This window comes from Bradyrhizobium sp. MI1.7 (assembly GCF_055811795.1).
In genome coordinates this window covers 5,534-59,061 of record NZ_JBVVPO010000002.1, presented here as the reverse complement: position 1 = coordinate 59,061, position 53,528 = coordinate 5,534, and the positions used below count along the sequence as shown (strand labels likewise).

Sequence of the window (53,528 nt, the reverse complement as noted above, 5' to 3'; positions counted from 1 at the left end):
GCGCCCGCGTGGGGTTTCACCGCCCGCACAGCCCGGCTGCGCCCCCACCACCCCCCCCCGCCGGGGGGGGGCCCCCCCCCCCCCGGGCGGGCGCGGGGGGGGGGGGCCCCCCCCCCCCGCGACCGCCTCTTCATGGAGCGAGCGGAATTCCATCCACTCGACCGATTTGAAGTTGGTGAGGAATTGATAGGCCTGGCCGACGGTCGCAATCGCCAGCGTGTCGCCGTTCAGCTTGATCTTGAACGTCGTACGCAGCGGGGTCTCGGAACTTTGGGGATCACTCATGGGCTGCTTCTGGACGAGGTCGGCTTAACGAAGGGGAAACGGCAGCCCCGCCGTCCAGCAAATATCAGGAGTCGGTGCTCGCGCGCTGCGAGACGGTCGCCGATCCGCGCAGGCTAGGCACGACGACCAGGCGGTTGAACTCGCCATTGTCCCAGGACTTCAGGAAGCGATCATAGTCCTTGATCGAGACGCAGCCATTGGAGTCGCCGCGTGGCCCGAGCATGTAGTTATGGGTGAGCAGGCCGACGCGGCCGAGCGCACTGGTGCCGTCAGTGGGCGTCAAGCGCAGGGCACGGACGCCGTGGAACAGCTTTTCGCGCGGCTTCAAATCGTAAGTCGCCGGCGGGGTCGCGCCAACCATGCGCTGGTCGACATGGTCGGGGTCGTCCATTAGCGCGCCCATGCCCGAATGCGCTTCCAGCGCGATGCCGCTCGGCAGGTAAAGCGCCTTGGCCTTGATGTCATAGACCGCCGTGCGTGAATCGTAGCCGAGCGCGGCGAGATCAGGCGCCCTGCTGAGCAGGCCGTCGCCGGGAGTCAGCGAGGCCAGCTTGATCTTGTCGGTGAATTTTTCGAAGAAATTGCGGTTGTCGACCCTGGGATTGGTCTCGGCGTAGGCCTGGCTCGAGGCGATCTGGGACGCGAGGTCTGCCTGGGCCGGGCGCGAGCGCGGCACCGGGATGGCGTCGGCGCGCTGCGACGGCCTCGTCTCGTCAACCACGTGCCGGTCGTCATCGGTCAGGGTCGAGCCGGTCAGGGTCGAGCGCCAGTCGTCGCCCTGGAGTTTTTGGGCCAGCATCGCCTTGGCGTCGCGCAGCTTGAGCTGGACCACGCTCACCGCGGAGCGCTCCAGCGTCCGCAGGCCGAAGTCACGGGCCGGCGGGCTGCTGGATACTGAAGCGAAACGGTCGTCAAACGAAGGGCCATTGGCCGGAGGCAGTGCGGTGGCCGGAGGCAGTGAGGCGGTGACCAGCGGCGTCGAATCGCCCATGTCAGCGACCCAGGCGGCCGCTCCCAGTGCCAGCGCGACGGCTGCCAAAGACAGCAGTATCGTCTCCGCTCGCCCAATACGGCGGCGCGACAACAGCCTTTCGGCGCTTGCGCGGTCGGAAACCATCAGATCCCCAAATCAACCCCCGGAGGGGCCCAACCCCCGTCCGGAGACTCTATACCAGCTATCGCATTGGGAGCCAAAACTTAGGCATAATCGCGGCCGGCAAGCCCCCCCTTGAGGTATCCAATGACCGATCCTTTCGACCTAGAGCGCTTTGTCGGGGCCCAGGACCCGGTTTTTCACGACGTCCAGGGGGAGCTGGCCCGGGGCCGGAAACAGACTCACTGGATGTGGTTCGTCTTCCCGCAGATCGCCGGCCTCGGCTTCAGCACCATGTCGCAGCGCTACGCCATCGGCTCGCGCGCCGAGGCCAGAGCCTACCTCGCCCACCCCGTACTCGGTCCGCGACTCATTGAATGCACCACGCTCGTGCTTGCCGTCGAGGGACGAACCATCAACGCGATCCTCGGCGCGCCCGATGACGCCAAATTCCGCTCGTCGATGACGTTGTTCGGCGCGGTCTCCGACGAACCCGTCTTCGACCAGGCGCTTGCCCGATATTTCGCAGGCGAGCGCGACGGTGCCACGCTGGAGATGCTCGCCAGGCTCGATCGGCCGGCGCGCTAGCGCGACCTACGCCTAGACGAATGGACGCATGCAGGCGGAGCATGGCGGCCGGCAGCGTAAACTCCGGATTAACACCGGCTGCCTATCGTTTGCGCAGAATAATTTTCTTCCCCGCGCCAATTGCCGGACAGATCATGAAAATCGGTACGCTGCTGACCACCGCCATCGTCTCGCTCTCGACAGTCGGCGGCGGCCTCGCCGTCTACGTCGCCGTGACGAAGTACCAGACGATGGACAGGATCGCTGAAGCGCAGGGACGACTCGCGATCGTCCGCGCCGCCAGCGACATCCCGCGCTACCTCAACCCCGAGCGCGGCTTCGCCACCAACATCCTCTACGGGCCAGCGACGGTCGATCCGGCGCAGCTCACCGAGCACGACAAGCTGCGCAAGCAGACCGACGGCGCCCGCGACCGGATGAACGCGCTGCGCAAGGAGCTGCCTGGCCCGTTCGACGACGGTGCCACCATCGGCAGCAACATCGACGCGATCAATTCGAAATTCACCGCGCTCCGCGAGGCCATCGACAAGGCGATCGCAGGACCTGCGGATGCCCGCAAGGACGCCGCCAAAAAGGTCGTCGCCGACAATGCCGTGCTCAATGCCGGCGTCACCGCGCTGCTCAACGAGCAGGTCCGCCGCATGGCGATCCTGAATGGGGACGCCTACCGCCAGTCCAACTACGCCAACATCGCCATGACGCTGCGCGACGTCGGCGGCCTCAATTCCAGCGTGCACAAGAACCTCGTCGGCGCGAAGAAAGTGGCCAACGACGCCGAGAAGGCCGACATGGCCCGCATGCAGGGCCGCAACGACCAGATCGTGATGTCGCTGATGGAATTGCGTGGCAATGCGGCAACTCCGGCTAACGTCGCCGCGGCGCTGGAGACGATGAACTCGAACTATGTCGAGGAATTCGGCCGCGAGATGAAGCTCGTCAAGGACGGCGCCGTCAGCGGCAAATACGAACACGATGTCGAGACCTTCTACGTAGCGTCCCAGAAGGGCCTCGGGTCCATTATCGGCGTCCGCGACGCCTTCTACGACAACGCCGAGCAGATCCTCGCCGGCGCTTCCTCCGCCGCGCGCACCAGCTTCACCATCGCGCTGGCCGGCCTCCTCGCCGTGCTGATCGCCAGCGCCGGCCTGATCGTGATGGTCCGCCGCCGCGTCTGCGCTCCGATCGTCAGCCTGACGACGCGGATGTCGCGCCTTGCCGACGGCGACGTTGCGGACGAGATCCCCGGTGCCGAGCGTTCCGACGAGATCGGGGCGATGGCTTCCGCCGTCCAGGTGTTCAAGGACAACATGATCCGGGCCGACCGGCTCGCGGCGGAGAAGCAGGCCGAGAACGACGGCAAGATGCGCCGCGCCCAGGCGCTCGACGGGCTCACCCGTGCATTCGAGGCCAAGGTCACCGAGCTCGTCGGCGGCCTCTCCCGCGCCTCCTCCACCATGGAAAGCACGGCGCAGTCGATGACCTCGACGGCGGCCCAGACCAACAGCCAGGCCGCGGTCGTTGCCGCCGCCTCGCAGCAGACCTCGACCAACGTGCAGACGGTCGCTAGCGCGACCGAAGAGCTGACCTCCTCGATCTCCGAGATCGGCCGGCAGGTGGCACAAAGCACCGAGATCGCGGCCCGCGCCGTCGACAACGCCCGCCGCACCGGCGACACGGCGCGCGCGCTCGCCGAGGGCGCCCAGAAGATCGGCGACGTCGTCACGCTGATCCAGAGCATCGCCGAGCAGACCAATCTGCTGGCGCTCAACGCGACCATCGAAGCCGCCCGCGCCGGCGACGCCGGCCGCGGCTTTGCGGTCGTCGCATCCGAGGTGAAGTCGCTGGCGGGCCAGACCGCCAAGGCCACCACCGAAATCTCCGAGCAGATCACCGCGATCCAGTCCGCAAGCGACGAGACCGTGAACGCGATCCGCAACGTCGCCGACGTCATCGCCGAGATCGACCAGATCGGCACCGCGATTGCGGCTGCGATCGAAGAACAGGGCTCGGCAACCCGGGAGATCTCCCGCAGCGTGCAGGAGGCCGCGCGCGGCACCCAGGAGGTCAACACCAACATATCGGGCGTGCAGCGCGCCGCCGACGACACCGGTGCGGCCGCGAGGGAAGTGCTGGGCGCCGCCGAGCAGCTCTCGACCCAGTCGCGCGATCTCGCCGGCCAGTTCGACCGCTTCCTCGGTGAGGTCAGGGCCGCCTAGTCAGCTTAATAAGGCGGCGCCTTGCGGGCCCGCTGCGCCTTGGCGGCCTCGATCCACCACAGCAGGTCATCGGCAAAGCGCGGGAACGAGCGCTCCAGTGCCTTGCCGCCCTCGCCGATCGGCTCGCTCTCGGCCGACAGCGTCTGCGCGATCGGGCCGACGCCGATGGTGCTCGACACCACGACCATGCCCATCTCCGACAGCGTGCCATGCCAGGCGGTCGAGGCGCGTGCGCCGGACAGTCGGCCGGCGGAGTAGCTCACGATCGCGGCCGGGCGCCAGAACCACTCTTCCAGGAAGTGATCGGTGAGGTTCTTCAGGCCGGGCTGGATGCCCCAATTGTATTCGCCGGTGACGAAGACAAAACCGTCGGCGCCGCGGATCTGCCCCGCCAGCTTCTCGAGCGCCTCGGGTGCCGCCCCCTTGGGATATTCCTTGTACATGCGATCGAGCATCGGCAGGCCGATCGCCTTGGCGTCGATGAACTCGACCTCCTCGCCGCGCTGGCGCAGGCGATCGATGACGAAATTCGCAAGGCGGACGCCCATGCGGTCGGAACGGTAGGAGCCGTAGAGGACGAGGATGCGATTGCTCATGGCCGGGACGCTAGCACGAAATGGCGGTACGGCCTCAACCGATTTGCCGCGCTACCGTTGTCGTCCGAGCTCCAGCGTTTGCGACGGCGTCTCGCCGAACTGGTCGCGATAGCTTCTGGAGAAGTCGCTGAGATGCCAGAAGCCGAACGCCAGTGCGACGGCCTTGACGCTGTCGGCACCGGCGAGCAGGCGCTGACGCACCAGCCACAACCGGCGCAGGCGCAAATAGCGATGCAGGCTCATGCCGCGATAGCGGCGGACGACGTCGTGCAGGGTGCGGACGGACAGGTTGAGCTTGCGCGCAATCTCCTCGCTGTAGATCGGCTGCGAGAGGTCGTCGGACAGAAGCGCTCGGATCTCCCGGAAGATCCTGAAGTTGCGCTCGTCATTGGGACGCAGGGTCCATCGCGCGGCAACGACGCTTTCGAACGCGTCGTCGACGGCGCCAAGCAGGGACTCCTTCATGGCTGCAGCCTTCAGCGGCACGTCCGCGCCTCCGATCGGCTCCGACGCGGCAGCCAGCACCTCCCGGACCAGGCTGCGCAGCCGGTTCAGGCTCGCGGCCGTCGTTTCAAATATCTTGAAGCTGGATGTCGCGTGCGGCCAGCCGCGATCCGTCACCTCCGGCCTGAACACCACCGAGGCAATTTGCCGCTCCACCTCCTCGATGGTGGTGTAGGCGGCGCCGCCGCTGCCGATCACGATGACCGGTCGTGCCCGCTGCGAGCCGTTGAAGCGGATGGGCACGTTGAGCTCATCCATCGTGAATCCGATGGCGGTGCAATTCTCGACGAGCTGCGCGTCGACGACGCGGGGAAACGCCCGCGTGAAATTCACGTCGCAACCGGGCAGCGACAGGATGGTCTGCTCGGCCGAAATCCTCCGTACGAAGGGCGTGAACTCGAAATTCAGGCCTCGTATGGCATTCCGAAATTCGTCGACGTCGGAGAAGCGAAATACCCTGGGCGCAATACTGTTCATGGCAATGTGAAACGTCGCGTCGTAACCAACGCGCGTCCGGCGGCGATGCCGGTCCGAGTTTCCCCCTTTCGGTTGTCCCGTTCGACCGAAAGAATCATCCTAATTCGTCTCGTTCAGTTGGCGAGGGTCCCGTTCAAAGGACAAGTCGCCGCATCGAGTCTCGCCGAATTTCGATAGCGTTTCCAGCGCCGCCAGCGGTGCGCTGATACCCCATCGATCAAGCTCTAAATTTCAAATTAACGCCTGTCAGGCGCAATGAAGGTCATTGGATAGTCGCGATTTTTTGAGTCAGGCCCCTGCCATGATGGCAAATTTGCCTGCTGATATTCTGGTTGAGCTGGAACAGGCGGTCGCTAGTTGCCCGCCGGACCGCTGTGCTCGCATCCTCTCGGGCATTGTGCAGTTGCTCACCGGTAGCCCCGACCGGCCTCAGGAATTGCTCGCTGGGGTGGTTGACGGCGTTCTGCTGCGCTTGACGGAACGCGTCGAGGCCAAGGCGCTCGTTCAACTCAGCACGGCGCTTGCCGAGCTCAAGGTCGCCCCGCCCGAGACATTGCTGCGCCTTGCCTCACACGCCGATCCGGACGTGGCCTGTCCTGTCCTCGTCAAATCGCAGGCATTCTCCGCCACCGATCTCGCGACGATCGCGGCCTCGTGCGACGAGCGGCATCAACGCGCGATCGCCGCGCGCAACTCGATCGAGCCTGAAGTGGCCGAGGCGCTGATCAAGCGCGGCGGCCCGATCTGCCTTGCGCTGATCAAGAACCCGGGAACCCAATTCTCCGAGGCAGCTTACGCCGCGCTGATCGCCAGGGCCGATCCGGACGGCGAGATTGCCAAGGCGCTGGTGCTGCGGCCCGACACGCCCGACCTGGTCGTCCGGAAGCTGCTCTCCCAGAAGGCGCCGGCCCCGAAGGCGCCGGCCAAGGCCAACGCATCCACCATTCCGCCCGCACAACACGCCGCGCCGGTTCCGCCCAAGCTGCCCTGCCCGGCCGACTATGCGAGCGCGAGGCCGGAGATCGTCGCCCTCAGCCGCGTCGGCAAGCTCAACGATTCCACCGTCAACCGCTTCACGATCCGCGGCGAGACGGCCAATCTGTTCACGGCGCTCTCGGTGCTCTCGGGCGCTCCGATCGAGATCGTCGAGCATGTCATGACCGATGACGATTGCGAGGGCCTCGTCATGGCCTGCCGGGCCGCACGGCTGAACTGGGCCACTACGCTTGCGATCCTGAGCAACCGCAGCGGCTCACGGCTCTCCTTCGTCGAGCGCGAACGGGCGCAGCAGATTTTCGAAACGCTTCTCTTGTCGACCAGCCAATGGACAGTGCGCTGGGGGGAAATTGCAGCGAGTGCCAACCCAAGCGATGCGGGACATCGCGGCACAAAAATGGGGGTTAACCGATGAGGTTCGACGGTCGAAAGGCGCTTCGCGTACGGATGGATCACAAGCAGGCCGTCAATCTGATGGGCTCCGACGGCACCTGGCGACGTAGTTGCTTCCTGCTCGACGTGTCGCAAAGTGGCGCCAAGATCGAGGTCGAAGGGACGCTCGACGTGCTCCAGGCCAAGGAATTCTTCATGCTGCTGTCATCGACGGGGCTTGCCTACCGGCGGTGCGAATTGGTGTGGATCGACGGCACCATGGCCGGCGTGCACTTCATCACCGCTGACGGCAAGAAGAAGCCGGCGAGCGCAAAGGCGGCCGCCGCGCCAAACTCCACGCCGAGCAAATAGGCTCCAGAATTCATCGAGCTCATTCAACGTCATCATAGTCCGGTCCGCCGTGCAGAGTGCCCGAACCATATCCAGCCCCGCCAAAAACGACGGCGGCGTCCGAATGACGGAAGCGATTCGCCCGTTTGTGCATGTGCTGGCCGATTCGTCCGACAAACTGGCGGGCGTCTGCTCGGCCCTCGAACGGCAATTTACCGTCGCCGGCGAACGACTCGATGCGGAAGCCAAGCTGTCACAAGTGCCATTCGCGGTCGTCGTTCGCGCGGAGCTGCGTGACGTCGGCACCATCGCGGCCATCAAGAAGCGCGCCGGCAAGCTGGCGAAAGCCACGAAGCGCATCTTCCTCGTCGAGCACTCGTCTCACGTCGGCATCTCGCAGGCCTACGCACTCGGCGCCACCCTCGTTCTTCCTGGGGCTCTCAACAAGAGCAAGCTGCTGGCAGCGCTGGCTGACCCGGCCGAACCGGCCTCTGCTGGCTCAAGTGACGCAGCGCAACCGGACAACGCCGTCGAAGCCGCGGCGACCGCCATCGCGTCGATGTTCACGGCCGTCACGCTCGGCGAGCCCCTCGACGTCGACGGCACGAAGGAAGCGGGCCGCAGGATCGCCGACCGCATCACCGAGCACGGCCTGTCCGAATGGCTTGCCACGGTGCGGCGTCACCATGAGGGAACCTACCAGCATTGCCTGCTCGTGACCGGCGTGGCGATCGACTTCGGACTGAGCCTCGGCGTCGGACGAACCGATCTCGAGCGGCTGTATTCCGCAGCCATGTTCCACGACATCGGCAAGGCGCAGATTCCGCTTGCGATCCTCGACAAGCCCGGCCGCCTCGACACCGACGAACGCGCCATGATCGAGAAGCATCCGGCAGCGGGTTACGAGTTTCTGAAGGATCACGAGAAAATCTCGCCCGAGATTCTCGACGCCGTGCGGCATCATCACGAATATCTAGACGGGAGCGGTTATCCCGACGCGCTGTGCGGCGAGAGCATCAATGACATCGTCCGCATTCTGACGATCTCGGACATCTTCGCCGCGCTGATCGAACACCGGCACTACAAGCCGACAATGCCGCGCACCGAGGCCTACAACATTCTTTGCGGGATGACCGGAAAACTCGAGAAGGCGCTCGTAACCTCGTTCAAGGAGGTTGCGCTCACGCGATGACCGCGCAGGCTGGGCGATCCCGCAGCGAGGACCTCGTCACGAACCGCGCTTAGTGCGTGGCCCGGTATTTGGCGCGGTGCGGAATCGACCGGGAGGCCAGTCCTTCCGCAAGCAGCTTCATGTCCTCGCGTCTGCCACTCCGGATCAGCTTGCCGAGCTCATCGGGTGTGAAGGGCAGATTTGGATCATCATCAATCGGATACCGCTGTCGCGGACCGAAGAACCGTCGAACCAGGCTAGCCAGCCGCCGCATGTCGATTCCCTCGCGCCAGCAACAAACCTTTCACTCCGCGTATTGTTCCTCCCGCGCGATCGAGATTGCAAGAGGCCACCAACGGCTCAGCATCAAAAAAATCGACGAGAGAATAATCTCCTCTCCTCCACCTCAGCCGGCTCTCCGCGTTAGTCGGCTCGCAGCGTCAGCCGGCTGTGCGCATCAGTGACTTCCCGCACTAGTCGGCAAAGCCGACATAACGCACGAAATCGTCGTTGCCCTCGCGATCGGAGCGCACGGCGTTCGCGGCGAAGCTGTCGTCGGGATACCCCATCGCCACACATGTCATGATGACTTCGTCTTCCGGAATCTTCGCGACCTCGCGCACGATGTCGGAGCGCATGATGCCCTGCCCGTTGATCACCGAACCGAGACCGCGGTCCCAGGCCGCGAGCACGATGCCGTAGCAGAGCGCACCGAGATCGAAATGGCAGACCGCGCCGGGATCCAGCACGCGGTCATAGGTCAGCACCAGCGAGACCGGCGCGTCGAACTGGCGGAAGCCGCGCAGCACCCAGTCCTGCCGCATCGGCTTGTCGTCGCGCTCGATCCCCATCGCGCCGAACAGCTTCTTGGCGATGTCGACCTGCCGGGTGCGATGAATGCCCTGGTATTCGCCATGGCTGATGATATCGCGCTTGACCTTGGCGCCGCCGACCATCTCCTCCATGTTGCGGCGGCGCAACTCTTCAAGCGGAGGGCCTGTGAGCACATGCACATGCCAGGGCTGGGTGTTCATCGACGACGGCGCGCGCTTGGCGCTCTCGATGATCGCCTCGATCACCGCGCGCGGCACCGGCTGCTGCTTGAAACCGCGCACGCTGCGGCGCGACTGGACCAGCGTTTCGAATTCCAACTCTTGACCTCCCTGACCGTTCATTCCGCGGCATTGCAATTGTAACGCGTAACCGGTTGCCGATGCGGTACGCCAAATCTATGCTACCCCGCAAGCAAGACCAAGAACCCAGCGAGGACCTGCAAATGCCCGCACCGCTCGATCCCGTCATCGCCCAGATCATTCCGCTGCTGCCGCTGCGCGATCCCACCACGATGACGCCACAGAGCGCGCGCGATGCCTTGCGCGCACTGGCTGCCTCGCGTGCGGATGTGCCGCCGCCCCCCGTCGACACGGTGCAGGATATCAAGGTGAAAGGCGGCGCCGGGCCGCTCGATGCACGTGTCTATCGCGTCGGCCCCAATCCTGCGCCAACCGTAGTCTTCTTCCACGGCGGCGGCTGGGTCGCGGGCGATCTCGAAACCCACGACCGGCAGGCGCGCAATCTCGCGATCGAAACCGGCGCGGTCGTCGTCTCCGTCGATTATCGGCGCCCGCCGGAAACGCGCTTTCCCGGCGCCTTCGAGGACGCGTTCGCCGCTGCGAGTGACATCTTCAACCGCGTCGCGGAATTTGGCGGCGATGCAAAGCGTCTCGGCGTTGCCGGCGACAGCGCCGGCGGCAATCTCGCAGCCGCCACCGCGATCGCCTGCCGCGACGCCGGCATCACGCTCGCGGCGCAACTGCTGGTCTATCCCGTGACCGACGTCGTCGGGGGCTACGCGGATGCGCGCGAGAACGCGCCCTATCCGTCACGTACCGAGAATGCCGACGGCTATTTTCTGACACGCGCGACGATGGAATGGTTTTGTGGCCACTATCTCGCCGATCCCAAGGGTGCCGCCGACTGGCGGGTCTCGCCGCTCCGCGCCGCTTCGCTCAAAGGGCTCGCGCCCGCGATCGTGACCACCGCATGGTTCGATCCGTTGCGCGACGAAGGCACGGCCTATGCACGGGCGCTGGAGGCCGCCGGCGTCCGCGTCAAGCACCATGAGGGCCCCGGCCTGATCCACGGCTATTTCGGCCTTGGCGATGCTTCCGCGGCCGCGAAGGCCGAGGCGCAACGCGCACGGGCCGATTTCAAGACACTGCTCGCGCGCGGAATCTGAACCGCAGATGAATGGAAAAATCCGCGACATCGGTCGTGGCGCGCATCGATCCTGCTTGATTGCGCCACGATTCGCGGCTCCAATCCGCTCGGTAATTTTGTCCTAGGGAGACACCCATGATGAAGCGGATTTTTCTCGCAGCGATCGTCGCCACCTTTGCAGCGGGCTCGGCCTTCGCGGAGGACACCTGCGAGAGCAAGGCGGTCGGCAAGGACGGCAAGGCACTCGCCGGCGCCGCCAAGACCTCGTTCATGAAGAAGTGCAAGGCCGACGCTTGCACGCCCAAGGCCGTCAGCGCCGACGGCAAGCCGCTTGCCGGTGCCGCCAAGAACAGCTTCATGAAGAAGTGCGAAGTCGGCGCCTGATCGCTGCTGGTTCGCCACTGCTGCACGGACACTCTGCAACTCCGTCGTGCCCGGGCCTGTCCCGGGCATCCACATATGTGTGTCCGTGCGGCACAGATCAGATGGCCGGGCCAAGTCGAAAGCACGAACGTCCTCTGGTAACATCGTCGTCAAGCCGTTCGAATTAACCACCAATTCGATCCAATTTTAATAAGACAACAACGCTGCTTGTTAGCGTGAGCCGCACAGATCAACGTGCGGGAATTGCCGTTTTCCGGATATCGGCGGGACCGGGAAAGTGACTTCGTCGAGTGCGATCGTCTTTCATTGGGAGCATCTCGCCATGATCGAACGTCGTGCAATGAAGCGCATACCGATCAACCGGGCCGCGCGGCTATCGTTTGGTGAAATTCACGGGACTCATCCGTGCTTGGTGCGCGATATCAACGCCTTGGGTGCCCGCATTTCCACGCCGTACTACATATTTGCCGACGAGTTTGTGTTGTCGTTCGACGGCCATTCCGGAATTTTCTACTGCCGCGTCGTATGGAAAAAGGAGACGCTCTGCGGCGTTTTATTCTTCCTGCGTCGTCGCTCGCCAAAAGCAGCGAACGATTCCGGCGCGCCCGCAAATGTGGTGCGACTTGATCGCCGGCTCGTGTGCCGCGGCGGGGTCTTTAGCCCGGAAGTATCGACCTGACTCCTCGCCCGCGCGGGTGCATATTGCAGCGGTAGGGCGTCGCGAGGTGACCGAATGAAACGCCGCAATTTTGTCGCGCTTCTCGGCGCTGCGGTGACCGTCATGCCCCTCGCGGCCCACGCGCAGCAACCCGCGGTGCCGCGGGTTGGCTATGTCTGGGGTGGCGTTCGCGGGACGGACTTGTACTACCAGACCGGCTTCCGTCAGGGACTTGCGGACCTGGGATATGTCGTGGGGCGCAACCTGCTGCTCGAAGAACGCTACGCCGACGGAGAGCCGGAGCGCGTTCCCGCATTGATCGCTGAACTCCTCACGCTCAACGTCGATGTTCTCGTGACTCCAGGCACACCAATTTCGCAGGCTGCGCAACGTGCAACGTCCACGGTGCCGATCGTCTGCATGAGCGGAGATCCGGTCAGAGCCGGTCTTGTGGCAAGCCTTGCCCGACCAGGCGGCAATATCACCGGGCTGTCGCAGCTCTCGGGCGAATACGGTGTCAAGTGGGTGGAACTGCTGAAGGAGGCGGCACCGAAAGTGCGCCGTGTCGCAGTGTTGTGGAATCCTGACAATCCGACGACCGCCAACCAAGTCGAACTCATGCAGAAAGCGGCGCCCGGTCTCGGTATCGAGCTGACGGCTCTCTCGATACGGCGCGCGGACATCGACAACAGCTTCGCCGCGCTTGGGGAGAGAGGCTTCGATGGTCTCGTCGTCACCGACGATCCATCGCTGATACCCCTCGTTCCCCGCCTGATCGAGTTCACTGCAGAGCGGCGCTTGCCGGCGATCTATCCATTCCGCGACTCGGCTCAGAGAGGAGGACTGATGTCGTACTCGGCCAACCTTTTCAAACTATGGCAACGTGCTGCAAGCTATGTTGATCGCATTCTGAAAGGGGCCCGTCCGGCGGAGCTTCCCGTCCAGCAGACGACGGATGTGATCCTGAATATCAACCTCAAGACCGCCAAGGCTCTTGGTCTCGACATTCCCATGACGCTGTCCGCCCGAGCCGACGAGGTGATCGAATAGCAACGGAAATGCTGCGCGCGAAAATTGCGCTTGGGAGACTGTCGCCGGGCGCATCAGTACGGGGTTGATGAACGCAAGCGGCCGCCTGATAGCCTCGCCTGCGGTCGCTGCCAATACGGGTTGTCCACGCACATCGCGGAAAGTCCGATCGCAGACGCTCGGCATTGATCCCATGACGTATAAGCGCACTCGAAATAGGTGCTGCCACCCCACTCCCATCTCTGAAGGCAGACGGGGTGGCTGGGATCGTAGGTTTGGGCTGTAGCCGAGGCGATCGCCAGGATCGCCGCACTGCCCAGGATTAGCCAACGGAGCATCCGCATCGCCGCCTCCTCCAAATGGATCATCCAAGCTTTCCGGTTCGACCGCCGCTCATGTGGAGACGGGAGACGCTTGCGACGCTTCATAGCTCCTGCGTCGTCGCTCGACGAAAGCGGCGAACGAGTCCCTCGTGCCCACATCGGCACCTCTGCGCTCGCCCCGGGCCGGCGGACATAACTCATCCGATAAGTGGCCCTGAGCCTTGCTCGGAAAGACCCTGCAGCCGCCATCCTGCAATATCACTGGTCTTTCCGCATTGCTCGCAATTCAGGTGAGAGCATCCCCTAGCTCGTCCCCGCTGAACGTTCTCGCGGGAGGCTTCACATCCGCAGCGCGGGCAAGCTAGCGCCGCGCGCCCGCATCCAGGGCTTGCGAGCAAGAAACTGGCGAAGTTCGATACGCGGTCGACGATCCTTCTGATCAATTTGGATTATCCAAACGACGGCCCCGGACTTGGGTTGAGTGTGAGGTTCCGGGACCGTCATCGAGGCGCGGACCGCAGCCCACCCGCGCACTGCCAGTAACGTGGATGTCCGCGCGACGAACAATTGTCTTCTGGTACAATCCCACTGCGCGTCATCATGCCCGCTAGCGGGCATTGCGGTGCTCGGAGCCGATAGCCAATCCTGGCCCGTCAGCGAAATATCGATGCCTCTCAACCAGGTCCGCCTGATGGGCCGCAGCGCACTGGATATCTCGCGCCGAACTCTTCGCATTTGCCCTGTACCGAAGACCTTTGATCTGGATCAAGGAGTCGAACTATCGATGCAATCTCAACTTGGGCGATAGGCGACGTTCGGAACCATCGACGCCTGTCACATCAAATTCGCGAATTAGGGGGCAACCAACAGACCTGCAACGTAGTGGAGAGACCGCCATGGCCGTCAATCTCATTTCAGCTGCACACAGCTCCTGACCCCTGAAGTCATTGCGCAGATTTCCTCCTTTCTTGGGATGGACCGAAGCGCGACGCAGAAGGCCGCAATAGCGGCCATCCCGACAATACTGGCCAGCCTGTCGGATCTGGTCGGAACCCCGGCCGGCGCCAATCAACTGTCAAAACTGCTGTCACAACAGCAAGGCAGCAATCCCATGGATATGTTGCGCAACGCCGGCGCCCCGGACCTGGCTCAGACGGGTTCGAGCATGTTGTCCGGACTGCTTGGAGGCCGAACCATGGATACCATGGCCCAGGCGATCGGGAGTTTCGCGGGAATGGGCGATGGCGGCGGCAAGTCGTTACTCGCCGTGGTCGGGCCGCTGGTCCTGGGTATGCTCGGCAAGCAGCAGCATGACGCCGGGATGGATGCAAACGGACTGGCATCGCTTCTGCGCTCGCAGAAAGATCAGATCATGGCGGCGATTCCATCGGGCCTCAGTGATCAACTCGGCGCCGCGGGCCTGATCGACAAGGCACGCAGTGGAATGGCCTCGGCCGCCGCCACAGGGAGCCGGATCGCCGGCGTTTCCGGCGCCACTGGCGCGAGCCAGGCCGCCATGGCCGCCGGCCGGTCGCAATGGCCATATTGGCTCGCCGCGCTCGTTATCGTTGCCGGGCTTGCCATATATGCGCTTCAGCGTCCGACCGAGCCGACGGTCGCTCAGAGTACAAACATTACGCGGCCCTCAACCGGAACTGTGGGCATGGCGCCCGCGGATCTGACCGTTGACGGCGTGAATCTGGCGAACCAGGTCAATTCGTCCCTTGGTACGCTGCAGGCTCAACTGCCGACCATCACCGATGAAGCTAGCGCGCAGGCGGCCCTGCCGAAGATCAACGACGCCATCTCACAGCTGGATGGCGTCACGGCACGAGCTGCCAAGCTTTCTCCGGAAGCGCGACGCGCGCTTGCCAAGCTGATCGTCGCGGCGGCGCCGGCCATCAATCAGATGTGCGACAAGGTCTCGGCGACACCGGCCGGCACGATCGCAAAGCCAGTGATCGACAATCTTCGTGCCAAGCTCGACCAGTTGGCGAAAGCCTGAAAGCCAGAGACGTCACACGCAATAAACTCGCCACACTTCAGGACGGGACGTGTTTCCCACCCTCCCGTCCTGCAAGATGAAAGGAGAAGACTCCATGGCCGACAAGACCAGTTTCACCAAGGATGAATGGGCGCTCCTCCTGAGAAGCCCGATGAATGCTGGAATGGCCATTACGGCTGCCGAACCGAGCGGATTGTTTGGCCTTCTGAAGGAATCATTTGCTGGCGGCACCGCGCTCGCCCAGGCGGCCACCGATCCCAATGCCAACCCCTTGGTAAAGGCTGTGGTCGCCGACTTCCAGACGAGCGACGGCCGGGCCGCGGCTCATGACGGGTTGAAGGCGGAGCTCGGCAAGAGCACGCCGGCCGAGATCAAGACCAAGACAATCGCATCGTTGCATGAAGTCACGGCGCTGCTTGCTGCGAAAGCTCCGGATGATGCCGCGGCTTTCAAGGGCTGGCTGCGTCAGATTAGTCAAAAGACGGCTGAGGCTGCATCGGAAGGCGGAGGGTGGTTCGGTGGGGGCGTTCAGGTCAGCGACGCCGAGAAAGCAACCCTCGGCGAAATCTCCAGCGCGCTTGGCATCTGATCTCGGTGGGCCGCACGGCCCACCTCTACGCGCCCTGCACCATTGGTTTGCGGGATGCCAGAGCCGCTGGCTTCCCCAAGGCCAGCGGCTGTTCTTTGCGGCGATGTGCGGGCAGTTGGGCAAATTCTCGTTGCGCGTCGGCTGGGCGCTGACCGAAATGGCAACTCCGCTGCCTTCCACGGCAACGTTGACATATGTCAAAGCCGGCAATTCCTGGAACCGAACTACTCCAACCAGCTGAGGCGCTGGGGGGGCCATCATGAAACGATGGAGCGGTCAACCTGCACTGCTCGCTGCTACCGCGATTGCTGCATCATGCATCGCATTCGATGGTGGAATTGACTCTGCGCATGCGAAGTTCGGTCGAATAACGAAGTCGGCGATTGTCCCTGGCGCAACGCCACTGGAAGTGCATGACCATACCCGCGACGCAAACGGTTCGCCAAACGCCAACGACCTCCCCTCGCTTGCCACGAAATCACCGCGACGGCGTCAGCGCGCAGCAGGGCAAGGCCCGAAAGCTCACGGCGACATTCGGCGAGCAACGCATCGGAAGAGCAACCATCAGCATGCATTTCATAAAAAGCATCCCAGAAGGGAAACCCCACTGTTTGGGCTTGCGAGTTTCTACTCGGAAGACCAGATGACCGCGAGCGGCGAGAGGTTCAACAAGCATGCGCTGCATGCGGCGCATCCGTCCTTGCCTTTCGGAACGCGCCTGCGCGTGACTAATGTCTTGAACAAAAAGTCCGTGATCGTGAGAGTCAACGACCGCGGTCCATTTGTTCATGGACGCATCATCGACGTTACATCGGGTGCGGCCGCAGCCCTTGGAATGATCAAGATCGGCGTGGTCAATGTCACGCTTGAAATCGTTCGATAATGGCCGCCAATTTCATATATCGACGGCGGCCGGGCCGTGATCAATACGGCGGGAAAGGACTGATTTGGGCGTACACGGCCTAGTCCCGCTTGAACCGATAGTCGAACGCCCCATCCAGCGGCTTGATCAGCCCGACCGTCGGAGCCGGAAAATGGATCGGCAGGATCAGCGTGTCGGTGTCCGCAACGGAGGCGAATAACTTTCGTCGCGACACCGCCGACTGCCTGGCATCCCAATCCGGCTTCGCCGACCAGTCCGGCTCGCGGCACTGGATCTGGTGATGCATGAGATCGCCCGCGACCACCGCGCGGCGCCCCTTCGAAAAGATATTCACGCAGCAATGACAAGGTGAGTGCCCCGGCGTCGGCGTCAGCGTGACGGTGTCATCGAGCGCGTAGTCGTCGTCCACCAGCAGCGCCTGCCCGGCCTCGACGATCGGCAGGCAGTTGTCGCGGAAGACGGTGCCGGGCGGGTTGTTGCCTTTGGCATTCTCCGCCTCCCAGGCCGCGTACTCGCCCTTGTGAAAGACGTACTTTGCATTCGGAAACGTCGGCACCCAGCGCCCGTCGCGCAAGGTCGTATTCCAGCCGGTGTGATCGATGTGCAGATGCGTGCAGAAGACGTAGTCGATCTGCTCGAAAGAGATGCCGAGCGCGAACAATTCGTTGCGCCAGCGCACCTTGCCGGGAAAGTCGAACGGCGGCGGATGGCCCTTGTCCTCGCCGGTGCAGGTGTCGACGAGGATGGTGTAGCGCGGCGTGCGCACCACGAAGGTCTGATAGGTGATCACCATCATGCCGCGCGCGGCATCGAACACCTCCGGCTCCATCGTCGGCAGATGACGGGCGAACACGCCCTCGTCATAGGCCGGGAAGAAATCCTGCGGCCGCCGCCACGGCCCTTCCCGCTCGATCACCGCATCGATGGTGATGTCGCCGATCCGCAGTTGCTTCACGCGTCTCCTCCCGCTTTTTCTTCAGCGTAACGAGCGAGTTCGCAGTGCTCAAGGCTCATATGCGCATGTCTGTGCGGCCGGGACCTTGATTTCGGTGTGACGTGACCACAGCCACGCCGCGTTATCTCAACGACGCACACACGTCGCCGAGGCGTCACACGCGCGTCGTGGGCCACGCTCGATAATCCCCGCGTCATTCCAGGTCAAACCCGCGCAGGTTGCGCAGCAAGAAACATGGGGCACCACGTGGACATGAAGGCGCTCTTCTCCCTGATCTCGTCGATATCGCTCGCCGCATCGCTGGCTGGCACCGCAATTCCGGCGCACGCCGATCAGGACGACAACGGCCGCGACCGCGGCTTCGACAATTCCAGGGATCGCGACCACGATCGCGACCATCATCACGGACACCGCTCGCCGCCGGTAGTCGTCATCTCGCTCGACGGTGCAAAGCCCGATTTCATCCAGCAATTTATCGACGAAGGCGTACTGCCGCGCGACGGCGCTCTGGCGCGGCTGAGCCGCCATGGCGCGGTGGCGCAGCAAAACATCACGGCGTCGCCGTCACTTACCGCCGTCTCGCATATCGAGATCGCCACCGGCTCGACCGCCGTCCACAACGACATTCCCTCGAACACCTATCAGGCGATCGTCGGGCCGGTTACGTCGAGCCTCAGCGGTTTCGCCGCGCCGATCGGCGGCTATCGCGAGAGCCCGCTCGGGCCCTCGCCGCGTCCGACGGCATTGCCGCTGTGGGTGCAACTGCGCCAGCAGGGCAGGAAAGTCGTCACTGCGACGTGGCCGGGCGGCGACGGCGCCGACATCTCGATCAACGGCACGGTGGTGCAACCGGCCCAGCCGATCCGCATCACCGACTACACCGTGCCGTTCGGCGCATTCGGCGGTATCGGCGCCCAGGGCTTTTCGCTCACATCGGCGGACTTCGCCGCCGATCCGGCCGTGGCCACGGCCCTCCAGGCGGCTGGCCGCTTCTCGTTCAGCCCGGTGCTGGCAACCTCCGCGCCGATCGAGACGTTCTCATGCGCATCCGCTCCGACCGCAACCTGCACCAACGCGGCTACCCAGGACATCAAATATGCGATCCGGGTAGCGGCGCTCGACACCACCAATGACAGCAGGGTGAACTACGACACGCTTGTGTTCTTCGACGCCACGCGCGGCATTACGGCTGGACCGTTCAAGCCCCCGGCGACCGGACCGGCCTATGCGAAGTTCGGTGGCGAGAACGCGCCGTTCTTCTTCGACGGCAGCGGCGCCAAGGTCGGTGCGGCCTACTTCGTCTCGCAGCTCGCGCCCGATCTCTCGGTGGTGCGCTTCGCCCGTTACGGCGCCAACTTCATTCCGCGCAACGCACCGGTCCTGACCGACGTCGACGACATCAACAACACTATCGGCTTCTGGCGTCCGCAGGCCGACTTCCGCATTCCGGAGCGGCTGAGCCCGGGCTTCACCAATTTCCCGGACATCGAGATCGAGGCGATGTTCGAGGACATGGTCAAGACCTTCGTGCGCTATCAGGCGGATATCGGCGAGCGCGCCATCCTGAACAATCCCGACGCCGATCTCGTGATGGTCTATATCGAGCAGCCCGACGGCTCCGAGCATCAGTTCCTGCTCACCGACCCGCGCCAGGGCACCAACCCGAAGGACCCGAACTCGATCGGGGCCAACCAGGACGCAGCCAAGGTCGCCCGCTACAAGTCCTACATTCGCTTCGCCTATCAGACCGCGGACAAGGCGGTGAAGCGGATCGCCGATGCCGCAGGGCCGGACAGCAACGTCATCGTCGTGTCGGACCACGGCTTTGCGCCGTTCCACACCTCGGTCAGCATGGCCAATATCCTGAAGAACGCCGGCATCGACACCACCAAGGTGGCGATCCGCACCTCCGGTCCGGCGGCCAACATCTACGTCAACCTGCAACAGCGCGAACAGGGTGGCACCGTCGATCCTGCCACCTACAAGTCGCTGGTGACGCAGATCACCGAGGCCGTGAGGAATGCCGTCGATCCCAACCCCAAATTCAACGCTTCGCTCGAGGACGGGCGGCTGTTCACGGTGGTCGAGACCCGCCCGCTACAATGCGAGGCCGGGCTCGGACAGTGCACCAGCAAGACCATCGGTCAGGACTTTGGCGACGTATTCGCGCTGATGGCCCCGGGGTACAATTTCGACGGCATCCAGAGCCCCGGCGTCGCCCGGCTCGGCGATGCTCCGTTCAATGCGGCGACGACCACGCTGTCGATGCCAAACTTCTACGGTGCCCACGGCCACGATCCCAAGCTGCCGGTGATGAGCGCGACCTTCATCGCCGCCGGCCCGCAGATCCGCAACAACACCACGATCCGACGCATGCACAATCTCGACGTCGCGCCGACCATCATGCAGATCCTGGGCGTCAGACCGCACCAGGTCGATGGCGAGGTGCTGCGCGAGATTTTGCGATAGCGATTGAGGGCCACAACGGATGGGTGCTGTACCGCCGCCCATCCCGCTAGTTCATTGCGAGTCTCTCGATTTGGTTGCAGCCCGGATGGAGCGAAGCGCAATCCGGGGCCGGAGCAACTGCATCACGCGACCGCTCGCGTGGAACGAATCCCGGATGGCCCTTCGCTCCATCCGGGCTACGGCTTCCAATTAAGACCGCAACCCCGGCGCTTCCTGCCCGGTGCGCGCGACATATTCGGTGTAGCCGCCGCCGAACTGGTGGATGCCTTCCGGCGTCAGTTCCAGCACGCGGTTCGACAGCGTCGCCAGGAAGTGGCGGTCATGCGAGACGAACAGCATGGTGCCCTCGAAATCCGCCAGCGCCGTGATCAGCATCTCCTTGGTGGCGAGGTCGAGATGGTTGGTCGGCTCGTCCAGCACCAGGAAGTTCGGCGGGTCGAACAGCATCTTGGCCATCACGAGGCGCGCCTTCTCGCCGCCCGACAGTACGCGGCAGCGCTTCTCGACATCGTCGCCGGAGAAGCCGAAACAGCCGGCGAGCGCGCGCAACGACCCCTGCCCCGCGGTCGGAAACTGGTCTTCGAGCGACTGAAACACGGTGCGCTCACCGTCGAGCAGATCCATCGCGTGCTGAGCGAAATAGCCCATCTTGACGCTGCCGCCGACTGCCACCGTGCCCTCGTCCGGCTCGCTCGCACCGGCGATCAGCTTGAGCAGCGTCGACTTGCCGGCGCCGTTGACGCCCATCACGCACCAGCGCTCCCTGCGGCGGATCATGAAATCGAGGCCGTCATAGATGCGCTTGCTGCCGTAACCCTTGTAGACGTTCTTGAGCGCCACGACGTCCTCGCCCGAGCGCGGCGCCGGCGGAAAATCGAATGCCACGGTCTGGCGGCGGCGCGGCGGCTCGACCCGCTCGATCTTGTCGAGCTTCTTCACCCGGCTCTGCACCTGGGCGGCATGAGACGCGCGCGCCTTGAAACGCTCGATGAACTTGATCTCCTTGGCGAGCATGGCCTGCTGGCGCTCGAACTGCGCCTGCTGCTGCTTCTCGTTCTGCGCCCGCTGCTGCTCGTAGAACTCGTAGTCGCCGGTATAGGTCGTGAGCGAGCCGGAATCGATCTCGATCACCTTGGAGATCACGCGGTTGATGAACTCGCGATCATGCGAGGTCATCAGCAGCGTGCCTTCGAAATCGTGCAGGAATTTTTCCAGCCAGATCAGGCTTTCGAGATCGAGATGGTTGCTCGGCTCGTCGAGCAGCATGACGTCGGGGCGCATCAAAAGAATACGCGCCAGCGCCACGCGCATCTTCCAGCCGCCGGAAAGCTTGCCGACATCGCCGTCCATCATCTCCTGGCTGAAGCCGAGGCCGGACAGCGCCTCGCGCGCGCGGCCGTCGAGCGCATAGCCGTCGAGTTCCTCGAACGCGTGCTGCACCTCGCCATAGCGCGCGATGATCTCGTCCATCTGGTCGGCCTTGTCGGGGTCGGCCATCGCGGCCTCGAGCTCGCGCAACTCGGCTGCGACCTCGCTGACGGGACCTGCGCCATCCATCACCTCGGCCACGGCGCTGCGGCCGCTCATCTCGCCGACGTCCTGGTTGAAATAGCCGATCGTGATGCCGCGATCAGTCGAGACCTGCCCCTCGTCGGGCAGTTCCTCACCGGCAATCATCCGGAACAAAGTGGTCTTTCCGGCCCCATTCGGGCCGACGAGCCCGATCTTCTCGCCCTTGTTAAGGGCGGCGGAGGCTTCGATGAACAGGATCTGGTGGCCGGCTTGCTTGCTGACGTTGTCGAGGCGGATCATGGGGTCTTTTTGGGAGGATTTTTTGCGTTGCAGCGTCATAGGCCATGCCGGCCGCCAGGGGAAGCCCGGCCGGGCCCGGATTCCACCCCGCCAGACGCCAGCTTCCTGTAATTCATCCCGACGCGACGCTTCGCGCCCGCTGCCTGCCGTCTCGCTGTCCGCTTCCAGCCGAAGCGCGCTGTGCGAGCGGCAAGGCGTGACGTCCGCCAATGTCCCATATAGCGGACTTGCCGCTACCGCCCGTCAGGCGTCGGCTTGTGACCCATAGCGGTCATGGGACCTTCTTTTGCCCGCCTGCATCCGGGAGCCTTTCTCGCAATGATGCTGTTCCCAGCATAGGCGATGCTGTCAACGTGCACGCCGTCGCCAATTGCTCGGGGTGTCCCCAGTCAGCTTCCTGAAGGCGGCGGCGAACGCGGTCTGGGAAGAATAGCCGAGCGCGACCGCGATCGAGATGACCGACGCGTCGGTGCCGCGCAGCATGTTTTTGGCCTCCTCGAGCCGTTGCTGGCGCCGCCAGGCATGTGGGGAAAGCCCGGTGCTTTCCTTGAAGGCGCGGCAGAAGTGGAATCGCGAAAGACCGGCATCAGAAGCGAGCGCCGCGAGCGATACGTCAGCGTCGATGTCCGAGTGCAGGCGCTCGATGGCGCGGCGCACTACGACCGGTGAGAGGCCGCCCCGCGTCGGCTGGAACGTGGACGGCGCGCCGACATGCGCCGCCAGCAGGCGCGTGGCCAAGAGGTCCATCAGCTGATGCCTGAACAGTGTATCCACGACGACATTGCCCACCACGGCGTCGGTCGCGGTCAGGAGCAATCGGGATGTAATGGGGTCGGGATGCGCCGTTCGCTCCAGCAGATCGGTCGAGGTGGCGCTGTCGACCTCGCCTGCAACCCGCTCGAGCGTGGCGTGCGGAAGATAGAGTTGGATGACATCGACAGGTTTCGGAATATCCCACCGGGAGCTCGATCCTTCGGGGATGATGATCACGACTCCGGGACGAAACGTACCGATCGCAACCGCGCTTCCCATCCGCCGCTCCATGCGCTGCACCGTGCCGTTGTAAGCCATGATGACGTGATGGCTCATGGGCGCGACGACGTCGTGCAGCGGGTCATGCTTCCAGTGGGCGATTCCGGCGCCGGAGGAATCCAAAGCCATTTGAAATGGCGTGGTCCCGAGCACCCGCGCCATTTCTGCACCGGCGGGAGGGCGCTCGGCATGAGCCGGAGTGACTTGGCACGCCTCATGCGCAAGTGACGCGTCCTCCAGGGAAGCGCGCAAGATATGCTTGTTCATGAACGTATCCTCGCACTCGGGAGGCGATGCAGGTGGTAAGCCTGCCTCGGCTCGGCCAGGTTTGTTGCGTTGTTTGCGAACGTCAGTGCGCGTCGAGTGCAGGCGGGCCAACCATTTCTCGAACCCTCGTTCCCGAAGGGTGAGAAAATGTGTACTGTTTCGAACGGAAAAGACCTTGCAGCCGGCCTGAATTGCGATCGAGTTTTCCTTGGCTTCTTGTCCAGGAAGGATCACAAGTGTCGTTTCTATTCGAAGATTATTGTCTCGATGCCAACCGGCGCGAGCTCAAGCGAGGCTCCGAGCTCATCCCCATCGGACCGAAGGTGTTCGACCTGCTGCTCTTCCTGGTCCGAAACCGGGAACAGGTCGTGACAAGGGACGATCTTCTGAAGGCGGTGTGGGAAGGACGGATCGTGTCCGAATCCACGCTGACCAGCCACGTCAATGCCGTGCGCAAGGCAATCGGGGATACCGGCAAGGAGCAACGCCTGATCCGGACGGTTTCTCGCAGAGGCTTCCGGTTTGTTGGCGAGATCACCGAGGAAGAATTGCCCGCGCGAGCCTCGGTCACAGACCCAGGTACGGATCTTGGCGTTCAACATGTAAAGAACATTCAGGAGCCAATCAGGGCCTTTGAGGTCGATGCGCCGACGGAAACGCGAGAGGCTGCGCCAGTTTTTGCTGCCGAGGCCGGGAGTCCGCCTCCGCTGCCCGACAGGCCTTCCATTGCGGTGCTTCCGTTTCAGAATATGTCTGGCGATGTCGAACAGGAATACTTTGCCGATGGAATGGCCGAGGACATCATCACGGCGCTGTCCCGTTTCAAGGCGCCATTTGTCATCGCCCGAAACTCCAGCTTCACCTACAAGGCGCGCGCTGTCGACGTGAAGCAGGTGGGGCGCGAGCTTGGGGTGCGCTACGTGTTGGAAGGGAGCGTTCGCAAGGCGGCAAACCGAGTGCGCATTACGGGACAACTCGTCGATACCGCTACTGGAGCACATATTTGGGCCGATCGGTTTGATGGCGAGCTCGGCGACATCTTCGATTTGCAGGACCAGGTGACTGAAAGCGTTGTCGGGGCGATCGCGCCTGCGGTGGAGAAAGCTGAGATCGAGCGCGCCAAACGCAAGCCGACCGCTAGTCTCGACGCCTATGCCCACTATTTGCGCGGTCTGGCCCGGCTTCATCAGTTTGGTAACCGGCAAGCGAACGACGAGGCATTGCGTCTGTTCAACCGCGCGATAGAGCTCGACCCGGAATTTGCCACCGCCTACGGTCGCGCAGCCTTTTGCTACCTCATTGCCAGGATCAATGGCTGGATTCCGGACACGGCGAACGCGATTGCCGAAGTGAAGAAGCTCACCCAACGGGCAGTTGAGTTGGGCAAGGATGACGCGAACGCGCTCTCCGCTGGCGGGAATGCGTTAGCGTTTGTTGTTGGGGATCTCGGGGTAGGTGCCGGCTTAGTTGATCGCGCGATCGCGCTTAATTCCAATTTGGCTGAGGCATGGAATTTCGGCGGCTGGGTAAAACTCTGGCTCGGCGAGCCGGAATCGGCGATCGAGCGCTTCGCACGAGCCATTCGCCTGAGCCCACTTGATCCGTGGCTGATGGGCATGCGAGCCGGGACCGCGTATGCACATTTCTTTTTGGACCGCTATGACGAAGCGGCATCATGGGCGGCAATGGCATTGCAGTGCAGCCCGGACTATCGGCCTGGATTACGGATCACCGCCGCAAGCAACGCAATGGCCGGTCGGCCGGAGCAAGCACACAAGGCCGTGGCTCGGCTGCGAGAACTCAGCCCCACGCTGCGCGTTTCCAATCTCAAAGATGTGCTTGGCCCTTATCGACGTGCTGAGGACGTCGCGCGATATGAGGAAGGATTGCGGCAAGCAGGGCTGCCCGAATGACCATCTCGGCCCTGTCGTGAAATTTGCAAGACCGATTTGATAGACTCTGTTTGAACAACATGGGTGTCTTCATGGTTCGGCTTCCGGTTATTTTCTTGCTGGGAATTTTCTGTGCGTCACTGAGCAGTTTGAGCGCTTTCGGACAGAGTTGCGGTACAACGCCGCTCGACGTGCAAATCCTCGGTTCTGGTGGCCCCAGAATGAATCCCACTCGGGCATCGACGAGTTATCTGGTCTGGATCGAGGGGCGCGCAAGAATACTCATCGACATGGGCGGTGGTGCTCAACACCGCTTTGGTGAATCGCAAGCCAAACTCGAAGACTTGTGGATGGTCGGAATAAGCCATCTTCATCCAGATCACGTTTCCGACTTGCCAGCGTTCCTTTGGCTGAGCCACGAGGTCCGCAAGGAACCTCTCAAGGTTTTCGGTCCTACAGGCAACGATGCGGCCCCTGACTTTGCGATTTTCCTCAACAGGCTTTTTGACGAGAAGACTGGCGCATTTCCAGTGCTCGGATCGGCGTTAGGCGGCTCATACGGGGGCAGCGGCGTGCGGCCCGATATGGGGCGCGTTGTGGCGGGTGGCGTTCGACTTGATGTCGGAGTGATTGACGCTGTCAAAAGCGATCCATCCGTGGTTTTGCAGCGCGAGGGAACGACAGTCACGGCACGGAAAATCCCGCATGGAAATATGCCAACCTTGGCCTATCGCGTGCAGACCGGAAATGTGTCGATCGTGTTTAGCTCCGACCAAAACGGCACCGATCCAGGCTTCGTCGAATTCGCAAAGGGCGCGAACCTCCTGATCATGCATCTTGCAATCCCGCCCGGTGCGAATGTTCCCTTGCACGCAACACCGGCAGTCGTCGGACGCGTTGCCCAAGAGGCTGCGGTCAAGCAGCTCATCGTCAGTCATTTCGGTCTGTTTGAACTCGATGCCGCCATCGCTGATTTGCGAACTGCCTACAACGGGCCGCTCATCGTCGGAGCAGACATGCAGTGTACGCCAGTGCTGTGAGACCCACGGTCCTTCGCTGGTTGATGTCCGGTTATGGCCCACAGCGGACCTGCCGCTGCCACCCGTCAGGCGTCAGCCTGTGCCCCCTTGGTTGACTTTGGTCAGTGTGTTTCCCGCACCGGCAACTGCCCCCTTGAGCAAAACCAGCTGTGGCTCTTCCACCGGTTGTTGAAAATCGCGGGAGCAACCAATTTACGGATTGTTAGTAGATTCCATCATAAATGGTTCAAGAAGATAACAACAACCATACCGGGTTCCATTGCCCGACCAAATCCATGAATGCATCTGCTTTCCTGATCGCGACGGCCTTTGGCCGCAGCATTCCTTGCTGTGGAGTACAAGTGGTACTACCAGCCCGACATGTTCAATCCGGATGTCGTGCTCAGCATCTTCTCTAACGAGCACATGAAAGCTCGCGCAGCAGTTCGGCGCGTGCTGATTTATCCGGACTCGGCCAAATTCAGCGCATTGCGTTCAGTCGAGGCCGACGCGGCGCGATATGTTTGCGGCGCCGTCAACGCCAGAGACAAATCCGGCCAATCCATCGATGCCGCTTTCGTCTACACTGTGGCCGTTGACTTTGCCCGCATCGACGACGACGGCCGGATCACGCAGCTGCGCTCGGGATTTCGGCCTTGCCCCACTGAAAATGACAAGGTCGCGCAGCAGAAGCCTGCTCTTTCGCCTGGCATGCTGTCCGTTGCGCAAACCGTTCAGAAGGTTGCTCCGCAGGCCGGCACCTCAACTGTGTCAGGTCTGACGACGCGTGCACCTGCGGCAGGCGCAACGGCGTCCGGCGGGACCATGGAGCAGCAGCTCCGCGAGCTGGGCGCACGGACTGTCCCGCCTCAATCGGCCAATGGAGCCCAGGCAAACTTGCCGGGAGAGCGTGGGACCGGCAAGGAGAGTGAGTGGCGAGCCGATCAGCCTCCCGTCGCATGGCCCAAATTCCCTCCGGATCACCCTTTGGCGAGGTCAACCCGGAAACGGAGCCCCTCCGAAGCACTCGCCTTGGCGAAAGGCGTCGAGGAACGCTGGAACCAAGCCAAGTCGTCCGGCAACGTCGCGATGCGTCCCTCGTCGGACGAAATCAAAGAGGCGTGTCGCGCCTTGCTTGCGATCGATCCGACAGATAGCGAATATCGAAAAGCCTGGGCAACTTTCGTGCACCTGCAAGACATCGACCGCGATGTTGCGATGAAATGAAGCGGGAGTGGTAAGAACTGGCCTTCGCGCCTCTGCCCAAGGACGACATTCGTCCAGACCACTTCGATGTCACTTTTGGCGCGAGCCGACGCGGCTACTATGAGTGCACGTCCTAGGCCCGCCGCATCAGCTTGAGCGAGGCTGCAAGGCGCAGGCTGCGCTTGCCGGCGAGCGCGATGCCTTCGAGCTCGCCGCTATCCGCCATGCAGGTTCCGGAGAAGCCGATCCCGACTTCATAGCCGCCAAACACGGGATTTTCGCCCTTCGCCGGCGTGTGCTCCTGGTTCAGCATCTCGCCCTTCCAGCGGCCGTCCGCCGAGGAATAGGAGCCGAGATAGTAGAAGAACGCATCGCCGCCGAGGATGCGGCCGTCGATCAGAAGCATCACGCCCGATAATCCGGCATCGACACCGTCAAGCGCGCGCAGGCTCATCCCATAGAGTCCGTTGGCGATGCCGCCCGGACCGACCGCACCACTCGGAGGCAGCCCCTCGTCGTCGAGCCGGGTGAGATTGGCCCAGAATTTTGCGCCCGGCATGGTGTCCGCGCCACCCTCGAGACGGATCTGGTTGCCGTGCAGCCGCCCGCGCGCACCGATCGAGGCGATATCGGCTCCCATCAGCGGCTTGTAATTGGGATCCTCGTTGTGCCGTTCGGTGATCACCTCGGCGACGATCTCGCCGTCGCGCTCGTCATAGGTTCCAAGGTGCGCGAAGGCCGAATTGCCGCCCAGCATCTTACCGTCATGCAGGCACATGATGCTGCGGCCGAACGCATCGTTGACGCCGTATTCAACCTTGTAGAGTCCATCCAGCAACGTCTTGAGCCCACAAAATCAAAAAAAGAATCGCGGGCTACCTAGGCCGTGATCCCATAAATCGGCCGATCGGTCGGCTTGCCAGAGTCCGCTATGCCCCCGATAGCTACCAAATTCCGCAGCACAGCGAAATGATGCGAAGGGCCAAAACCGGAAATCGTCAACTTACCAGGAATACCGCACCACGCCCTTGCCGGCGTAGCTGGTGGTGAGTTGAGAGAACTCGCCTTCGAAAGTGCCGGCGGCGGACCAGCCGTTCAGCCATTTCTTCTCGACGGAAGCAGTGACGAGCGCGGAGTCGCTGGCTTGCGCGGCGCCGCCAACGACAAAGGATGCGCCCGGCAGCGTCTGGAACGTCGCACCGATAGTGCGGCCGGGGTTAAAATCGTGCGCCCATGCCAGGCGACCGCGCAAAGTGAGGATGCCGTCCGGCATCGCATATGATTTGTCGCTGCGAAGGCCGAGTTCGCTGCGCGTATCGGTGACACTCTTCGAAGCGTAGGCGAGCGCGAACGTGTTGACGCCGGTTACCGCCTGCTCGGCATAGGCCGGCAGATCGAAGGTGGTGAACTGTCCTGCTACGTAGGGCGTGATGCCGATGCCGCCCATCCACGGGCTGACAAAGCGATAGCCGCCTTCGACGCGACCCGAGAAGGCATTGGCGTTGAACTGCGCGCGCAACTGGTCGATGCCGGTCACCGTCACGGTGCGGTTGGTGGTGATGTCCTGCCAGCCATAGGCCAGTGCGCCGGAGAGATACGCCGCACCGGCATTGTGCCGGATGAAGGCGCCGGCCTGGAACAGATCAGATCGGCCAGAGCCGCTATTGACGACGCTGAAGTTCGTACCACCGCCGGCCAGCGCAAAGCCTGCCAGCGTATTCGGCGAGATACGGTAATCGGCGCCGACCGCGGTGCCTGCGATGCGGCTGGTCGTGTTGTTGGAGCCGAGTGTCGTGTTGCCGTCGGTGGTCTGCGCGCCGCCATAGCCCGCCGCCCACACGCTCCAGCGCTGCGCGAACGGATCGGCCATGACGACCGCCTTAGTGAACATCGCATTGGCGTCCCGCGCCGCACCGGAGCGTGGCATGTCCGGTGAGGCGTAGGCCGATGCGCCCGCCGATGACCCCGCTGAAACGCCATCGCCGCGGCCGTCGATGAAGGGATCGGTCAGCAATCCCATGAACTGGTTCATCGCGTTGAAGGTCGTCTGCTGCGAGCCGGTCGCGGTCTCGCCGGAGATCTGGGTCAGTCCCGCCGGCGTCAGCCCGCCGAACGCCAGCGGAATACTGCCGTTGGAGTTGAAGAAATTGACGATCGGGTCGGCGATGTTCCGTTGGTTGTTGTTGAGACCCGTCCCGGGCGGCGGCACGAAACTGAGAACGAGATTGAGATACGCATTGTTGGCGTCATAGCTCAGGCTCGACGCGAAGCCACCCGGCAAGTTGGTGTTGACGATCGAGCCGAACGTGCTGGTGCCGATACCGCCGGCGGCGTTGAGAATGGTGTATTGCTTTGCGACATAGGCCCCGGCTGCGAAAGATGCCTTGACGGTGGCGCCGCCGAACGTCGCCACGCCGGTGACGTTGGTGCGGTCGGCCGCCGAAGGCGACACCTCGACCATGTAGCTCGATGCGGCCGTCAACACGAGATTGCCCTGCACGGTCAACGTACCGATCGAATTGCCGGGCGCCAGCGTGCCGCCATTGATGGTCGTGTTGCCGACCGTGCCGTTGCCGCCGAGCGTACCGCCGGCATTCACCGTCACCGCGCTGGCCGTGCTCGTGCCGTTGACCGAGAGCAGGCCGCTGTTGACCGTGGTCGCGCCTGTGAAGGTGTTGGTGCCCGTCACATTGGTCGCGCCGCTATTCACCGTCAGCGTCATGCCGCCGCCGAGGCTGTTCAGCGTGCCGCCGCTTGAGGTCACTGCGCCGGTCAACGCGCCGTTGGCCAACGTGCCGCCCGATAGCGAAACGATATTGATCGTTTGTGCCAGCAAACCGAGATCGAGCGTGCCGCCGGTGTTGATTGTCGTCGCGCTCGTAGCGCTGAATGTGTTCGCCGCAGCGCCCCTTAGCGTGCCGGCATTGATCGTCGTAGCTCCAGTATAAGTGTTGGCGCCAGAAAAGCTGAGCGTGCCGATGCCGCTCTTGGTAATGGCGCTCGATCCACCGGTGCCGCCGAGGCCGTCCGAGGCCGCGGCGCCGCCGGAACCGTTCTGATCGGCGATGGCGTCCGACACCGTGTAGCTGCCGCTGCCACCGAAGGTCAGCGTCGAGCCCTGCACGAAGAGGCCCGTGCCTAAGGCCGAGCCCGCACCGCCGCCATTGGAGCCGGTGCCGCCGGCTACGCTGCCGCCCGAGGTCGAGCCGTTGCCGTTGATGGTGAGCGAGCCGCCCTTGACCACGAACACCGCCCCGCCCATGCCGCCGCCGCCGCCGTTCCCGCCACTGGCGCCGTCGCCGCCACCAAAGCCACCCGCCCCAACGGTCCCGCCGCCGCGAAACGTGTTGGTTGTTGCGTTGCCGCCCTTCGCGTTGTTGTTGGCGAAGCTGACATTGCTCAGCGTCACGTCGGCCGACTGGTTGACGAACAGCGCGCCGCCCGCCCCCATGCCGCCGCCGGCGCCGTTGCCGCCGCCCTGGGCGAGGCCCGCGGACAGGATGACGTTGCTGATCGCCACCTGAGGGCGGTCCGCGATGATCGAGCCCGCCACCCCCGCGCTGGTCTGCGTCGCGGTGTCAACGCCGACCATAAAGATGCGCTGCGAATTGTTGCCGCTGATGGTGAACCCGTTGCCGTTGATGGTCACCGAGTTGAAGATCGGCGACAGCGGCCCTGACAGCGTGACATTGGTCTGCAGGTTGATGATGAAGCCGCCGGGGGGCGTGGAAGCATTGATCTGCGCGAGCGCGGCGCTAAGCGTGCCGGCGCCGCCAGTCGAGCCCCCCGAGGTGGTGCCGGTGTCGTTGGCGACCGTGACGTTGATCACCGTCTGGGCCTGCGCTCCGGTCGCGAGCGCGCCGAGCAAGACGCCGGCGAACAGCGCCGCGCGCGTCATCGCCGCGCGCATGGTCGCCGCAAAGCGGCTAATCGATCGCTTGCGCCCAACAACGGCCGCGCCGGTTTCCAGCGCGCCTTCAGACGCTACAAAATAAGACAACCCAAACCTCCCCGCAGCCCAAATAGCGACCGTTGAAATTCCATTGCGCCGTTGCGGCGCCGGTCGCGCATGGACCCGTTAAGCGGGGCTCTGTGGAATCAGGTTTAGCGGGGGAACATCGCGGAGTCCGACCAATATCGGCATCCAACAAAGCGCGCCGCCGTATTTGGCCGACTGCGTCACTAATATCACAGGAGGAACGCGGATATCGACATCACCAGATGGCTTTGGAGAGGCGTCGTTCGGGAAGCCGCCACCTCACCACGCATACCGCACGACGCCCTTGCCGGCGTAGCTCTTGGTGAGCTGAGAGAACTCGCCTTCGAAAGTGGCGGCGGCGGACCAGCCGTTCAGCCATTTCTTTTCGGCAGAAGCGGTGACGAGCGCGGAGTCGCTGGCTTGCGCGGCGCCGCCAACGACAAAGGATGCGCCCGGCAGCGTCTGGAACGTCGCGCCGATATTGCGGCCGGGGTTGAAATCATGCGCCCATGCCAGGCGACCGAGCAGCGTGAAGATTCCGTCCGGCATCGCATATGATTTGTCGCTGCGAAGGCCGAGTTCGCTGCGCGTATCGGTGACACTCTTTGATGCGTAGGCCAGCGCAAAGGTGTTGACGCCGGATACCGCCTGCTCGGCATAGGCCGGCAGGTCGAAGGTGGTGAACTGGCCTGCTGCGTAGGGCGTGATGCCGATGCCGCCCATCCACGGGCTGACAAAGCGATAGCCGCCTTCGACGCGACCCGAGAAGGCATTGGCGTTGAACTGCGCGCGCAATTGGTCGATGCCGGCCACCGTCACGGTGCGGTTGGTGGTGATGTCCTGCCAGCCATAGGCCAGCGCGCCGGAGAGATACGCCGCACCCGCATTGTGCCGGACGAAGGCGCCGGCCTGGAACATATCGGATCGGCCAGAGCCGCCATTGACGGTGCTGAAGGTCGTACCACCGCCCGCCAGCGCAAAGCCTGCCAGCGTATTCGGCGAGATACGGTAATCGGCGCCGACCGCGATGCCTGCGATGCGGCTGGTCGTGTTGTTGGAGCCGAGTGTCGTGTTGCCGTCCGTGGTCTGCGAGCCGCCATAGCCCGCCGCCCACACGCTCCAGCGCTGCGCGAACGGATCGGCCATGACGGGCGCCTTGGTGAACATCGCATTGGCGTCCCGCGCCGCACCGGAGCGCGACCTGTCCGGCGAGGCATAGGCCGATGCGCCCGCCGATGATCCCGCTGAAACGCCATCGCCGCGACCGTCGATGAAGGGATCGGTCAGCAATCCCATAAACTGGTTCATCGCGTTGAAGGTCGTCTGCTGCGAGCCGGTCGCGGTCTCGCCGGAGGTTTGCGACAGCGCGGCTGAAAGATTGCTGCCGGTGAGACCAAACAGCGCGACAAAGCCCGGCGGCAGCGCGCCGCCATTGTTGAAGAAGTTGTTGAGCGTGGATGCGACGGTCTGCGGATTGCCCGGCAGCGAGGTGCCGGCGCCGAGCGAGGCCGTGAGGTTCAGCAACACATCGGACAGCGTGTAGCTCAGGCCGGCATTAAAATTCGGCAGCCCGCTCACGCCACCGAAACTGGTGCCGCCGAGGCCGCCGGCCGCCGACAGGATGGTGTAGTTCTTGCTGACATAGCTGCCCGGCTGGAAGACCGTTTGCACGGTGGCGCCAGTGAGCGTTGCGGCGCCTGTGACATTGGTGCGGTCGGCCGATGCCGAGACCTCGACGCGGTAGAGGCCGCCGGTGCTGAACGCCAGATTGCCGCCGACCGTCAGCGTGCCGATCGAATTGCCGGGCGCGAGCACGCCGCCGCCGTTGATGGTGGTATTGCCGACGGTGCCGTTGCCGCCGAGCGTGCCACCGGCATTGACCGTCACCGCCGAATTGGCGATGGAGCCGTTGACCGCCAGCGTGCCGCCATTGACCGTGGTCGCCCCGCTATAGGTGTTGGTCGCGGTCAGGATGGTGGTGCCGTTCTCCACCGTCACCGACCCCGCGCCGGAAATGACCGGGGCGAAGTTGTAGTTCGAGGCGGTGTGGTTGAAGACGATGCTGCCGGTGCCTGCCCCGAACGCGACCGAGGGCGTGGTCAGCGTGCCCGGCGCGGTCGCGGCCTGGCCGGAGGCGGCGCCGATATTGAGCGTGCCGGTCGAGCCGGCAAAAGCGGCGATCTGCATGCCCGAAGCCGTCGAGACGGTGCCGCCATTGGCGATCGTCAGCATGCCGGTGCCTAAATAGCCGACAAAGAGGTTGAAGGAATTGGTCCAGGTCGAGCCGGCGCCATCAACCGTCGCGGTGCCGGTCGAGCCGCCATTGTAGCCGAGGAAGCCGTTGCCGACGTTGCTCACCGCGCCGCCGTTCTGGATCGTCAGCGTGCCGGTGCCGCGAAAGCCGACAACGAGGCCGGAATTGGTCCACGACGACCCGGCGCCATCAACCGTCACGGTGCCGGTCGAGCCGGCATTGAAGCCGAGATGGCCGATGGTGGCGTTGCTCACCGCGCCGCCGTTCCGGATCGTCAGCGTGCCGGCGCCGGAATCGCCGACATAGAGCGCGCCGGAACTCCAGGACGAGCCGGCTCCGTCCACCGTTACGGTACCGGTCGAGCCGGCATTGTTGCCGAGATCGCCGATGACGTTGCTCACCGTGCCGCCGTTCCGGATCGTCAGCGTGCCGGCGCCGGAATTGCCGACAACGAGGTTGCCGGAATTGGTCCAGGCCGAGCCGGCACCATCAACCGTCGCGGTGCCGGTCGAGCCGGCAAGGGAGCCGAGAAAGCCGACGGCGTTGCTCACCGCGCCGCCGTTCTGGATCGTCAGCGTGCCGGTGCCGGAATTGCCAACTTTGAGGTCGCCGGAATTGGTCCAGGTCGAGCCGGCGCCGTCAACCGTCGCGGTGCCCGTCGAGCCGGCATTGAAGCCGAGATAGCCGAACCCGGCGTTGCTCATCGTGCCGCCGTTCCGGATCGTCAGCGTGCCGGCGCCAGAATTGCCGACATAGAGCCCGCTGGAACTCCAGGACGAGCCGGCGCCATCGACCGTCATGGTGCCGGTCGAACCGGCATTGGCGCCAAGGATGCCGATGACGTTGCTCCCCGCGCCGCCGTTCCGGATCGTCAGCGTGCCGGTGCCGAAACTGCCAACAACGAGGTCGCCGGAATTGGTCCAGGACGAGCCGGCGCCATCCACCGTTACGGTGCCGGTCGAGCCGCCATTGACGCCGAGATGGCCGGTGACGTTGCTCACCGCGCCGCCGTTCTGGATCGTCAGCGTGCCGGTGTCGTCAAAGCCGACAATGAGGCTGGAACTGGTCCAGGCCGAGCCGGCGCCATCAACCGTCGCGGTGCCGGTCGAGGCGCCGCCGAGATAGCCGGTGCCGGCGTTGCTCACCGTGCCGCCGTTCCGGATCGTCAGCGTGCCGGTGCCGGAATTGCCGACAACGAGGTTGCCGGAATTGGTCCAGGCCGAGCCGGCGCCATCAACCGTCGCGGTGCCGGTCGAGCCGGCAAAGGCGCCGAGATAGCCGGTGGCGCTGCTCACAGCGCCGCCGTTCTGGATCGTCAGCGTGCCGGTGCCGGCTTGGCCGACAATGAACAAGCCGGAATTGGTCCAGGCCGAGCCGGCGCCATCAACCGTCGCGGTGCCGGTCGAGCCGGCAAAGAGGCCGAGATAGCCGAGACCGCTGCTCACCGTGCCGCCGTTCTGGATCGTCAGCGTGCCGGTGTCTGAATAGCCAACAATGACAGTGTTCGCTTGCGCGCCGGTCGCTCCGACCACTGTGGCATTGGGCGCGACGGTGTCGATCTTCGCGGTGCCCGCGCTGGTTGGAACGCCGGCCGACCAGTTGGTGGCGGTGAACCAGTCGGTTGAGGTTCCGCCGGTCCAGTCGGTGGCGCGCGATGGCGTCGATGTCGCCAGGACCAGTCCGAGCGCCACCATGGAGCTGGTGCCCAGCAGGCGGCGGGACAACGCGGCCAAGGTCAGCGCCGCAAAGCGGCTAATCGATCGCTTGCGCGCAACAACGGCCGCGCCGGCTTCCAGCGCGCCTTCAGACGCTACAAAATAAGACAACCCAAATCTCCCCGCAGCCCAGAGAGCGACGTTTGAAATTCCGTTGCGCCGTTGCGGCGCCCGTCGCGCATGGACCCGTTAAGCGGGGCTCTGCGGTATCAGGTTTAGCGGGGGAACATCGCGGTGTCCGACTAATATCGGTCTTCCGACAAAGTGCGCGCCGTATCTGGCCGATTGCGTCATTAATATCACAGGAGGAACGCGGACAGGATATGAACGTCACCAGTTGGCTTAAGAGGCGAGGTCCGTTGCGGGTCATTCGCGACCAGGTCGAACCAGTTAGCGGCGCCTCGCAGGGCCAATGCGGCTTGATGGTATCACCGCGGACATGATTCAAGCCCCGAAACTGGAGCCTCGAATCATGCGCTACGAACTCAGACGCACCGAGGTCATCCGGCTTTTCAGCGCAGGGCCGGGAGCGGAGCCCACTCGCCGCATGATGCCATCATGCCCCTGTTTTGCCCGACGGGTCAATTGATTTTCGTAAAATACGAACTTAGTGATTTCGACGACTTGGCTACTGTGCATGGGATTGTTTTTGACTTTTTTGTTTCGTGCGATCCCGGGCGGCCCTCCTCATGTTGTGGTTCAACGGCCCGTGCCGGAGCTGGTTCATCCTTGAGGCCCCTTCGAACCCGCCGGAGCGAGCGCACGACAAAGCGGCATGAACCAGACAGAGCCTTCAGCCGAAGCGCAGATCGCAGCGATCATCGCCAGCGCTGCAAAGCAGCCGCTGCTCGATGCGGCCTTCGAGCTCTGGTGCCGGCGCTACCGGTTCAACACACTCGACGGACGCCCGACCGACGAAGAGGTGCGCGTCTATCGCACCCTCACCCCGCAGCAGATGGCCGAGAAATACCGCTACGACCGCGACCACGCCCATGAGGGACCGATGTTCGGTTATGTGAAGCGCGCCCATCCACGCGCCGATGACGCAGCAATCCGGCAGGCCATCATCACCGCCGTGAAGTTCGAAGATGCCACCTTCGAGCACTTCAACTGGAACGGCGATTTCTGGGAGTGCGTCGTGCGCGCCGTCGCGCGCGCGGCCGCTCAATATCCGGACTTTCTCGAGACGACTTATCGCGACGCCCGCAACAACGTCGCCTACTACTACAAGTGAGCTAGAAGCACAGCGTGGTGACGAGCTTGCCCTGCTTGTCCTTGATCGCATAGGGGCAGCGCAGCCGCTCCAGCGCCTTCTTGGCGTCCTCGTCGCCGAGCGCGGCAGCGCGCTCGTAATAGGCCTTGGCGGCGTCCTTGTCCTTGGCGCCGCCGCGGCCTTCCTGCGCGAAGGCGCCCATCCGCTCCAGCGCGCCGGGATGGTTTTGCGCCGCCGCCTTCTCGAACATCGCGCGCGCCGCGACGTCGTCCTTCTCGCCGCCGTTGCCGTTGGAGAGCATCAGGCCGAGCTGGTACTGCGCCTCCGCGTTGGTCTCGGCCGCCCTGCCGAGCAGCGCGCGCGCCTGTGCGGGATCGGCCGGCGCAGCACCGCCAGCGCCGCCGAGCGCAGCAAGATTGCTGACACCGCGAGGATTGCCGGCCTGCGCAGCCTTCTCGAACAGCTTTCGCGCTTGTGCTTCGTCTTTCGCAACACCGGAGCCGGTGCCGTAGGCGACGCCGAGCTCGACCATCGCCGCGCTCGATCCCTTGTCGGCCGCCTTGCGCCAGGCAGCGATCGCCTCCGCCGTCTGCCGGTTGGCGGCATAGGCGCGGCCGAGCGCGAACATCGCGCGCCGCGACGACGGTGCGGCCTGCTTGCAGAATTTGACGGCGGTCGCAATGTCGGATGCAGCAAGCTCCGTCACGCCCTTCACATCGGCCGGCTTGTCGGGGTCGCTGGGATCGGCGGCCAGCCGGTCGCACAGGACGAGATCGGCCGACTGCGCATGCGCCGATAACGGCGCTGCAAGCGCGAGGAGGATGGCAAGGAGACAAGTCCGCATGGGCGCCACGTTGCGTCTCTGCTCCGGCAAATTCAAGGCTCGAGTCCCGATTGGCGCAGCACCGGGACGACCTCCGGCGATGCCAGATAGCGCAGCAGCCGATCGGCCGCTTCGGCATGTCTGGCGTTGGCCATGCGGCCGGCGGAAAACACGGCCGGTGTTTGCAAATCGTGCGGGATCGGGCCGACGACCTCGATGCCCTCGACCTGCTTCAGCTCACTGATCTGCTGCACGGCGAGGTCAGCCTCGCCGCTGACGAGCCGCTCCGCCGTAAAGCCCTGCTCGACGATGGTGGCCTTGGCGTTGATCTCGGCTGCGATGCCCCATCGCTGGATCAGCTGGGCGAAATAGACACCGCTCGCGCCCAGCCGCGAATAGGCGACGGATCGCGCCGCGAGCAGCGACTTGCGCAATGCAGCTTCGCTGGAGATGTCGGGATGCGCCTGCCCTGCCCGCACGGCCACGCCGACGAAGGAGCGCGCCAGATCGGCCGCGCTACCCGCGGCCACGCGGCCATCGCCGATCATCTCGTCGAGCCCCTCACGGGTCAGGATGACGAGATCGGCGGGCTCGCCGTCGCGCAGACGTTCCAGCAGTGCCAGGGTTGGCGCGAAGTCGGCATCGACATGGATGCCGTGAGCGGCCTCGAAGGCGGAGGACAGGCTGCGCATCGCGCCCATCAGGCCGAGCGTCGAGAGCATGCGAATGTTTTCCATGGGCTATTCCTGTCGCGATCAGGCGCGGTGCATCAGCTTGAGCGCGGCGGTCAGGCGCAGGCTGCGCTTGCCGGCGAGCGCCGTTGCCTCCAGCACTGCCTGCTCCGCGTCATAGGTGCCGGAGAAACCGATGCCGACCTCATGGCCGCCGAAGATCGGATCGTCCTTGGCCGGCGTGTGCTCCTGGTTGAGGATCTGACCCTTCCAGCGCCCCTTGGCCGCGGTGTAGCTGCCGAGATAGTAGAACGAGGCATCGCCGCCGAGGATGCGGCCCTGGTTGAGCAACATCACGCCGGTCAGGCCGCCATCGACGCCGTCGAGCATGCGAAGGTGGATCGAATAGAGCCCGTCGGCGATGCCGGCCTCCCCGACGCCGCCCGCGATCGGCACCTCGTCTTCGGTGATCGGCGTCATCACCGACTGGAAGGGCACGCCGGGCAGCTCTTTCAGCTCGCCCTTGAAGCGATAGAGATCGCCGTCGGCCCAGCCTTTCGCAAGCAAGGTCGCATCGTCGGTGCCGGCCATGGCGCGGTAGTTCGGGTCCGGGTTGTGGCGGACCGTCTTGATGACGATGTCGACGCCGGCTTCGGTCCTCTCATAGGTGCCGATATGAGCGAAGGCCGAATTGCCGCCGAGCATCTTGCCATTGCCGACATGCATCACGCTCCGGCCGACCGCGTCGCCGAGCTGAAATCGCACCTTGTAGAAGCCTTCAAACACCAGCCGTGTCCCCGGCCCCGCGCATCCCGGGGCATTCTATCCCGGTTTCGCCGGCGATGGACAGACTTCAAGCCGGCATGGCCGGCAGACCCACAACAACGGCTGTCATCGGAATGCAAAAATCCGCCGGAGCCTTTTCGGCTCCGGCGGATTGAAGACCAACCCGGGCCAGCCCCCCGGCCCGGGCCGGGAGGATCTTAGGCCGCGGCCTTCTTGTCGGCCGGCACGGACGCGATCGTCTTCAGGATCTGCGAAGCGATCTGGTATGGGTCGCCCTGCGAGTTCGGACGGCGGTCTTCCAGATAGCCCTTGTAGCCGTTGTTGACGAAGGAGTGCGGAACGCGGATCGACGCGCCGCGATCGGCAACGCCGTAGCTGAACTTGTTCCACGGCGCGGTCTCGTGCTTGCCGGTCAGACGCTTGTCGTTGTCCGGGCCGTAGACGGCGATGTGGTCCATCAGGTTCTTGTCGAAGGCCGCCATCAGCGCCTCGAAGTACTCCTTGCCGCCGACCGTACGCATGTACTCGGTGGAGAAGTTGGCGTGCATGCCCGAGCCGTTCCAGTCGGTGTCGCCGAGCGGCTTGCAGTGGAACTCGATGTCGATGCCGTACTTTTCGGTCAGGCGCAGCATCAGGTAGCGGGCCATCCACATTTCGTCAGCGGCCTTCTTGGAGCCCTTGCCGAAGATCTGGAATTCCCACTGGCCCTTCGCGACTTCCGCGTTGATGCCTTCATGGTTGATGCCGGCAGCCAGGCAGAGGTCGAGATGCTCTTCGACGATCTTGCGGGCGACGTCGCCGACGTTCGAGAAGCCGACGCCGGTGTAGTACGGGCCCTGCGGCGCCGGATAGCCGGAGGCCGGGAAGCCGAGCGGACGGCCGTCCTTGTAGAAGAAGTATTCCTGCTCGAAGCCGAACCATGCGCCGGCGTCATCGAGGATGGTGGCGCGCTTGTTGGAGGCGTGCGGGGTCTTGCCATCGGGCATCATGACTTCGCACATCACGAGCACGCCGTTGGTGCGCGCGGCGTCCGGGAACACGGCGACCGGCTTCAGCACGCAATCGGAGCTGTGGCCTTCGGCCTGCTGCGTGGAGGAGCCATCGAAGCCCCAGAGCGGAAGCTGCTCGAGCGTCGGGAACGACGCGAATTCCTTGATCTGTGTTTTGCCGCGCAAGTTCGGAGTCGGCGTATATCCGTCGAGCCAAATGTACTCGAGCTTATACTTGGTCATTGAGCCTCTCTGTAGATGATGCGAAAGGTGGGGTTGAGAGCCCCCGCACGTTTGTACCCGGCCATCATCGGCCGACCCTCTACAAGCATTTTGCGTGCCAAAAGGCCGCAGCGCGGGAGGTTTTCCACCGCGGCCGGGATCGGCCCCCGACGGCAAACCGTCCCCGGCGGCGTGCGTCATAGCCGCGCACCTTCGCGTGAAGCTGCACTGCAAAAATCCCGCGGAAAACGCCTGATTCTGGAGCAGACGCACCGTTGCCGGAGGTTGCCGATGAAACGCGCATCAACGTCCAGCAACTTTCGCAAAGTCCTGCGCCTCTGCCTAGCAACCTTTGGAATGGCCCAGGCGTTAGCCACCGACACGGTGCCTTAGGGGGTGCAGAGGGTCACCTGCCTACAGATTGGGCAGCAACTGATTTCCTTTTCAGCACTTTCCAATTCGGGATGCGCGGCCGATATGGGGAATCCAGTAACCACAATCGAACGAGTCGGGCGCACCATGGAGGCCAAGGCGCTTCGACCCAGGAGCAATCGCAATGATGAATAATGGTCTGAATCACGGATCTGCAACGATCTACCAATTCCCTGTCGGGGGCCGCGCGGCTCTCGCCGGACGCCGCTATGGCGACACCCGTCTTCCCGCCGATCATGCTTCGCTTCCTGCGAACGTCTCGATCTGCAGCGACAGCTGGTACCACCAGGATGCGGTCGACGAAGCAAAGCCCAAATGGGAACGCTAATGTTTGTGTTTGGTATGATACCGCCGCGCGCGCGCAAGCGTCCGACGGAAGTTTGAAAAAGGGTCGAAACAACGAGGTTTCGGCCCTTTTTGATTCCTGCTGGACTTCCGGTTAGAGCGCGGGCTTTTCGATCACCGTGCAGGAAGTGACCGGCCGCTTCAGATGCTGGACCGTGGTCGCTCCGGTCTTGCCGATCCTCAGTGTGATCCCTGCCCCCGAATAGCGGGTGCCAGAAAGCGCCAGCCGCTTCTTCAGCGTGACAGGTTCGCCGTCGATCTGGAGGAAGGCGCGTTTGTCATCGTCATAAAATCCCACGATGAACTGCGTACCATCGGCGCAGCGATAGGTCCGGAACGTCTGCGCGTCCGCCTGTCCCGCACCGATAATTCCGCCCGACAGCATGGTGATCGCCAAAACAATGGCCTTGTGCCGGCTCATGATTGCCCCCTTGAATGCACTCAAGGACGCCGTAGTGCGTCCAGTGGAAACATAACCCAAGCTGATCTCATGCCAGATTCCCCTGCCCGCCACCTCGCCCTGCAAGGCGCCAGCAATTTTCGCGACCTCGGCGGCTATCCGACTTCGGATGGCCGCACCACGCGCTGGCGCCACATCTTCCGCTCCAACCATCTCGGCCAGCTCACGCCCGCCGACGTCGAGATCGTCCGTGCGCTGGGCGTGCGCAGCGCCTTCGATTTTCGCGGCGTCGAGGAGCGCGCGGCCGGCGTCTGCGTCGTGAACGAGATCACCGTGCATTCGCTGCCGATCGAGCCGACGGTCGTCGCCGCGCTGCGCGCCGAGCTTGCTGAGGGCAGGCTCACCGCGCCGGTCGCGCTCGAACTCATGCGGGAGTCCTACCGCAACTATGTCCGCCACAACACGCACAGTTTTCGCGCGCTGTTCGGCCATCTCCTGGAAGACCGCGCGCCGCTGGTGATCCACTGCACCGCCGGCAAGGACCGCACCGGCTTTGCAAGCGCGCTGATCCTGCATGCGCTCGGCGTGACCGACGAGGTCATTGCCGAGGACTACCTGTTGACCAACCAGCACTACAAGCGGGACGCATCGAACGCTTCCGATCTTCCCGCCGACGTCCTCGATGCGATCGGCAGCGTCGAAGCCTCATATCTTGGTGCTGCCTTCGAGGCCGTCTCCAACGAATATGGCGATCTCGAAACCTACTTGCGCGACGGCCTCAAGCTCGGCACACCGGAGCAAACGGCGCTGAAGGCGCGCTATCTGCAATCGTAAGCGGCCGTGCCGGGAGAACGACGATGCAAGGCAAGGTTCTGATCGTGACGGGCGCGCTCGGCGCACTTGGCAAGGTTGTCGCCGAGACAGCGTTGGCGCGCGGCGCGCGTGTGGCCGGCATCGATCACGCACCCTCGCAGATGTCGGCAACGCCCGAGCGCATCGAGATCGGCGGCGTCGATCTGTCCGACCCAGCGCAAGCGAAGACGGCGGTCGAGGCGGCGGCAAAGCAGTTCGGCAGGCTGGATGCGCTGATCAACATCGCCGGCGGCTTCGCGATCGAGACCGTGGGCGACGGCGACATCAAGACGTGGCAGCGCATGCATGCGCTCAACGTGCTGACGGCCCTCAACACCTCGCACGCGGCGCTGCCGCATCTCGCCGCATCCGGGGCCGGCCGCATCGTCAATATCGGCGCCATGGGCGCGCTTCAGGCAGGTTCCGGCATGGGCCCCTATGCGGCGTCGAAAGCCGGCGTGCATCGCCTCACCGAGGCGCTTGCCAACGAGTGGAAGGGCAAGGTGACCGTGAATGCGGTGCTGCCGTCGATCATCGACACCAAGGCCAACCGCGCCGACATGCCGAAAGCGGATTTCTCCAAATGGGTGACACCGCAGGAACTCGCCGAGGTGATCCTCTTCCTCGCCAGCGAGGCCGCGAGCGGCGTCACCGGCGCGCTGATCCCGGTGAGCGGCCGCGTCTAGTCCGGCACTAATAGCCGCAGATTGCCTTTGAAGCGGATGCTCTGCTTGCCGGCGAGCGCAATGCCTTCGCCATAGGCGGTCTCGTCGGCGTAGGTGCCGCTGAATCCGATGGTCACGACCTTGCGGCCCCACACCGGGCGCTCGTCGAACGAAGGCGAATGCTCCTCGTTGGTCAGCTCGCCCTTCCACTTGCCGTCGGCCGAGGTGTAGGTGCCGTAAGCGAAAAAGAATGAATCGCCACCTCGCATGGTGCCGTCGCGCAGGACCATGACGCCCTGGTTGCCGCCCTGGACGGCATCCAGCATCTCGATGCGAATGTGATAGAGGCCATTCCTGATCGTCATCTTCGTAAAGCGCCCGACTGTCCCGGTCGCAGGATAACCGCACCATCGGTTCCCGATCAAATGGCGCAGAGCCACAACTGCGTTCCGGGCTAGACTGGCCGCGACTGATTCTCGGATCGGAACGCAAGACCCGGACGCTTTCCTTGGAAACCGCGCTTTATCTACCCGTCAAACGCTTCCTCGAAGAGCTCGGCTTCACGGTCAAGGGCGAGATCGGCGGCTGCGACCTCGTCGGTCTCAGCGCCGGTGATCCGCCTGTGGTGGTGATCGGCGAGCTCAAGCTCGCCTTCAATCTCGAGCTGATCCTCCAGGCGGTCGATCGTGCATCGGCAGCCGACGAGGTCTGGATCGCCGCAAAAATGTCGATCCGCGGCAAGGGGCGCGAGAGCGATGCGCGTTATCGCAATCTCTGCCGCCGCCTCGGCTTCGGTATGCTTGGGGTGACTGACCGCGGCCAGGTCGAGGTGCTGGTGAAGCCGCCGACGGCAGCGCCGCGCCGCGAGCCGAAGGTCCGTTCGCGCTTGGTCGCCGAACATCAGCGCCGCCAGGGCGATCCCGTGCTCGGTGGCAGCACCCGCGCGCCGATCATGACGGCCTATCGCCAGCAGGCGCTGGCCTGCGCCTCGGCGCTCGCGGGAGGTCCGCGGCGCGTGAGCGAACTGCGCGAACGCTGTCCCGATGCCGGCAAGATCTTGCTTAGCAATGTGTATGGCTGGTTCGAACGCGTTGAGCGGGGAATCTACGGGCTGACCGAGGCCGGACACGCGGCGCTGACACGCTGGCCGCAGGCACCGATGAAAGAGACGCCCCGCGAGGCATCGCCGCCCTAGCGGAAATCACGTCGGGAGACATCGCATGATCGTTGTGACTGGCAGCGTAACGGTCCGCACCGAAACGTTCGACGAGGCGCGCCGCCTGAGCCTCGAGCATGTTCATCGGTCGCGACAGGAACCCGGCTGCATCTCACATGCAGTGCATGTCGACTGCGAGAACCCGCTCAGGCTGGTGTTCTTCGAGCAATGGGCCGACCGCACCGCGCTCGCCGCCCACTTTGCGGTACCTGCATCCGGCGAGTTCGTGCGCACCTTGCGCTCGCTGGCCACGGGGCCGACCACGCTCGACCTCTATGAGGCCGACAGGCTCGAAAAGCTGTGAGCGCATAGCTGTGATGCCACACCAAATTCATATTGCAATGCAACATCTCCGGCACTAGGTATCCCGGCATCAAACCGAGGCCGTTATGAGCGCAGACTGGAACACCAAATATGGCACGCGGCGCGTGCGCCACGATCCGCCGACCCTGGACGAGGCGATCTTCGCCGCCGTCGGCATCACCGACGATCACGAGCAGCAGGCGGAGATCGCGGCAGCGCTGATGGGGATGCCGCTCGAAATCGTGCAGGCCGAGGTGAAGAAGCAGGCCCGCACCAACGGCCGCATCACCGCCACGCGCGTGATCGCAGGCGAACAGGGTGCGCAGCGCTCGGTGGTGGTCGAACGCCGTGTCGTCCGCCGCTTCGGCAACGACAAGCGCACCGGTACCTGAGCGCTCAATTCCCCATCTCAAATACGAAAGCGGACCGGTTTTGCCGGTCCGCTTTTTGATTCCAGTCCGCTTTTAGATTTAGGCGGCGCGATTGCCGTACATGCTGGAGATGATCTTCCAGCAGGTCGAGTTGAAGCTGAGAAGAGCGCGGCCGGCCGTGAAGGGCGAGGCCGCGAGTTCAGCGAGCTCGGCCTCGGGCGTCTTGGCGAGATCGATCGTGCCGGTCGATTCGCCATGACGGAATTGCAGATTCGCCCCGAACTTCCTGGCGAGCGCCCGCATGGCGTGATTCTCGGCGCCGGTCGTGATGCGCAGGCGCTTGTAGCCTTTCCAGCGCGCTTCCGCGATCAGCCGGCTGAACAAGATGGTGCCGACATTCTGGCGCCGTGCCGAGGCTTCCACGCTGAAGGCGACCTCCGGCAACGAATCGTCCTCCGGCGGATGCAGCTCGGCCGCACCGCGGACCACGCCGTCGACGATGTAGGCGACAATCACGGTGCCGTCCTCGGCGCAGCGGGCGGCGTAACGCTCGATGAAGCTGTCGTCGAGAAAGCCGTTGAAACGGTCGTGCCGGCTTGCGGAATCAAGCCTCAGGAGGTGATCGCGCAGAAGCGGCAATTCTTCCTGCTGGCTCAAGGTCCGCACATAGCCCGGAACGGGCGTCGTGCGGGTCGTGTCTTCAAGTACCACGTCAAGTACCACGTCAAAACTCCTCTTGGTGTCCCTCGAGGAGGCGTTCGAATCCCTAGGCCCCCAATATTGTGCGTCGCAGCATATTTTTCAAGACGGGAACCTGCCCAAGTTTCAGGCATCGAAAGCGACCAATTCGTTAATAAAATCAAGCCCCCGTAGTCATACGAGGACCAGCTGGGTCTGGGTCACCACGGCAACCAGCTTGCCGTCCTCGGTCTCCAGCCGGGTGCTCCAGACCTGGGTCCGCCGTCCCCGATGGACCGGTGTAGCCGTGGCGATAACCGTGGTTCCCTCCTTCGCCCCACCGATGAAGTTGGTCTTGCTCTCGAGCGTCGTGGTGCCCTTGGCATCCTCCGGCAGATTGATCACGGTCGCGGCGGCACCGACGGAATCGGCGAGCGCCATCACCGCGCCGCCGTGGATGGTGTGGTGGAGTGTGCAGAGGTCGGGCCTGACCGTCATCCGCGCCACCACGCGGTCTTTCTCGGCCTCGACGAATTCGACGCCCTTGAGCTCGGCAAACGGCATCTTCATCGCTTTAAGTTTCTCGAGCGGCGTCATCGGATCTCCTCCCAATTCATTGTTGTTTCAGCGTGAATTGCTTCGGGCGGCAAAGCAATGACGTCCGAGGTAATGGCCCTGCTGACATCGGCGACGGCATTTGCGCATATGCTCTTCCCATGCGCCACTTCCCGCCCCGCCGCATCGTCTGCCTGACCGAAGAGACGGTCGAAACGCTGTACCTGCTCGGCGAGCAGGACCGCATCGTCGGTGTCTCCGGCTACGCCGTCCGCCCGCCCCAGGTGCGGCGGGAGAAGCCGCGGGTGTCGGCCTTCGTCTCCGCAGACATCCCGAAGATCCTGGCGCTGGAACCGGAGCTGGTGCTGGCCTTCTCCGACCTCCAGGCCGGCATCGTCGCCGATCTCGTGCGCGCGAGCGTCGACGTCCATGTTTTCAACCAGCGCGACATCGCCGGGATTTTGGCGATGATCCGGACACTTGGTGCGCTGGTCGGCGCCGCTGAACGCGCCGAAGGCCTTGCCCGTGATCTCGAACGGCGCCTCGCAGAGATGGCGGCAACACCTCGCCCCTCGGCGCGGCCAAAGGTCTATTTCGAGGAATGGGACGATCCGTTGATCTCCGGCATCGGCTGGGTGTCCGAGTTGATCGAGATCGCCGGCGGTCAGGATGTGTTTCAGGAATTGCGACATCGGCAGGCGGCAAAGGATCGCATCGTCTCGGCGGAGGCGGTGCGCGAGGCAGCGCCCGACGTGATCCTTGCCTCCTGGTGCGGCAAGAAGGTCGTCCCTGCCCGCATCCGCGCGCGCGATTGCTGGAACGAGATCCCCGCCGTGCGCGACGACCGCATCGTCGAGATCAAGTCGCCGATCATCTTGCAGCCGGGGCCGGCGGCGCTGACGGATGGGCTCGATGCGATCGTGACGGCCTTGTGGGGTAGACTCAAATAGCTTGATCGCGGCTCTCGTGTCCCGGACGCGCTGCAACGCGCCAGCGTTGCTGCGCAGAGCTGGGACCCGTCTCGATACGGAGTTCAGTGCAGCGTGGGCCCCGGCTCTGCAGCGCACCGCACCGGACGATGCTTCGCATTGCCGGGGGCGCTGCGCCGCGTCCGGGGCACGAGACCTTCTTCAGGTCACCGCGTTCACGACCTGATATTCCGGCCGACGCCAGACCTCGCCTGCAATCACCTCCTCGATGATCTCGGCTGCTCGCATGATCTCGCTCTCCCCAATGTAGAGCGGTGTAATCCCGAACCTCATGATGTCAGGCGCGCGGAAATCGCCGATGAGGCCACGGGCGATCAGGGCCTGCATGGCGGCGTAGCCGCCGTCGAACGCGAAGGAGACTTGTGAGCCGCGGTGCTCGTGCGCGCGCGGGGTGACGAGCTTGAGCTCGGGGCAGCGGCGTTCGACCTCGGCGATCAGGAGATCGCCAAGGGCGAGCGAACGCGCACGGACCTCACGAAGGTCGACCCTGTCCCAGATGTCGAGCGAGGCCTCCAGCGCCGCCATTGCGAGCACCGGCGGAGTGCCGACGCGCATGCGCTCGACGCCGCCGGCCGCCGCGTAGCCAAGCTCGAACGCAAACGGCTTGGCGTGGCCCATCCACCCCGACAGCGCGGCGCGCACGCCGTCGGCGTGGCGCGGCGCGACGTAGAGGAAGGCCGGCGCGCCGGGGCCGGCGTTGATATATTTGTAGGTGCAGCCGGCGGCGAAATCGGCACCGCAGCCAGCGAGATCGACCGGCAGCGCGCCGGCCGAATGCGCGAGGTCCCAGACCGTGACGATGCCGAGCGCATGCGCCTTCGCGGTGAGCGTCGCTATGTCGTGGCGCCGTCCGGTGCGATAGTCGACCTCGGTGATGTAGAGGACCGCAATCTCCTCCGACAACGTGGCCTCGATCTCCTCCGGCGCCACCAGGCGCAATTGATGGCCGCGGCCGAGCGTCGCGATCAGGCCCTCGGCCATGTAGAGATCGGTCGGAAAGTTTCCGGTGTCCGATAGCACCACCTTGCGCGAGGCGTTCATGTCGAGCGCGGCGGCGAGTGCTTGGTAGACCTTGAGCGACAGCGTGTCTCCGACCATCACGGAGCCGGCTTCCGCACCGACCAATCGCGCGATGCGGTCGCCGACATGGCGCGGCTGGGCATACCAGCCCGCACTGTTCCAGGCGCGGATCAGCTCGTTGCCCCACTCGGCCGTGATGACGTTGCCGACGCGCTCGGCAACGCCCAGCGGCAGCGCGCCGAGCGAATTGCCGTCGAGATAGATCACGCCCTCAGGCAAATGGAACAAGGCCCTGGTGTCGTCATAGACGCGAAGCTTGGTCATGGGATCTCTACAGAATCGTGCGGACGCGCCAGAGCTCGGGGAACAGCTCGACCTCCAGCATGCGCTTGAGATAGCTGACGCCGCCGGTGCCGCCGGTGCCGCGCTTGAAGCCGATGACGCGCTCGACCGTCGTGACATGGTTGAAGCGCCAGCGCCGGAAGTAGTCCTCGAAGTCGACCAGCTTCTCGGCAAGCTCGTAGAGCATCCAATGCGTCTCCGGCGCTTCGTAGACGATCCGCCAGGCCTGGAGCACGCCCTCGTTGAAGCTGTGGGTTTCGCGAACGTCGCGCGCCAGCACGGACGCGGGCATCTTGAGCCCGTTGCGGTCGGCGAGCCGCAGCACCTCGTCGTACAGGCTCGGCGTGGCAAGCTCGCCTTCGAGCACCCTGGTCGTTTCCACGTCGTGCGCGTGCGGCTTGAGCATGGCGTGGTTGCGGTTGCCGACCAGAAATTCGATCAGCCGGTACTGGCGCGACTGGAAGCCCGAGGACTGGCCAAGCTGCGAGCGGAAACGCGTATACTCGCTGGGAGTCATGGTGCGCAGCACGTCCCAGGCGCCGTTGAGCTGCTCGAAGATGCGCGACATCCGCGCCAGCATCTTCATCGCGGGCTGCACTTCGTCCCTGGCGATGGCGCGGCGCGCAGCGCTGAGCTCGTGGATGGCAAGCCGCATCCACAGCTCCGTGGTCTGATGCTGGATGATGAACAGCATCTCGTCATGGGCCTCCGAGAGCGGATGCTGCGCGCCGAGGATCGCGTCCAGCGCCAGATAGTCGCCGTAGGACATACGCCGGGCGAAATCGGTCTCGGCGCCTTCGCTCGTGGGATCGTAATCGCTGGACGTCATGGCAGGCCCTTTCGATCGATCGATCCTCGCCGCGTCAGTCGAGGCCGATCAGGCGCGCGGTGATCGGGGACGACGGATCCTTCAGTCCGTCGATCACCGTAAAATGGTTGAGCCCGGGATCGACGACGAGGCGCGTCGGCACGTCGAAACCGGTCCAAACATTGGCGATCAGATCGGACTGGCGCATGAATTCGGGCCGCTCACCGCCGCCGACCCAGGCCGTGACCGGCGAATGTCCCAGCGGCAGGTGCAGCGCCGCGCTTTCAAGCGTCGCCTCCTCCATGGTCATGCGTAGCGTGTCGTTCATCTTCGTCTTGAGCAGCGGTCGCAGATCATGCAAGCCGCTGATCGAGAGCGTGCCGGCGATGCGGTTGTAGACGGCAGGCTCGAGCCGGCTGTCGTTGCACAGCATGCGCGTGACGAGATGGCCGCCCGCGGAATGGCCGGCGAGCCGGATCGGGCCGGAAACGAGCGAAGCCGCCTTGGCGATCGCGGCGGTGATCTCTGCGGTGATGTCGGAGATGCGGGCGGCCGGCGTCAGCGTGTAGCTCGGCAGCGCCACCGTCCAGCCGTGATGCCGCGCGCCTTCGGCCAGATCGGTCCAGGTCGACTTGTCGAAGCGCATCCAGTAGCCGCCGTGCACGAAGACGACGAGGCCCTTGCTGTCGCCGTCGGGCAGGATCAGGTCGAGACGCTGGCGCTCGCCCGGGCCGTAGGAGACGTCCGCGCGGAAGTCTTTCAGGCCGGCGCGGTAAGCCGCCGCCCGCTCCGCCCATTGGGCCGGCATCTTGTCCGAGCCCGGGATATGGGCCGAATTGGCATAAGCATCATCCCAATCGCGCATCGTGACACCCTAGGATTCGGCCGTCGAACCGGGCGCCAGTCTGCCACCAGTCAGGACGGCGTCCTAGTCTTTCTTTTAAGCTTAAAGTATTTGATCGCGCCCGTGTTTCAGGCAGTGGGCGCTCCAACCGAGGTGCCGCAGGGTGGGCAAAGCGATTTGTCCGCCGTAGCTCGAAGAGCGAAGGCGGAAGCGTGCCCACCCTTTCGCGCAAGATCGAAGAGAGATGGTGGGCACGGCGCAAGGGCGCCTTTGCCCACCCTACAGGACCGTCCGCCCATCATTGCGAGCGCAGCGAAGCAATCCAGTCTGCTTCCGCAGCGACGCTCTGGATTGCTTCGTCGCAAGGGCTCCTCGCAATGACGGCGGAGAGACCTACGCCTTCTCCACCCCGCACCAATCCGCGATGAACAGGGCCATCGCCTTGGTCGACTTCTTCAGCGACTCCAGGTCGACGAATTCGTTGAAGCCGTGCATCTCGCCGCCGCTCGCGCCGAAGCAGAGGCTCGGGATACCGTGATTGAGACCGTAGAAGCGGGTGTCGGTGAGCGCGGTGAAGACGAGGTCTTGGATTTCGCCGCCATAGACGGTGTTGAAGGCCTTGCCGAACGCGGCCTCGGGCGCCGCGGCGTCGGTCAGTTCATACCCCTCCGACAAAAAGCCCGACCATTCGACCTCCGGCGGATTGTTGGCGAGGAAGCGGTGGTTGCGCGCGGCAGCCGCAACGCAGGCCATGATCTCCTTCTGGTGATCGGCGATCGACCAGCCCGGCAGGACGGCGATACGACAATCGACGTCGCACCAGGCCGGCACGCTGGAGGCCCAGTCGCCGCCCTTGATGATGCCAGGGTTGAAGTTGATGGGATGGTTCAGCGTCTTGAAGTACCGATCGGCTTTCGCGCGCTCGTTCCATTCGATCTCGAGTTTCTGCAGCGCCTGGATCAAATGATAGGCCGCCATGATTGCGTTGGCGCCGGAGCCGGCGAAGGCAACGTGGGTCGGATGGCCCTTCACGCGCAGGCGAAACCAGATCACGCCGACCTGCGAGCGCACCATCTTGCCGCCGGTCGGCTCCGGGATGAAGCAGGCGTCGGCGCGATAGCCGCGCTGCAATGTCGAGAGCGCGCCGACGCCGGTGCTCTCCTCCTCGATCACGGACTGGAAGTGGATCCGCGCCGTCGGCTTGAAACCCGCCGCCTTGATCGCATCCAGCGCGTAGAGCGCGCCGATCGTGCCCGACTTCATGTCGCAGGCGCCGCGGCCGAACATCTTGCCGTCCTTGATGACCGGCGAGAATGGCGGCGTGTCCCACAGTTCCAGCGGCCCCGCGGGCACCACGTCGCAGTGCCCCTGGAGGATCAGCGATTTGCCGCCGTTCGTTTGCGGGCGGTAGGTGCCCACCACCGTGCGCGCCTTGGAGAAATCGTGCTCGATCGGACCGAAACCACGCAGATCCTTGAGGTCATCGACATCGATGTGCCAGTCGTCGACCTCGTAGCCGCGTTCGCGCAGGAGGTCGCCGATCATGTCCTGGCACGGCCCCTCGGCCCCGCGGGTCGAAGGGATCGCAACGAAATCGCTTGTGGTCGCAAGCTGGGCTTCGAAGCCGACATCGACGGCGTCAAGAATCCTCTGCTGCGTTTCGGCATTCATCAGGCAACTCCAAGCATCCAATTGGTCAATGGTGCGCGCAAGCTAGCCGATTTCAGCCGTTCGGGTACTCCACAAAATAAGCATCCCGCAATGCATCTTCGAGCAGCCGGCCTTCCGAATAGCCATTCAGCGTCGCAGGCCGGGTTACACCATCCAGCAGGCGCGAGCACGGCTCCGGCGCGCCCAAGACGGTGCGCACGGGGATGCACTCGGCATAGATCGGCAACTCGTAGTCCTCGTCGTCATCGGCGACACCCTTGGCGCGGACTTTGGCCGAGGCCTCCTCGATCTCCATCGCGATGAAGGAGGTCGCCTTGATCTCCTGCGTGTTGCTCTGACGCAGGGTCGCGGTGCGGTCCGGGAAGAAGCGATCGACCATGGCGATCACCGCCCGCTCCTTCTCCTCGGAATCGGTGACGAGATAGGCAGTGCCGAACGCCATCACGGCGCGGTAGTCGGCGGAATGGTTGAAGCCGCAACGCGCCAGCACGAGGCTGTCGAGATGGGCAACGGTGAGGCAGACGCGCTCGCCCCTGGTCTGATTGCGCAGCATGCGGCTCGCGCTCGAGCCGTGCCAATAGAGTTTTGTCCCTTCGCGCCAGAAGAAGGTCGGCGTGCAATAGGGCTGGCCGTCGATGACATAGGAGACGTGGCAGAGCATCGAGGAATCCAGGATGCGGTGAACGGTGTCGTGATCGTAGAAGCCGCGGTCGTGACGGCGCTTGACCTGGTTGCGCGCTGACGTCGGATAGGAATTCTGGCTTTCAGTTTGGCTCACGGCCGCTCCTGTCGGGCTTGGAACAATTCCAGGAGAGTTGTAACCGCGGATTTGGTCTGCGATAGTGCCAATTCCATGCGAAAAATTCCAACCAATTCACCCGCGCCCGCCAAGGCGGAGTTGCCCCTCGACCTCACCGGCCCGCACATCACCGCGGTCGCGTCGTCGGCGCACCGGCTGTACCAGGCGTTGTGCGACATGATCGTCTCTGGCCTCGTCAAACCCGGCGAGCCGCTGCCGCCGTCGCGGACACTGGCCAAGCAGACCGGCTTCCGCCGCAACGCCGTCGTCACTGCCTATGAGCGGCTGATCGCCGACGGCTTTGCCGACGCGACCGTTGGCTCCGGCACTTTCGTCGCCGCGCGCATTCCGGCGCCTGCGGCCGATTCGAAGAAGCCGAAGGCCGTGGTCGAAGCACCGCGGCAGGGCGCGTTCTCGCTCGGCTGCACCCATATCGACGAGCGCGCGGTGCAGCGCTTCCGTGCCTTCCTCGGACGGCGCATGCGCGCGTTCGGACCTGAGCATCTGCACTATGGTGATCCCCGCGGCAGCCGCGAGCTGCGCTCCGCGATCGCCGATCATCTGCTGTCAGCGCGTGGCCTGCGCTGTGACCCCGATCAGATCATGCTGACCTCGGGCACGCTGCACGCGTTGCGCATCGTGCTGAGCGCGATCCTGAGGCCCAACGATCAGGTCTGGTGCGAGGACCCGGGCTACCCCGCCGCGCGAAACACCATTTGGCATTGCGGTTATCGCGCCGTGCCCGTCCCCGTCGACGAGCACGGGATACGTGTCGCCAAGGGCCGCACCGCCGTATCGTCCGCACGCGCGGCCTATGTGACGCCGTCGCACCAGTTTCCGCTGGGCGTGCAGATGTCGATGCCGCGACGGCTGGAGCTGCTGGATTGGGCGAAGCAGGCCGGCGCCTTCGTGCTGGAGGACGATTACGACAGCGAGTTCCGCTATGACGGCGCGCCGTTGATGTCGCTTGCCGGCATCGATCATCTCCAGCGCGTGATCTATATGGGCACGTTCGCCAAGACGCTGTTTCCGGGCCTGCGCATCGGCTATTGCGCGCTGCCCGAGCGGCTGATCGCGGACGTCACGGCCGCGCGCGCCCCCCCCCCCCCCCGTGACCCCGGCCAGGAGGAGGAGGAGATTTTTATAAAATAAAACAGGCCCCCGCATACCAATTTGATATGTATCGGGGGGGCG

The 53,528-nt window shown here is 64.0% G+C and carries 48 protein-coding genes and 2 pseudogenes; 25 read left to right on the top strand and 25 right to left on the bottom strand.

All coding sequences use genetic code 11. From position 1 onward, the window contains the following. Together AC0L3X_RS02985 and AC0L3X_RS02980 are read right to left on the bottom strand one after the other, a co-directional pair. A pseudogene (locus AC0L3X_RS02985) lies at positions 1 to 285 on the bottom strand (hypothetical protein); the annotation flags it as partial. 64 nt (positions 286 to 349) lie between these two features. Then, positions 350 to 1,333 (bottom strand): DUF2778 domain-containing protein, encoded by a 984-nt coding sequence (locus AC0L3X_RS02980; RefSeq protein WP_063986406.1) that lies wholly within the window; start codon positions 1,331 to 1,333, stop codon positions 350 to 352. A 192-nt stretch (positions 1,334 to 1,525) separates the two neighbouring features. On the opposite strand from AC0L3X_RS02980, the gene AC0L3X_RS02975 reads away from it, so the two are divergent. Both AC0L3X_RS02975 and AC0L3X_RS02970 read left to right on the top strand, forming a co-directional pair. Then, on the top strand, positions 1,526 to 1,966 hold the full coding sequence (locus AC0L3X_RS02975; RefSeq protein ID WP_063983602.1) for a DUF1810 domain-containing protein: 441 nt from the start codon (positions 1,526 to 1,528) through the stop codon (positions 1,964 to 1,966). Positions 1,967 to 2,100: 134 nt separating this feature from the next. Beyond that, positions 2,101 to 4,182, top strand: a complete 2,082-nt coding sequence (locus AC0L3X_RS02970; protein ID WP_231144926.1) for a methyl-accepting chemotaxis protein — start codon at positions 2,101 to 2,103, stop codon at positions 4,180 to 4,182. 5 nt (positions 4,183 to 4,187) lie between these two features. On the opposite strand, the gene AC0L3X_RS02965 is transcribed toward AC0L3X_RS02970, so the two are convergent. Both AC0L3X_RS02965 and AC0L3X_RS02960 read right to left on the bottom strand, forming a co-directional pair. Beyond that, on the bottom strand, positions 4,188 to 4,778 hold the full coding sequence (locus AC0L3X_RS02965; RefSeq protein ID WP_063983604.1) for an NADPH-dependent FMN reductase: 591 nt from the start codon (positions 4,776 to 4,778) through the stop codon (positions 4,188 to 4,190). Positions 4,779 to 4,829: 51 nt separating this feature from the next. Further along, positions 4,830 to 5,759 carry an AraC family transcriptional regulator gene (locus AC0L3X_RS02960; RefSeq protein WP_063983605.1) on the bottom strand — a complete coding sequence of 310 codons (930 nt, stop codon included), beginning with the start codon at positions 5,757 to 5,759 and terminating at the stop codon, positions 4,830 to 4,832. A gap of 301 nt (positions 5,760 to 6,060) precedes the next feature. On the opposite strand from AC0L3X_RS02960, the gene AC0L3X_RS02955 reads away from it, so the two are divergent. The 3 genes from AC0L3X_RS02955 to AC0L3X_RS02945 are packed head-to-tail and all read left to right on the top strand — an operon-like array spanning position 6,061 to position 8,670. Continuing rightward, positions 6,061 to 7,170, top strand: coding sequence for a DUF2336 domain-containing protein (locus AC0L3X_RS02955; RefSeq protein ID WP_063983606.1), 1,110 nt, complete (start codon positions 6,061 to 6,063; stop codon positions 7,168 to 7,170). Then, positions 7,167 to 7,499: a PilZ domain-containing protein gene (locus AC0L3X_RS02950; protein WP_028152715.1), complete on the top strand. Its 333-nt coding sequence runs from the start codon at positions 7,167 to 7,169 to the stop codon at positions 7,497 to 7,499. The genes AC0L3X_RS02955 and AC0L3X_RS02950 overlap by 4 nt, the downstream gene beginning before the upstream one ends. A gap of 49 nt (positions 7,500 to 7,548) precedes the next feature. Further along, the gene (locus tag AC0L3X_RS02945; protein ID WP_283018694.1) at positions 7,549 to 8,670 is read left to right on the top strand and encodes an HD-GYP domain-containing protein; all 1,122 of its coding nucleotides are present in this window, start codon (positions 7,549 to 7,551) and stop codon (positions 8,668 to 8,670) included. 452 nt (positions 8,671 to 9,122) lie between these two features. Here AC0L3X_RS02945 and AC0L3X_RS02940 read toward each other — a convergent pair whose 3' ends face one another. Further along, positions 9,123 to 9,800 (bottom strand): nitroreductase, encoded by a 678-nt coding sequence (locus AC0L3X_RS02940; RefSeq protein WP_063986407.1) that lies wholly within the window; start codon positions 9,798 to 9,800, stop codon positions 9,123 to 9,125. A 125-nt stretch (positions 9,801 to 9,925) separates the two neighbouring features. Between AC0L3X_RS02940 and AC0L3X_RS02935 the strand changes: the two genes are divergently transcribed. The 4 genes from AC0L3X_RS02935 (at position 9,926) to AC0L3X_RS02920 (ending at position 12,961) form a co-directional block, all read left to right on the top strand. Further along, positions 9,926 to 10,888, top strand: a complete 963-nt coding sequence (locus AC0L3X_RS02935) for an alpha/beta hydrolase (protein ID WP_063986408.1) — start codon at positions 9,926 to 9,928, stop codon at positions 10,886 to 10,888. Positions 10,889 to 11,004: 116 nt separating this feature from the next. After that, positions 11,005 to 11,253: a hypothetical protein gene (locus AC0L3X_RS02930; protein WP_063983609.1), complete on the top strand. Its 249-nt coding sequence runs from the start codon at positions 11,005 to 11,007 to the stop codon at positions 11,251 to 11,253. Between the two features lie 322 nt (positions 11,254 to 11,575). Continuing rightward, positions 11,576 to 11,932, top strand: coding sequence for a PilZ domain-containing protein (locus tag AC0L3X_RS02925; protein ID WP_473316247.1), 357 nt, complete (start codon positions 11,576 to 11,578; stop codon positions 11,930 to 11,932). A 54-nt stretch (positions 11,933 to 11,986) separates the two neighbouring features. Further along, on the top strand, positions 11,987 to 12,961 hold the full coding sequence (locus tag AC0L3X_RS02920) for an ABC transporter substrate-binding protein (RefSeq protein ID WP_063983610.1): 975 nt from the start codon (positions 11,987 to 11,989) through the stop codon (positions 12,959 to 12,961). Between the two features lie 53 nt (positions 12,962 to 13,014). Here the strand turns inward: AC0L3X_RS02920 and AC0L3X_RS02915 are convergent, their stop codons facing one another. Beyond that, complete coding sequence (locus tag AC0L3X_RS02915; protein WP_341850569.1) at positions 13,015 to 13,278, bottom strand: DUF3551 domain-containing protein; 264 nt, start codon at positions 13,276 to 13,278, stop codon at positions 13,015 to 13,017. Positions 13,279 to 14,236: 958 nt separating this feature from the next. Between AC0L3X_RS02915 and AC0L3X_RS02910 the strand changes: the two genes are divergently transcribed. The 3 genes from AC0L3X_RS02910 (at position 14,237) to AC0L3X_RS02900 (ending at position 16,740) form a co-directional block, all read left to right on the top strand. After that, positions 14,237 to 15,268, top strand: coding sequence for a DUF937 domain-containing protein (locus AC0L3X_RS02910; RefSeq protein WP_473316246.1), 1,032 nt, complete (start codon positions 14,237 to 14,239; stop codon positions 15,266 to 15,268). A 94-nt stretch (positions 15,269 to 15,362) separates the two neighbouring features. Next, on the top strand, positions 15,363 to 15,857 hold the full coding sequence (locus AC0L3X_RS02905; RefSeq protein ID WP_063983612.1) for an alpha/beta hydrolase family protein: 495 nt from the start codon (positions 15,363 to 15,365) through the stop codon (positions 15,855 to 15,857). Positions 15,858 to 16,116: 259 nt separating this feature from the next. Next, a complete protein-coding gene (locus tag AC0L3X_RS02900) occupies positions 16,117 to 16,740 on the top strand; it encodes a septal ring lytic transglycosylase RlpA family protein (protein WP_354075822.1) in 624 nt (207 codons plus the stop codon). 79 nt (positions 16,741 to 16,819) lie between these two features. Here the strand turns inward: AC0L3X_RS02900 and AC0L3X_RS02895 are convergent, their stop codons facing one another. Then, positions 16,820 to 17,695 (bottom strand): MBL fold metallo-hydrolase, encoded by an 876-nt coding sequence (locus AC0L3X_RS02895; RefSeq protein ID WP_063983613.1) that lies wholly within the window; start codon positions 17,693 to 17,695, stop codon positions 16,820 to 16,822. Positions 17,696 to 17,929: 234 nt separating this feature from the next. On the opposite strand from AC0L3X_RS02895, the gene AC0L3X_RS02890 reads away from it, so the two are divergent. Beyond that, a complete protein-coding gene (locus tag AC0L3X_RS02890) occupies positions 17,930 to 20,164 on the top strand; it encodes an alkaline phosphatase family protein (RefSeq protein WP_231144922.1) in 2,235 nt (744 codons plus the stop codon). A 189-nt stretch (positions 20,165 to 20,353) separates the two neighbouring features. Here AC0L3X_RS02890 and AC0L3X_RS02885 read toward each other — a convergent pair whose 3' ends face one another. Together AC0L3X_RS02885 and AC0L3X_RS02880 are read right to left on the bottom strand one after the other, a co-directional pair. After that, complete coding sequence (locus AC0L3X_RS02885) at positions 20,354 to 21,976, bottom strand: ABC-F family ATP-binding cassette domain-containing protein (protein WP_063983614.1); 1,623 nt, start codon at positions 21,974 to 21,976, stop codon at positions 20,354 to 20,356. 348 nt (positions 21,977 to 22,324) lie between these two features. After that, positions 22,325 to 23,275 carry an AraC family transcriptional regulator gene (locus tag AC0L3X_RS02880; RefSeq protein ID WP_473316275.1) on the bottom strand — a complete coding sequence of 317 codons (951 nt, stop codon included), beginning with the start codon at positions 23,273 to 23,275 and terminating at the stop codon, positions 22,325 to 22,327. 236 nt (positions 23,276 to 23,511) lie between these two features. On the opposite strand from AC0L3X_RS02880, the gene AC0L3X_RS02875 reads away from it, so the two are divergent. The 3 genes from AC0L3X_RS02875 (at position 23,512) to AC0L3X_RS02865 (ending at position 27,413) form a co-directional block, all read left to right on the top strand. Further along, positions 23,512 to 25,188 carry a winged helix-turn-helix domain-containing tetratricopeptide repeat protein gene (locus AC0L3X_RS02875; protein ID WP_063983616.1) on the top strand — a complete coding sequence of 559 codons (1,677 nt, stop codon included), beginning with the start codon at positions 23,512 to 23,514 and terminating at the stop codon, positions 25,186 to 25,188. A 59-nt stretch (positions 25,189 to 25,247) separates the two neighbouring features. Then, on the top strand, positions 25,248 to 26,207 hold the full coding sequence (locus AC0L3X_RS02870) for an MBL fold metallo-hydrolase (RefSeq protein ID WP_224581010.1): 960 nt from the start codon (positions 25,248 to 25,250) through the stop codon (positions 26,205 to 26,207). Between the two features lie 309 nt (positions 26,208 to 26,516). Continuing rightward, positions 26,517 to 27,413 carry a hypothetical protein gene (locus AC0L3X_RS02865; protein ID WP_473316245.1) on the top strand — a complete coding sequence of 299 codons (897 nt, stop codon included), beginning with the start codon at positions 26,517 to 26,519 and terminating at the stop codon, positions 27,411 to 27,413. Positions 27,414 to 27,525: 112 nt separating this feature from the next. On the opposite strand, the gene AC0L3X_RS02860 is transcribed toward AC0L3X_RS02865, so the two are convergent. From AC0L3X_RS02860 to AC0L3X_RS02850, 3 genes are all read right to left on the bottom strand, one after another. Continuing rightward, positions 27,526 to 28,230, bottom strand: a complete 705-nt coding sequence (locus AC0L3X_RS02860; RefSeq protein ID WP_354131238.1) for a GrlR family regulatory protein — start codon at positions 28,228 to 28,230, stop codon at positions 27,526 to 27,528. Positions 28,231 to 28,395: 165 nt separating this feature from the next. Further along, positions 28,396 to 31,392, bottom strand: a complete 2,997-nt coding sequence (locus AC0L3X_RS02855; RefSeq protein WP_473316244.1) for an autotransporter outer membrane beta-barrel domain-containing protein — start codon at positions 31,390 to 31,392, stop codon at positions 28,396 to 28,398. A 258-nt stretch (positions 31,393 to 31,650) separates the two neighbouring features. After that, complete coding sequence (locus AC0L3X_RS02850) at positions 31,651 to 35,451, bottom strand: autotransporter domain-containing protein (RefSeq protein ID WP_473316243.1); 3,801 nt, start codon at positions 35,449 to 35,451, stop codon at positions 31,651 to 31,653. A 664-nt stretch (positions 35,452 to 36,115) separates the two neighbouring features. On the opposite strand from AC0L3X_RS02850, the gene AC0L3X_RS02845 reads away from it, so the two are divergent. Then, positions 36,116 to 36,574: a hypothetical protein gene (locus AC0L3X_RS02845; protein WP_354131235.1), complete on the top strand. Its 459-nt coding sequence runs from the start codon at positions 36,116 to 36,118 to the stop codon at positions 36,572 to 36,574. A gap of 1 nt (position 36,575) precedes the next feature. Here AC0L3X_RS02845 and AC0L3X_RS02840 read toward each other — a convergent pair whose 3' ends face one another. The 4 genes from AC0L3X_RS02840 to AC0L3X_RS02825 form a co-directional block, all read right to left on the bottom strand. After that, positions 36,576 to 37,397, bottom strand: a complete 822-nt coding sequence (locus AC0L3X_RS02840) for a tetratricopeptide repeat protein (RefSeq protein WP_354131234.1) — start codon at positions 37,395 to 37,397, stop codon at positions 36,576 to 36,578. Between the two features lie 32 nt (positions 37,398 to 37,429). Further along, positions 37,430 to 38,113, bottom strand: coding sequence for a substrate-binding domain-containing protein (locus AC0L3X_RS02835; RefSeq protein ID WP_354131233.1), 684 nt, complete (start codon positions 38,111 to 38,113; stop codon positions 37,430 to 37,432). 18 nt (positions 38,114 to 38,131) lie between these two features. Continuing rightward, positions 38,132 to 38,833 carry a GrlR family regulatory protein gene (locus AC0L3X_RS02830; protein WP_071914523.1) on the bottom strand — a complete coding sequence of 234 codons (702 nt, stop codon included), beginning with the start codon at positions 38,831 to 38,833 and terminating at the stop codon, positions 38,132 to 38,134. Positions 38,834 to 39,030: 197 nt separating this feature from the next. After that, positions 39,031 to 40,065 (bottom strand): glutamine synthetase beta-grasp domain-containing protein, encoded by a 1,035-nt coding sequence (locus AC0L3X_RS02825; protein ID WP_038943077.1) that lies wholly within the window; start codon positions 40,063 to 40,065, stop codon positions 39,031 to 39,033. A 535-nt stretch (positions 40,066 to 40,600) separates the two neighbouring features. On the opposite strand from AC0L3X_RS02825, the gene AC0L3X_RS02820 reads away from it, so the two are divergent. After that, a complete protein-coding gene (locus AC0L3X_RS02820; protein WP_028147811.1) occupies positions 40,601 to 40,804 on the top strand; it encodes a DUF2735 domain-containing protein in 204 nt (67 codons plus the stop codon). A 111-nt stretch (positions 40,805 to 40,915) separates the two neighbouring features. On the opposite strand, the gene AC0L3X_RS02815 is transcribed toward AC0L3X_RS02820, so the two are convergent. After that, the gene (locus AC0L3X_RS02815) at positions 40,916 to 41,242 is read right to left on the bottom strand and encodes an MliC family protein (RefSeq protein WP_166105761.1); all 327 of its coding nucleotides are present in this window, start codon (positions 41,240 to 41,242) and stop codon (positions 40,916 to 40,918) included. 69 nt (positions 41,243 to 41,311) lie between these two features. Between AC0L3X_RS02815 and AC0L3X_RS02810 the strand changes: the two genes are divergently transcribed. Next, positions 41,312 to 42,055 (top strand): tyrosine-protein phosphatase, encoded by a 744-nt coding sequence (locus AC0L3X_RS02810; RefSeq protein WP_354131232.1) that lies wholly within the window; start codon positions 41,312 to 41,314, stop codon positions 42,053 to 42,055. A 23-nt stretch (positions 42,056 to 42,078) separates the two neighbouring features. Next, entirely contained in the window at positions 42,079 to 42,759 is a 681-nt protein-coding gene (locus tag AC0L3X_RS02805) for an SDR family oxidoreductase (RefSeq protein ID WP_354131231.1), read from the top strand. Here the strand turns inward: AC0L3X_RS02805 and AC0L3X_RS02800 are convergent. After that, positions 42,756 to 43,103 (bottom strand): GrlR family regulatory protein, encoded by a 348-nt coding sequence (locus tag AC0L3X_RS02800; RefSeq protein ID WP_354131230.1) that lies wholly within the window; start codon positions 43,101 to 43,103, stop codon positions 42,756 to 42,758. The two genes, AC0L3X_RS02805 and AC0L3X_RS02800, sit on opposite strands and share 4 nt — an antisense overlap. A gap of 143 nt (positions 43,104 to 43,246) precedes the next feature. On the opposite strand from AC0L3X_RS02800, the gene AC0L3X_RS02795 reads away from it, so the two are divergent. From AC0L3X_RS02795 to AC0L3X_RS02785, 3 genes are all read left to right on the top strand, one after another. Then, the gene (locus AC0L3X_RS02795; protein WP_135216872.1) at positions 43,247 to 43,933 is read left to right on the top strand and encodes a DUF2161 domain-containing phosphodiesterase; all 687 of its coding nucleotides are present in this window, start codon (positions 43,247 to 43,249) and stop codon (positions 43,931 to 43,933) included. Positions 43,934 to 43,958: 25 nt separating this feature from the next. Next, the gene (locus AC0L3X_RS02790; RefSeq protein ID WP_135216871.1) at positions 43,959 to 44,258 is read left to right on the top strand and encodes a putative quinol monooxygenase; all 300 of its coding nucleotides are present in this window, start codon (positions 43,959 to 43,961) and stop codon (positions 44,256 to 44,258) included. An 85-nt stretch (positions 44,259 to 44,343) separates the two neighbouring features. Then, positions 44,344 to 44,649 carry a hypothetical protein gene (locus AC0L3X_RS02785; RefSeq protein ID WP_135216870.1) on the top strand — a complete coding sequence of 102 codons (306 nt, stop codon included), beginning with the start codon at positions 44,344 to 44,346 and terminating at the stop codon, positions 44,647 to 44,649. Between the two features lie 78 nt (positions 44,650 to 44,727). On the opposite strand, the gene AC0L3X_RS02780 is transcribed toward AC0L3X_RS02785, so the two are convergent. Then, the gene (locus AC0L3X_RS02780) at positions 44,728 to 45,339 is read right to left on the bottom strand and encodes a GNAT family N-acetyltransferase (RefSeq protein WP_028147806.1); all 612 of its coding nucleotides are present in this window, start codon (positions 45,337 to 45,339) and stop codon (positions 44,728 to 44,730) included. 162 nt (positions 45,340 to 45,501) lie between these two features. Beyond that, on the bottom strand, positions 45,502 to 45,903 hold the full coding sequence (locus AC0L3X_RS02775; RefSeq protein WP_028157491.1) for a PaaI family thioesterase: 402 nt from the start codon (positions 45,901 to 45,903) through the stop codon (positions 45,502 to 45,504). 119 nt (positions 45,904 to 46,022) lie between these two features. Here AC0L3X_RS02775 and AC0L3X_RS02770 point away from each other — a divergent pair, with 119 nt between their 5' ends. Continuing rightward, a complete protein-coding gene (locus AC0L3X_RS02770) occupies positions 46,023 to 46,811 on the top strand; it encodes a cobalamin-binding protein (RefSeq protein WP_354131229.1) in 789 nt (262 codons plus the stop codon). Positions 46,812 to 46,991: 180 nt separating this feature from the next. Here the strand turns inward: AC0L3X_RS02770 and kynU are convergent, their stop codons facing one another. The 5 genes from kynU to AC0L3X_RS02745 all read right to left on the bottom strand — a co-directional run bounded on the left by kynU (position 46,992) and on the right by AC0L3X_RS02745 (position 52,313). After that, positions 46,992 to 48,194 carry a kynureninase gene (kynU, locus tag AC0L3X_RS02765; RefSeq protein WP_354131228.1) on the bottom strand — a complete coding sequence of 401 codons (1,203 nt, stop codon included), beginning with the start codon at positions 48,192 to 48,194 and terminating at the stop codon, positions 46,992 to 46,994. 7 nt (positions 48,195 to 48,201) lie between these two features. Continuing rightward, positions 48,202 to 49,041, bottom strand: a complete 840-nt coding sequence (gene kynA / locus AC0L3X_RS02760; protein WP_135216868.1) for a tryptophan 2,3-dioxygenase — start codon at positions 49,039 to 49,041, stop codon at positions 48,202 to 48,204. Between the two features lie 34 nt (positions 49,042 to 49,075). Further along, on the bottom strand, positions 49,076 to 49,885 hold the full coding sequence (locus tag AC0L3X_RS02755; RefSeq protein ID WP_135216867.1) for an alpha/beta hydrolase: 810 nt from the start codon (positions 49,883 to 49,885) through the stop codon (positions 49,076 to 49,078). Positions 49,886 to 50,257: 372 nt separating this feature from the next. Beyond that, positions 50,258 to 51,535: an ArgE/DapE family deacylase gene (locus tag AC0L3X_RS02750; RefSeq protein ID WP_135216866.1), complete on the bottom strand. Its 1,278-nt coding sequence runs from the start codon at positions 51,533 to 51,535 to the stop codon at positions 50,258 to 50,260. 52 nt (positions 51,536 to 51,587) lie between these two features. Next, positions 51,588 to 52,313 (bottom strand): pyridoxamine 5'-phosphate oxidase family protein, encoded by a 726-nt coding sequence (locus AC0L3X_RS02745; RefSeq protein ID WP_135216865.1) that lies wholly within the window; start codon positions 52,311 to 52,313, stop codon positions 51,588 to 51,590. A gap of 75 nt (positions 52,314 to 52,388) precedes the next feature. On the opposite strand from AC0L3X_RS02745, the pseudogene AC0L3X_RS02740 reads away from it, so the two are divergent. Beyond that, positions 52,389 to 53,426, top strand: a pseudogene (locus AC0L3X_RS02740) (aminotransferase-like domain-containing protein); the annotation flags it as partial. Positions 53,427 to 53,528: the final 102 nt, after the last annotated feature.

Bases quoted from the DNA above. Each gene is read 5' to 3' on its own strand.
- AC0L3X_RS02975 (WP_063983602.1), top strand. From the start codon at position 1,526: ATGACCGATCCTTTCGACCTAGAGCGCTTTGTCGGGGCCCAGGACCCG.
- AC0L3X_RS02970 (WP_231144926.1), top strand. From the start codon at position 2,101: ATGAAAATCGGTACGCTGCTGACCACCGCCATCGTCTCGCTCTCGACA.
- AC0L3X_RS02965 (WP_063983604.1), bottom strand. From the start codon at position 4,778: ATGAGCAATCGCATCCTCGTCCTCTACGGCTCCTACCGTTCCGACCGC.
- AC0L3X_RS02960 (WP_063983605.1), bottom strand. From the start codon at position 5,759: ATGAACAGTATTGCGCCCAGGGTATTTCGCTTCTCCGACGTCGACGAA.
- AC0L3X_RS02955 (WP_063983606.1), top strand. From the start codon at position 6,061: ATGATGGCAAATTTGCCTGCTGATATTCTGGTTGAGCTGGAACAGGCG.
- AC0L3X_RS02950 (WP_028152715.1), top strand. From the start codon at position 7,167: ATGAGGTTCGACGGTCGAAAGGCGCTTCGCGTACGGATGGATCACAAG.
- AC0L3X_RS02935 (WP_063986408.1), top strand. From the start codon at position 9,926: ATGCCCGCACCGCTCGATCCCGTCATCGCCCAGATCATTCCGCTGCTG.
- AC0L3X_RS02930 (WP_063983609.1), top strand. From the start codon at position 11,005: ATGATGAAGCGGATTTTTCTCGCAGCGATCGTCGCCACCTTTGCAGCG.
- AC0L3X_RS02925 (WP_473316247.1), top strand. From the start codon at position 11,576: ATGATCGAACGTCGTGCAATGAAGCGCATACCGATCAACCGGGCCGCG.
- AC0L3X_RS02920 (WP_063983610.1), top strand. From the start codon at position 11,987: ATGAAACGCCGCAATTTTGTCGCGCTTCTCGGCGCTGCGGTGACCGTC.
- AC0L3X_RS02915 (WP_341850569.1), bottom strand. From the start codon at position 13,278: ATGCTCCGTTGGCTAATCCTGGGCAGTGCGGCGATCCTGGCGATCGCC.
- AC0L3X_RS02910 (WP_473316246.1), top strand. From the start codon at position 14,237: ATGGACCGAAGCGCGACGCAGAAGGCCGCAATAGCGGCCATCCCGACA.
- AC0L3X_RS02905 (WP_063983612.1), top strand. From the start codon at position 15,363: ATGGCCGACAAGACCAGTTTCACCAAGGATGAATGGGCGCTCCTCCTG.
- AC0L3X_RS02900 (WP_354075822.1), top strand. From the start codon at position 16,117: ATGAAACGATGGAGCGGTCAACCTGCACTGCTCGCTGCTACCGCGATT.
- AC0L3X_RS02890 (WP_231144922.1), top strand. From the start codon at position 17,930: ATGGGGCACCACGTGGACATGAAGGCGCTCTTCTCCCTGATCTCGTCG.
- AC0L3X_RS02885 (WP_063983614.1), bottom strand. From the start codon at position 21,976: ATGATCCGCCTCGACAACGTCAGCAAGCAAGCCGGCCACCAGATCCTG.
- AC0L3X_RS02880 (WP_473316275.1), bottom strand. From the start codon at position 23,275: ATGAACAAGCATATCTTGCGCGCTTCCCTGGAGGACGCGTCACTTGCG.
- AC0L3X_RS02870 (WP_224581010.1), top strand. From the start codon at position 25,248: ATGGGTGTCTTCATGGTTCGGCTTCCGGTTATTTTCTTGCTGGGAATT.
- AC0L3X_RS02845 (WP_354131235.1), top strand. From the start codon at position 36,116: ATGAACCAGACAGAGCCTTCAGCCGAAGCGCAGATCGCAGCGATCATC.
- AC0L3X_RS02840 (WP_354131234.1), bottom strand. From the start codon at position 37,397: ATGCGGACTTGTCTCCTTGCCATCCTCCTCGCGCTTGCAGCGCCGTTA.
- AC0L3X_RS02835 (WP_354131233.1), bottom strand. From the start codon at position 38,113: ATGGAAAACATTCGCATGCTCTCGACGCTCGGCCTGATGGGCGCGATG.
- AC0L3X_RS02825 (WP_038943077.1), bottom strand. From the start codon at position 40,065: ATGACCAAGTATAAGCTCGAGTACATTTGGCTCGACGGATATACGCCG.
- AC0L3X_RS02820 (WP_028147811.1), top strand. From the start codon at position 40,601: ATGATGAATAATGGTCTGAATCACGGATCTGCAACGATCTACCAATTC.
- AC0L3X_RS02815 (WP_166105761.1), bottom strand. From the start codon at position 41,242: ATGAGCCGGCACAAGGCCATTGTTTTGGCGATCACCATGCTGTCGGGC.
- AC0L3X_RS02810 (WP_354131232.1), top strand. From the start codon at position 41,312: ATGCCAGATTCCCCTGCCCGCCACCTCGCCCTGCAAGGCGCCAGCAAT.
- AC0L3X_RS02805 (WP_354131231.1), top strand. From the start codon at position 42,079: ATGCAAGGCAAGGTTCTGATCGTGACGGGCGCGCTCGGCGCACTTGGC.
- AC0L3X_RS02800 (WP_354131230.1), bottom strand. From the start codon at position 43,103: ATGACGATCAGGAATGGCCTCTATCACATTCGCATCGAGATGCTGGAT.
- AC0L3X_RS02790 (WP_135216871.1), top strand. From the start codon at position 43,959: ATGATCGTTGTGACTGGCAGCGTAACGGTCCGCACCGAAACGTTCGAC.
- AC0L3X_RS02785 (WP_135216870.1), top strand. From the start codon at position 44,344: ATGAGCGCAGACTGGAACACCAAATATGGCACGCGGCGCGTGCGCCAC.
- AC0L3X_RS02775 (WP_028157491.1), bottom strand. From the start codon at position 45,903: ATGACGCCGCTCGAGAAACTTAAAGCGATGAAGATGCCGTTTGCCGAG.
- AC0L3X_RS02770 (WP_354131229.1), top strand. From the start codon at position 46,023: ATGCGCCACTTCCCGCCCCGCCGCATCGTCTGCCTGACCGAAGAGACG.
- kynU (WP_354131228.1), bottom strand. From the start codon at position 48,194: ATGACCAAGCTTCGCGTCTATGACGACACCAGGGCCTTGTTCCATTTG.
- kynA (WP_135216868.1), bottom strand. From the start codon at position 49,041: ATGACGTCCAGCGATTACGATCCCACGAGCGAAGGCGCCGAGACCGAT.
- AC0L3X_RS02755 (WP_135216867.1), bottom strand. From the start codon at position 49,885: ATGCGCGATTGGGATGATGCTTATGCCAATTCGGCCCATATCCCGGGC.
- AC0L3X_RS02750 (WP_135216866.1), bottom strand. From the start codon at position 51,535: ATGAATGCCGAAACGCAGCAGAGGATTCTTGACGCCGTCGATGTCGGC.